Source organism: Candidatus Lokiarchaeum ossiferum (assembly GCA_025839675.1).
Lineage (GTDB): Archaea > Asgardarchaeota > Lokiarchaeia > Sigyniarchaeales > Promethearchaeaceae > Lokiarchaeum > Lokiarchaeum ossiferum.
Map to the genome: position 1 here is coordinate 4496562 of CP104013.1, position 57671 is coordinate 4554232.

General features: G+C 33.5%; 54 protein-coding genes and 2 tRNA genes (2 of these 56 cut by a window edge). 23 read left to right on the forward strand and 33 right to left on the reverse strand.

The features are described 5' to 3' along the window. Window positions 1–756: the 5' portion of an LVIVD repeat-containing protein gene (locus NEF87_RS19285; RefSeq protein ID WP_457917110.1), read on the reverse strand. 282 nt of this gene lie to the left of the window's left edge; the window shows 756 of its 1038 coding nt (coding positions 1–756); its start codon is at window positions 754–756; its stop codon lies off the left edge, out of view. 726 nt (window positions 757–1482) lie between these two features. Beyond that, window positions 1483–3828, reverse strand: a complete 2346-nt coding sequence (locus NEF87_RS19290) for a PAS domain S-box protein (protein ID WP_457917111.1) — start codon at window positions 3826–3828, stop codon at window positions 1483–1485. 457 nt (window positions 3829–4285) lie between these two features. On the opposite strand from NEF87_RS19290, the gene NEF87_RS19295 reads away from it, so the two are divergent. After that, a complete protein-coding gene (locus NEF87_RS19295) occupies window positions 4286–4696 on the forward strand; it encodes a hypothetical protein (RefSeq protein WP_371803111.1) in 411 nt (136 codons plus the stop codon). A 34-nt stretch (window positions 4697–4730) separates the two neighbouring features. Here the strand turns inward: NEF87_RS19295 and NEF87_RS19300 are convergent, their stop codons facing one another. After that, window positions 4731–5675 carry a hypothetical protein gene (locus NEF87_RS19300; protein WP_457917112.1) on the reverse strand — a complete coding sequence of 315 codons (945 nt, stop codon included), beginning with the start codon at window positions 5673–5675 and terminating at the stop codon, window positions 4731–4733. A 150-nt stretch (window positions 5676–5825) separates the two neighbouring features. Here NEF87_RS19300 and NEF87_RS19305 point away from each other — a divergent pair, with 150 nt between their 5' ends. Continuing rightward, on the forward strand, window positions 5826–7064 hold the full coding sequence (locus tag NEF87_RS19305) for an MFS transporter (protein WP_457917113.1): 1239 nt from the start codon (window positions 5826–5828) through the stop codon (window positions 7062–7064). 1 nt (window position 7065) lies between these two features. Here NEF87_RS19305 and NEF87_RS19310 read toward each other — a convergent pair whose 3' ends face one another. After that, window positions 7066–7677 (reverse strand): hypothetical protein, encoded by a 612-nt coding sequence (locus NEF87_RS19310; protein WP_457917114.1) that lies wholly within the window; start codon window positions 7675–7677, stop codon window positions 7066–7068. A gap of 134 nt (window positions 7678–7811) precedes the next feature. Between NEF87_RS19310 and NEF87_RS19315 the strand changes: the two genes are divergently transcribed. From NEF87_RS19315 to NEF87_RS19330, 4 genes are all read left to right on the forward strand, one after another. Next, window positions 7812–8978 carry a Kelch repeat-containing protein gene (locus NEF87_RS19315; protein ID WP_457917115.1) on the forward strand — a complete coding sequence of 389 codons (1167 nt, stop codon included), beginning with the start codon at window positions 7812–7814 and terminating at the stop codon, window positions 8976–8978. 86 nt (window positions 8979–9064) lie between these two features. Continuing rightward, window positions 9065–9922, forward strand: a complete 858-nt coding sequence (locus NEF87_RS19320; RefSeq protein WP_457917116.1) for a PhzF family phenazine biosynthesis protein — start codon at window positions 9065–9067, stop codon at window positions 9920–9922. 99 nt (window positions 9923–10021) lie between these two features. Further along, entirely contained in the window at window positions 10022–10945 is a 924-nt protein-coding gene (locus tag NEF87_RS19325; protein ID WP_457917117.1) for a PhzF family phenazine biosynthesis protein, read from the forward strand. A gap of 27 nt (window positions 10946–10972) precedes the next feature. Beyond that, window positions 10973–11581, forward strand: coding sequence for a gamma carbonic anhydrase family protein (locus NEF87_RS19330; protein WP_457917118.1), 609 nt, complete (start codon window positions 10973–10975; stop codon window positions 11579–11581). Window positions 11582–11612: 31 nt separating this feature from the next. Here NEF87_RS19330 and NEF87_RS19335 read toward each other — a convergent pair whose 3' ends face one another. From NEF87_RS19335 to NEF87_RS19350, 4 genes are all read right to left on the reverse strand, one after another. Next, the gene (locus tag NEF87_RS19335) at window positions 11613–12002 is read right to left on the reverse strand and encodes a hypothetical protein (RefSeq protein ID WP_457917119.1); all 390 of its coding nucleotides are present in this window, start codon (window positions 12000–12002) and stop codon (window positions 11613–11615) included. Next, a complete protein-coding gene (locus tag NEF87_RS19340; RefSeq protein ID WP_457917120.1) occupies window positions 11999–12475 on the reverse strand; it encodes a fluoride efflux transporter FluC in 477 nt (158 codons plus the stop codon). The genes NEF87_RS19335 and NEF87_RS19340 overlap by 4 nt, the downstream gene beginning before the upstream one ends. A gap of 21 nt (window positions 12476–12496) precedes the next feature. Further along, window positions 12497–12817 carry a hypothetical protein gene (locus NEF87_RS19345; protein ID WP_371803122.1) on the reverse strand — a complete coding sequence of 107 codons (321 nt, stop codon included), beginning with the start codon at window positions 12815–12817 and terminating at the stop codon, window positions 12497–12499. Window positions 12818–12911: 94 nt separating this feature from the next. After that, on the reverse strand, window positions 12912–14129 hold the full coding sequence (locus tag NEF87_RS19350) for a DUF401 family protein (RefSeq protein WP_457917121.1): 1218 nt from the start codon (window positions 14127–14129) through the stop codon (window positions 12912–12914). A gap of 141 nt (window positions 14130–14270) precedes the next feature. On the opposite strand from NEF87_RS19350, the gene NEF87_RS19355 reads away from it, so the two are divergent. From NEF87_RS19355 to NEF87_RS19375, 5 genes are all read left to right on the forward strand, one after another. After that, entirely contained in the window at window positions 14271–14990 is a 720-nt protein-coding gene (locus tag NEF87_RS19355; protein WP_457917122.1) for an MBL fold metallo-hydrolase, read from the forward strand. A 64-nt stretch (window positions 14991–15054) separates the two neighbouring features. Next, window positions 15055–15450 (forward strand): hypothetical protein, encoded by a 396-nt coding sequence (locus NEF87_RS19360; RefSeq protein ID WP_457917123.1) that lies wholly within the window; start codon window positions 15055–15057, stop codon window positions 15448–15450. Between the two features lie 111 nt (window positions 15451–15561). Further along, entirely contained in the window at window positions 15562–15735 is a 174-nt protein-coding gene (locus tag NEF87_RS19365; RefSeq protein WP_371803126.1) for a hypothetical protein, read from the forward strand. 129 nt (window positions 15736–15864) lie between these two features. Then, window positions 15865–17232 (forward strand): MFS transporter, encoded by a 1368-nt coding sequence (locus NEF87_RS19370; protein WP_457917124.1) that lies wholly within the window; start codon window positions 15865–15867, stop codon window positions 17230–17232. A 14-nt stretch (window positions 17233–17246) separates the two neighbouring features. Beyond that, window positions 17247–18539: a neutral/alkaline non-lysosomal ceramidase N-terminal domain-containing protein gene (locus NEF87_RS19375; protein ID WP_457917125.1), complete on the forward strand. Its 1293-nt coding sequence runs from the start codon at window positions 17247–17249 to the stop codon at window positions 18537–18539. A gap of 19 nt (window positions 18540–18558) precedes the next feature. On the opposite strand, the gene NEF87_RS19380 is transcribed toward NEF87_RS19375, so the two are convergent. Beyond that, entirely contained in the window at window positions 18559–19638 is a 1080-nt protein-coding gene (locus tag NEF87_RS19380; protein WP_457917126.1) for a GyrI-like domain-containing protein, read from the reverse strand. 284 nt (window positions 19639–19922) lie between these two features. Here NEF87_RS19380 and NEF87_RS19385 point away from each other — a divergent pair, with 284 nt between their 5' ends. Further along, window positions 19923–20414 carry a pyridoxamine 5'-phosphate oxidase family protein gene (locus NEF87_RS19385; protein ID WP_457917127.1) on the forward strand — a complete coding sequence of 164 codons (492 nt, stop codon included), beginning with the start codon at window positions 19923–19925 and terminating at the stop codon, window positions 20412–20414. 9 nt (window positions 20415–20423) lie between these two features. Here NEF87_RS19385 and mtnA read toward each other — a convergent pair whose 3' ends face one another. After that, on the reverse strand, window positions 20424–21461 hold the full coding sequence (gene mtnA, locus NEF87_RS19390) for an S-methyl-5-thioribose-1-phosphate isomerase (RefSeq protein ID WP_457917128.1): 1038 nt from the start codon (window positions 21459–21461) through the stop codon (window positions 20424–20426). A 53-nt stretch (window positions 21462–21514) separates the two neighbouring features. Between mtnA and pgi the strand changes: the two genes are divergently transcribed. Then, window positions 21515–23134, forward strand: a complete 1620-nt coding sequence (pgi, locus tag NEF87_RS19395; RefSeq protein ID WP_457917129.1) for a glucose-6-phosphate isomerase — start codon at window positions 21515–21517, stop codon at window positions 23132–23134. 299 nt (window positions 23135–23433) lie between these two features. Next, window positions 23434–23808 (forward strand): hypothetical protein, encoded by a 375-nt coding sequence (locus NEF87_RS19400; RefSeq protein ID WP_457917130.1) that lies wholly within the window; start codon window positions 23434–23436, stop codon window positions 23806–23808. A gap of 3 nt (window positions 23809–23811) precedes the next feature. Here NEF87_RS19400 and NEF87_RS19405 read toward each other — a convergent pair whose 3' ends face one another. The 3 genes from NEF87_RS19405 to NEF87_RS19415 all read right to left on the reverse strand — a co-directional run bounded on the left by NEF87_RS19405 (window position 23812) and on the right by NEF87_RS19415 (window position 27101). Then, entirely contained in the window at window positions 23812–25044 is a 1233-nt protein-coding gene (locus NEF87_RS19405; RefSeq protein ID WP_457917131.1) for a PCI domain-containing protein, read from the reverse strand. Then, window positions 25019–26041 carry an ATP-binding protein gene (locus NEF87_RS19410; RefSeq protein ID WP_457917132.1) on the reverse strand — a complete coding sequence of 341 codons (1023 nt, stop codon included), beginning with the start codon at window positions 26039–26041 and terminating at the stop codon, window positions 25019–25021. The genes NEF87_RS19405 and NEF87_RS19410 overlap by 26 nt, the downstream gene beginning before the upstream one ends. 82 nt (window positions 26042–26123) lie before the next feature. Next, window positions 26124–27101: a DUF4886 domain-containing protein gene (locus NEF87_RS19415; RefSeq protein WP_457917133.1), complete on the reverse strand. Its 978-nt coding sequence runs from the start codon at window positions 27099–27101 to the stop codon at window positions 26124–26126. A 206-nt stretch (window positions 27102–27307) separates the two neighbouring features. On the opposite strand from NEF87_RS19415, the gene NEF87_RS19420 reads away from it, so the two are divergent. Continuing rightward, window positions 27308–28399: a hypothetical protein gene (locus tag NEF87_RS19420; protein WP_457917134.1), complete on the forward strand. Its 1092-nt coding sequence runs from the start codon at window positions 27308–27310 to the stop codon at window positions 28397–28399. 62 nt (window positions 28400–28461) lie between these two features. Here the strand turns inward: NEF87_RS19420 and NEF87_RS19425 are convergent, their stop codons facing one another. Together NEF87_RS19425 and NEF87_RS19430 are read right to left on the reverse strand one after the other, a co-directional pair. Beyond that, window positions 28462–28674 (reverse strand): hypothetical protein, encoded by a 213-nt coding sequence (locus NEF87_RS19425; RefSeq protein ID WP_457917135.1) that lies wholly within the window; start codon window positions 28672–28674, stop codon window positions 28462–28464. Window positions 28675–28888: 214 nt separating this feature from the next. Further along, a complete protein-coding gene (locus tag NEF87_RS19430; RefSeq protein ID WP_457917136.1) occupies window positions 28889–29107 on the reverse strand; it encodes a hypothetical protein in 219 nt (72 codons plus the stop codon). Window positions 29108–29304: 197 nt separating this feature from the next. On the opposite strand from NEF87_RS19430, the gene NEF87_RS19435 reads away from it, so the two are divergent. Both NEF87_RS19435 and NEF87_RS19440 read left to right on the forward strand, forming a co-directional pair. Further along, window positions 29305–29484: a hypothetical protein gene (locus tag NEF87_RS19435; protein WP_457917137.1), complete on the forward strand. Its 180-nt coding sequence runs from the start codon at window positions 29305–29307 to the stop codon at window positions 29482–29484. Between the two features lie 93 nt (window positions 29485–29577). After that, on the forward strand, window positions 29578–30684 hold the full coding sequence (locus NEF87_RS19440) for an aminopeptidase (RefSeq protein WP_457917138.1): 1107 nt from the start codon (window positions 29578–29580) through the stop codon (window positions 30682–30684). A 10-nt stretch (window positions 30685–30694) separates the two neighbouring features. On the opposite strand, the gene NEF87_RS19445 is transcribed toward NEF87_RS19440, so the two are convergent. Continuing rightward, a complete protein-coding gene (locus NEF87_RS19445; RefSeq protein WP_457917139.1) occupies window positions 30695–31072 on the reverse strand; it encodes a cupin domain-containing protein in 378 nt (125 codons plus the stop codon). 81 nt (window positions 31073–31153) lie between these two features. Between NEF87_RS19445 and NEF87_RS19450 the strand changes: the two genes are divergently transcribed. Further along, the gene (locus NEF87_RS19450) at window positions 31154–32230 is read left to right on the forward strand and encodes a hypothetical protein (RefSeq protein ID WP_457917140.1); all 1077 of its coding nucleotides are present in this window, start codon (window positions 31154–31156) and stop codon (window positions 32228–32230) included. Window positions 32231–32322: 92 nt separating this feature from the next. On the opposite strand, the gene NEF87_RS19455 is transcribed toward NEF87_RS19450, so the two are convergent. The 8 genes from NEF87_RS19455 to NEF87_RS19490 all read right to left on the reverse strand — a co-directional run bounded on the left by NEF87_RS19455 (window position 32323) and on the right by NEF87_RS19490 (window position 40032). Next, window positions 32323–32775 (reverse strand): chemotaxis protein CheW, encoded by a 453-nt coding sequence (locus tag NEF87_RS19455; protein ID WP_457917141.1) that lies wholly within the window; start codon window positions 32773–32775, stop codon window positions 32323–32325. Between the two features lie 22 nt (window positions 32776–32797). Continuing rightward, window positions 32798–34864, reverse strand: coding sequence for an ATP-binding protein (locus NEF87_RS19460; protein ID WP_457917142.1), 2067 nt, complete (start codon window positions 34862–34864; stop codon window positions 32798–32800). Window positions 34865–34879: 15 nt separating this feature from the next. Then, complete coding sequence (locus NEF87_RS19465) at window positions 34880–35245, reverse strand: response regulator (protein WP_371803145.1); 366 nt, start codon at window positions 35243–35245, stop codon at window positions 34880–34882. A gap of 22 nt (window positions 35246–35267) precedes the next feature. Continuing rightward, window positions 35268–35714, reverse strand: a complete 447-nt coding sequence (locus tag NEF87_RS19470; RefSeq protein WP_457917143.1) for a chemotaxis protein CheW — start codon at window positions 35712–35714, stop codon at window positions 35268–35270. Between the two features lie 7 nt (window positions 35715–35721). After that, on the reverse strand, window positions 35722–36654 hold the full coding sequence (locus NEF87_RS19475; protein ID WP_457917144.1) for a methyl-accepting chemotaxis protein: 933 nt from the start codon (window positions 36652–36654) through the stop codon (window positions 35722–35724). Between the two features lie 207 nt (window positions 36655–36861). Next, window positions 36862–38115 (reverse strand): amidohydrolase, encoded by a 1254-nt coding sequence (locus tag NEF87_RS19480; RefSeq protein ID WP_457917145.1) that lies wholly within the window; start codon window positions 38113–38115, stop codon window positions 36862–36864. Window positions 38116–38382: 267 nt separating this feature from the next. Next, on the reverse strand, window positions 38383–39726 hold the full coding sequence (locus NEF87_RS19485; protein WP_457917146.1) for a hypothetical protein: 1344 nt from the start codon (window positions 39724–39726) through the stop codon (window positions 38383–38385). Window positions 39727–39894: 168 nt separating this feature from the next. Then, window positions 39895–40032: a hypothetical protein gene (locus tag NEF87_RS19490; RefSeq protein WP_371803150.1), complete on the reverse strand. Its 138-nt coding sequence runs from the start codon at window positions 40030–40032 to the stop codon at window positions 39895–39897. Between the two features lie 199 nt (window positions 40033–40231). Between NEF87_RS19490 and NEF87_RS19495 the strand changes: the two genes are divergently transcribed. Further along, window positions 40232–41230 carry a hypothetical protein gene (locus tag NEF87_RS19495; protein WP_457917147.1) on the forward strand — a complete coding sequence of 333 codons (999 nt, stop codon included), beginning with the start codon at window positions 40232–40234 and terminating at the stop codon, window positions 41228–41230. Window positions 41231–41320: 90 nt separating this feature from the next. Here NEF87_RS19495 and NEF87_RS19500 read toward each other — a convergent pair whose 3' ends face one another. Then, entirely contained in the window at window positions 41321–42673 is a 1353-nt protein-coding gene (locus NEF87_RS19500) for a hypothetical protein (protein ID WP_457917148.1), read from the reverse strand. Window positions 42674–42915: 242 nt separating this feature from the next. On the opposite strand from NEF87_RS19500, the gene NEF87_RS19505 reads away from it, so the two are divergent. Beyond that, window positions 42916–44544: a YncE family protein gene (locus NEF87_RS19505; protein WP_457917149.1), complete on the forward strand. Its 1629-nt coding sequence runs from the start codon at window positions 42916–42918 to the stop codon at window positions 44542–44544. Window positions 44545–44772: 228 nt separating this feature from the next. On the opposite strand, the gene NEF87_RS19510 is transcribed toward NEF87_RS19505, so the two are convergent. The 4 genes from NEF87_RS19510 to NEF87_RS19525 form a co-directional block, all read right to left on the reverse strand. Then, complete coding sequence (locus tag NEF87_RS19510; protein ID WP_457917150.1) at window positions 44773–45009, reverse strand: hypothetical protein; 237 nt, start codon at window positions 45007–45009, stop codon at window positions 44773–44775. Window positions 45010–45261: 252 nt separating this feature from the next. After that, window positions 45262–45397, reverse strand: a tRNA-Met gene (locus NEF87_RS19515). Window positions 45398–45455: 58 nt separating this feature from the next. Further along, a tRNA-Thr gene (locus NEF87_RS19520) sits at window positions 45456–45533 on the reverse strand. 528 nt (window positions 45534–46061) lie between these two features. Then, the gene (locus tag NEF87_RS19525; protein ID WP_457917151.1) at window positions 46062–49433 is read right to left on the reverse strand and encodes a 6-bladed beta-propeller; all 3372 of its coding nucleotides are present in this window, start codon (window positions 49431–49433) and stop codon (window positions 46062–46064) included. A 559-nt stretch (window positions 49434–49992) separates the two neighbouring features. Here NEF87_RS19525 and NEF87_RS19530 point away from each other — a divergent pair. Continuing rightward, window positions 49993–51855 (forward strand): PAS domain-containing hybrid sensor histidine kinase/response regulator, encoded by a 1863-nt coding sequence (locus NEF87_RS19530; RefSeq protein WP_457917152.1) that lies wholly within the window; start codon window positions 49993–49995, stop codon window positions 51853–51855. Here the strand turns inward: NEF87_RS19530 and NEF87_RS19535 are convergent. After that, window positions 51852–52427: a hypothetical protein gene (locus NEF87_RS19535; RefSeq protein ID WP_457917153.1), complete on the reverse strand. Its 576-nt coding sequence runs from the start codon at window positions 52425–52427 to the stop codon at window positions 51852–51854. The genes NEF87_RS19530 and NEF87_RS19535 overlap by 4 nt on opposite strands. Window positions 52428–52529: 102 nt before the next feature. On the opposite strand from NEF87_RS19535, the gene NEF87_RS19540 reads away from it, so the two are divergent. Both NEF87_RS19540 and NEF87_RS19545 read left to right on the forward strand, forming a co-directional pair. Next, complete coding sequence (locus NEF87_RS19540; protein ID WP_457917154.1) at window positions 52530–53759, forward strand: hypothetical protein; 1230 nt, start codon at window positions 52530–52532, stop codon at window positions 53757–53759. Between the two features lie 94 nt (window positions 53760–53853). Then, entirely contained in the window at window positions 53854–54954 is a 1101-nt protein-coding gene (locus NEF87_RS19545) for an alpha/beta hydrolase (protein WP_371803159.1), read from the forward strand. A 34-nt stretch (window positions 54955–54988) separates the two neighbouring features. Here the strand turns inward: NEF87_RS19545 and NEF87_RS19550 are convergent, their stop codons facing one another. The 3 genes from NEF87_RS19550 to NEF87_RS19560 form a co-directional block, all read right to left on the reverse strand. Beyond that, on the reverse strand, window positions 54989–55234 hold the full coding sequence (locus tag NEF87_RS19550; RefSeq protein ID WP_371803160.1) for a Smr/MutS family protein: 246 nt from the start codon (window positions 55232–55234) through the stop codon (window positions 54989–54991). Window positions 55235–55273: 39 nt separating this feature from the next. Further along, window positions 55274–56530 (reverse strand): response regulator, encoded by a 1257-nt coding sequence (locus tag NEF87_RS19555; RefSeq protein WP_457917155.1) that lies wholly within the window; start codon window positions 56528–56530, stop codon window positions 55274–55276. A 188-nt stretch (window positions 56531–56718) separates the two neighbouring features. Then, window positions 56719–57671, reverse strand: the 3' portion of a protein-coding gene (locus tag NEF87_RS19560) for a hypothetical protein (protein ID WP_371803162.1). Its footprint extends 103 nt past the window's final position; 953 of the gene's 1056 nt are visible here — the last part of the coding sequence; its start codon lies beyond the right edge, outside the window; it ends in the stop codon at window positions 56719–56721.

Sequence of the window (57671 nt, forward strand, 5' to 3'; positions counted from 1 at the left end):
AATATATAAGGCTCCAACTTCGGCTTCTCCATGGTCAGTAGTGATAAGGAAATTATCCTTGATTAGGAGATTGAAGAAATCAACTCCTTGAATGATATATTCTCCCATCTTAACTGGGGTTTTAGAATTACTCACATTGTATGATTCAATATTTGAAAAGGAATTTCCATGATCTATAACATAGCATACCTGATCGTCAATTTTTACTTGCGTTGCTTTGTTATCCACAGAAATTGAAGATAATCTTATTGGAGCTGCGGCATTAGTAATGTTCAATATTTCAACACCGAGAGTTCCTGCTCCAATATATGCAATTCCATTCACAACTTCAACACTAAAAATGGGCGTTCCGGATCGATAATGGCTAATTCGATGGATATTATTATAATCACTGATATTTAAAATTTCCAAACCATTTTGCATATTCGCGCAGTAAGCCAAATTATCAACAATTTCAAAATCATAAATTATTCCTGATTCAAAGTAGGATCCTAAATGCTTTGGGTTGGATGGGTCAGAAACATCTATCAGTGATAATCCTAATCCGGTTCCTTGAGGTGTTTTATCTAAAATATACGCAATATCACCGAAAACTTTGACTTTTCGGCATTCTCCATTTCCTTCATATTGTCCAAGCACTACAAACTCTCCTTTAGATTGATCAATGGGAATTATATCAAAAGTGATAAATCCAATTATAATTAAAGCGAGAATTATCGGTACTGATAGAATCAACAAAATTTTTTTTTTTTCCATTGTAATTTCAAAATTATTTTAGAGGAAGTGCTAAATAAACATTTGAATCAAAGAATAAAGCATCATACTAAAAAAAATGAATAGATTCAAAAAAAAAAAAAGAAAAGATGATGAATGAATTCACAAAAAATAAATAAAACTCGCAAAGAAATATGAGTGAATGATTCTAGTAGATATTAATTTAAATCAAGTTAATTATATCAAAGATAATTGTAGCAAGAAAAATTCTATTACTTCAGAAAAGGAGTGATCCGCATTTCATTTAAAATTCAAAATATTTTTATTGACTTTTTATAAAAAAAATGGTTGCACTTTCAATTAAAATGAATTGAAAATCGATAGTTACAATAAAATTTTTTCTCCCAAATTGCAAAATATATCATGTTGGGACACAATAATTAAAAATGCATATTAATCATGAGGTGAATTATGTACAGAATTCTTTCTGATCAAGATTTTTTCTATATTTTATGAAAATGAGATATTATTTCCCATATGTATCCATAAGCCTACAGAAGTATATGCTGGATTTTTTTTTTTATCATGAAATTGCTTAAATGAATTAGGGGTTGTGTGAATGAACAGGCAATCTCGGGTTTAGCAATCATGAATCAAAAAGACAAATGAAAATTCATGTAACTTTTTTTTTTTCAAAATTTTTTCGTATATTCCGAGACAAGCTCTCAGTTGAAGCGTTTTCTGAAGAGAGAAACATAGTTATACTTATTATTTTTTTGTGTTTTTGGTATCTTCCCACGTGTGAATCATAGTTAAAATTTCTTCATATGTAAAGGGTTTTTGGAGAAACCCCGCAATGGAATAATCTTTAAATTTTTCCTCGATATCATATTCGGTATACCCGCTAGAAATAAAGATGGGTAATGTTGTACTATTTTCCCGAATTTTTTGAAATGCAGTAAAACCATCCATGTGAGGCATGATCAGGTCTAAAATAATTAAATCATATGATTGGGATGAATTTATTACTTTTTTTAAAGCATCCATGCCCGAATTTGCGGTGTCCACTTTGTGTCCCATCCGTGACAAATATTTTTGACCCACTTTTAACACCGAGGGTTCGTCATCTACGAGTAGGATTGAGTAATGTAATTTTTGGGCTGTAAACTCTTCAATTAGTGTCTTGGTGTTGTCTCCATTGCTTTTCTGTTCATAAATTGGAAGAACCACATTGAATGTTGTCCCTAAGTCTTTCTTTGAACTCACGATGATCGTTCCCTTGTGACTTTGTACAATACCTAAAACTGCGGATAATCCCAATCCTCGTCCTTTCTCCTTCGTTGTAAAAAATGGTTCAAATATTTTTGGTAAAATGTCCGGTTCAATGCCTTTGCCCGTATCTTCAACTTTAAAAAGTACATACTTATCTGGTCTTAAATTGGTTTTGAGGTATGAATGTGCTAAAAATGCCTCGTCACAATACTTTTGTTCAGTGGATACCCGGATTACTCCTTCTTGCCCATCTAATGAATCTGAAGCATTTAGAATCAAATTCATAATTACTTGTCGAATTTGGGTAGGATCGCCTCTAATGGACGATAATTCAGGTGATAGGGAAATATCAAAGGTGGCATTTTTGGAAACTAACCGTTTTAATAAATTTTCCATGCTGGAGACTTCTTCATTAAGAAAAATGGGTTTATCTTGGATCTGGCGTTTTCCTGCATATAAAAGCATTTGCTGACTTAAATCGGCGGCTCTTTTGGCAGAATCAATGATATCATTCAAACATTCTCTTGTACCAGAATTTTCTGTTGCATCCATAAGGGCCAGTTCGGCATTCCCTAAAATTCCAACTAAGAGATTATTGAAATCATGGGCAATGCCTCCAGCTAAAATTCCCAAACTTTCGAGTTTCTGTGTGGTTAACACCTTCCGATCCATATTTTTCTTTTCACGTTCGATTCGGCGTAATTTACTTACATCTTGGAATGAAGTCATTAATAATGGTTGGTCATTAATTTCGACAAGATTAGTATTGATGATGGCCTCAAATAAATCTCCATTCTTACGCTTGAATTTGACTTCAAAATCTCTGATACTTTTATTGTGTTGAATTTTATCGATTGTCTGTGTCCTATCAACTGAATTTGCATATGTGTCCAAACTATTTAGATTCGTAAATTCTTCAATAGTGTAACCAAACATATTTAAAAGGCTTTGATTACTGTCGATTATAGTTCCATCCATTTGTGAAATTGCCACCCCAATGGGGGAGTTTTCAAACAAGCTTCGGTATTTCGATTCACTGCGGCGCAAATTCTCTTCCATCTTTTTTCGATCACTGATATCAAGGAAAAGTGTAACAAAATGATCCGGTTGGGGTGAATATGCATTTACAAGCCAAGTTTTCTGTAATATTTCATCATATTGCTCAAAAGTGAAAGGTTTTCTTGATTTTGCAACCTTTCCATAAGTTTGCACCCAATTTATGGTCGAGTCAAATATATTTGGAATAACTTCACTCACTTTTCGCCCAATGACTAAATCGTGTTCCAAGCCAGTTAATTCGGTAAATTTTTCATTAATATCCAAAAAAATATAGTCAATCGGTTCCCCCTGTGAATTATAAAGCATCTTGTGGAAGGCATATGCGCTATTCATATTTGTAAAAAGAAATCGATAATTGCGGTGATATTCTTCTCGTTCTCTAATAAGGGCATAATTGGCCGTGATATCAATCATTTCTGCAACCATGTGGCTCATTTTCCCTTCGTCATCAAGCAATGGGTAAGCATTGATATTCAATAAGATCTTTTTTTTATTTGGCCATTCAATAAATTGGCGGATGTTGTGGACGGGAGCTAGATCCTTTTTGACACGTGTAAATGGCTGATCTTCCTCTGAAAATGGATTTCCATCTATGTCGGTGGTTTTCCATTGTGGTGAATTGTAAACCCGATCCGTGATAGATTCTTTCTTGATTCCCAGAATATTTTCTGCTGCTTTATTAGCATATACAATGCTGCCAGAAATATCCACTATGACCGTAGCCAAATTGCATTTATCAATAATTTTTTTCCAGATTTGATCTTGGGAGGAGAATGAAAACATCAAGATAGTATTGTGAAATGAACCTTTATATTTTTTTAATAATTATTTTTGGTCAAAATTACTCGAAATTGATCTCCAGATCACAATAGATTTTGTCTAAACTTAGGTGATTGAGTTATTCTTCCAATTTTCCTAAAAAATGAGATATGTTTTTATAATAAATATAGAATAATGGAGTTTTCTTTGAGATTGAATGTATTACTCCGAACTAAATACATGTAATACTCAATAAAGAAGAATATGGGATCATTAATGGTCTTGTATCTAATTTGACTAAAGACCAATAATTTAAATATCTATCTGGATAATTGGATTCATTCTTATTGCAAATAATTGTCTTGATAATGACAAAAATCATACTAAAAAAGATTCTTTATTCTTGAAAAGGAATGAATGTTGTACGTAACCACAAAAAAACAAGATTAATTAAGACATCACATCTTATCCATATTAACAAATGATCAAAGGTTTGCAAATCTGTGATTCGAAGGGATTTCCAATTTATACTCGAACCGCAAATAATTTTACTGGGATTAATGGGACATTAATGAGTGGTTTAATTTCTGCCATCGGTGTCATGGGAAAAGAGTTGTTTAAACAAAATATTGCAAATATCACATTTGGGGAAGGTAGTAATACTTCCTATCTCACGATTATTAGAAAAGAACTGTTTAAAGAAAATAAATCCATTGATTTTGTATATTTTTCGGAGCAGAAGTGTGATTTAGCATCATTAAATAATATTTCCACAACAATTTTTATAGATTCAAAACGAGATTTAATTGATTCTTCAAAAGTTAGGGATGATTTAAAGCCTCGCATTAATAAAATTATTGATTTGAACTTTCTTGAGATATTTCAAGATTAATTTTATTGGAATGTTCGCTTTTCTGCAAAAAGAGTCAAGAATTCGGGTTTCCACTGTTATTTTTAAGATATTTTAAAATTCTTTTATCTTTTTCATATCTTTTTAATTGTTTTCGTTCGTTTTTATAAATTGAAATCATTTTCTTAATGGAATTATCCATTAAAACAGCTTGGTCAACATTGAGTTTTATGCTTTTATCATATTTTTGATCTACCTTCAAAACCCAAGCATTAATTTTATCTATTTCTTTTCGAATTTTTTTTGATAAATAACTTCGAGCATTCTTCGCATGAAAGGCTTCCAAGGTTTCCAAATAAGGAATCCATTCACGAATGTACATCCGAATTGTATTAAACCATCCTTTATCTTCAAAATCTACTAAATTATATTCTATTGCAAGGCGATATTCATCAAACAACTTTAATTCTTGAAAATTGGTTAATCGTTTGTTAAACGAAAGGATTTTTTCTTTAGTCGCTTGATTCCTGAAATTTTTAATGATTTTTTCTTGTGATGGACTAAATTTTCGAATAATTCGAGGTTTGGAAAAAAAATTGGATTTATTTAAGTAGTGTTCAAATTCATTTGCTGGAATGTCCTTAACACTATCTAAAAACTCTTTTTGAATTTGATCGATCTGGCGATAAAATTGATTCTTGGCTCCTATGCCATAATCGTTCTTTTTGGATTTAAAATTTCCTTGTTGAGCAACAAAATTGGTCCAGTTGGCCTCTAATTCCTCAATTTGTTCAGAAATTTTGTTTTCAGTATCCTTCACGAGTTTGATAAATTTATCCATATATAAAAATCGTGGATCTTGCTGGATTTCGGAACAAAGATTTGAAAAATCTGAGAAATATTCGAGAGCGATGTCATAATGTCCCAATACTATTAAATCATTTGTAGTATTTTGGAAAGTCTGAAAATTCTCATTAAAATAGGATATAACTTTTTTTTCAAGTTTTTCTTGAGTTCCCATTAATATCATTTTCTCTATAGAAGAGAAAAATTTTTTGGTTTTAAATAATTTAAAAAAATATTCTGAGAGTTTTGGAAATCAAATCTTGAAAATTTTTGGTTTTTTTTTATAATGCGTGAGATGTCCCTATCTTTCTAATTTGTGATAAGTATGAGTGATATAAAAAAAGAACATTCTTCACTTTCTGATAAATCTTCAAACTTCCGATTAACACCACAACATATGATAATTTATCTCATTATGTTTACCGAAATCATAGGATTTGCTATTGTATATCCAATTCTCCCATACATCGGTTTTGATTTGGGGCTAAATGAACTTGAAATTGGGTTTATTGGCAGTATTTTTAGTTTTTGTCAACTTTTTGCAAGTCCTATTACGGGAAAACTAAGTGATCGATTCGGAAGACGACCATTATTAATTTTTTCTCAAATTAGCACACTTATGGGTTTTGTTTTACTCGGTTTTGCAGGAAAAATTTGGATTCTTGTCACAGCTCGAATCATTGATGGACTTTTTGGAAGTAATATGACTGTGTGTCAAGCCGCATTGAGTGATATTACTGCTCATGAGAATCGGACTACTGTATATAGTTATTCCAGTGGAATATTTGGTGCAGGATTGATTGTGGGTCCATTGATAGGGGGGCTTCTATCTACCATAAATTATTCTGTACCTATGTTTGTTGCCGCTGGGATTTCTTTTCTGTCAATTATTTTAGTTATTTTCTTTATTCCTGAAACAAATAATTCCCAAACCACTACTTTGTCTATTAAGTTTAACGAAATCTTGCCCATCAAAGAAACAAAGAAATATATTAAGGATAATCGCACGAGAAAGACTCTCTTCCTTTTTTTCCTCTATTCCTTCTCCTTTATGCTTTTCATCAACAATTTTACCTTGTATGTAGAAAATAAGTATCAAGTTGGCCCCGATATTGCGTCCTATTACCGTACCTGGATTGGCATCTTACGTGTCATTCTTCAACTATTTCTAATGAAATCTCTCTTGAAAAAAATGGGTGAAACTAAGGGTTTTTTAACCGGTGCGATAAGCTTACTTATTTGCATGGTGGGTTTGATCTTTTCTTGGAATTATTTCATTGCTTTTATTCCTATGATCTTCCTGGCCTATGGGACTGGGATGGCTCGTCCAATTTTAACTAGTCGCCTAACAAAAAGTGTGAAACAATCAGAATCTGCGACTATTTTGGGTATTAGCAATGCATTAAATAGTTTGGGGCAAATACTCACTCCAATTATCGGAGGTGCTGTTTTACTCCATTTAAATCCCAATTTTTTACCTTTATTGAGCGCTATTGGGTTTATTTTTACCATATATATGAGTACAGCGAGAAACGGGGAAAAAAACGAAAAAACATTGCTTTAATTTACTTTTTTACATCTTTCATAAATAGATAACCTGCGAGACTAAAGCAAATTTGTCCAAGAGTGTTGGTTAATTCAGCAACCCATTGGATAGCCATACTTAAATCTGTGCTACCCAAACCTGCCATCAAAAAAATAATAATGACGTTTCCAATGAGAAGATACGCGCTTTTTTTATTCTTGTTCTGGAAAGCATAATACACCAATAATCCATTGGTTCCCAAACAGGTGAGGGTTTGAATTGCCATGAATGGAACTTTCCATAATGCCATGGCGGTTAAAGGGATAGTTGGTTTACTTATCAATTTTTCTCTCTCTTGTCGAATAAAAAACAAAGTTCCGATAAAAAGACATGTAAATCCAATGGATTGCACAACAAATAAACTATCTGTCAAAAAAGCGATACTAGTTTCAGTTAAAGCCATATTAAGCTTCCAAATTGCTTTGAATAGACCCCCCAAGAAAACAAAAAATCCCCCCCCAATCCATAATAATCGACTTCGAGTATATCCTTGGGTTTTAAAGAATTCTTGAAAGAAAAAGACTCCCAAAGGAAACAAAAATGTTGGAATAAAGTCAACTAAGGCTATTGCAATGGAATATTCTTCTGCCATATCTAATCTTTTCCTTGTTCACATAATTAAAATTAATGTTTCTTGGAAAGCTAAAAATAGTACCAGCATGGATGGGGTGTAATTGACATTTTAAAGGAATGTTTGCAAGATTTTATAATATCGAGGAATAGTAAATGAATATTATAAAAAAAAAAACATTAGTATACGGGGTTACTTTCATCTTATTAGCGAACATTTTTTATTCCAGTGGAAGCTTAAATCCACTAGCAAGTGCAGATTCTAATTCTGAGTCCAAAATTTCTCCTTCCGCGCGTTATGGGCATCGCATGGTTTTCATTCCAAATAAATCCGAAGTATTTATGTTTGGGGGAGAAGTTGCTTACCAATCTTCAACTCTGTTGAATCAATCTTGGAAATATTCTACGATCTCAAATAACTGGAAATATATTGTGTCTGATAAATCGCCGTGTGCTCGAATGTCTCATGGGATGGTTTATATTGTCCGGAGTAATTCCATTTTGCTTTTTGGTGGAATGAATGTAATTGATGTAAGTCGAATGAATGATATGTGGGAATTCAATCTCGAAACTGAAAAGTGGGAAGAATTAGTACTTGCTGTTTCTCCTTCTCCAAGAAGTGATATGTCTATGTATTATGATGATTCCCTCAACAAAGTATTTTTATTTGGCGGTTATTCTCCATATGGTTCTAAATTATCTGATATGTGGGAATTTGATATTCGAAATCAAACTTGGTCTGAAGTCAATTGTTCCTTAAAACCTCGAGCAAGATATGGGCATCAAATGGTTTACAACTCTCATTCTCATGAAGGTATTTTATTTGGAGGGAATAATGCAGGTATGATGAATGATCTATGGGCTTTTAATGGCTCTACTTTAACTTGGTCTGAATTAATAAATACAAATCCACCTCCTGTACGCTACTGGAATTGCTTGACCTATATGCCATCAAGTAATTCCATTCTTGTATATGGCGGGCGAAATGACAATTTTGACGGAGATTCATTATCTGATTCTTGGAAATATAGTTTTGTAACAAAATCTTGGAGTGAATTATTATTAAACACCAATCCATCTCAACGTATGTTTAGTTTTATGGTCACAGATCCGAATACATCAAATGTTTATTTATATGGAGGGGTTAAAAATTATAACGAAGAAAGCTTGGATGATTTTTGGGTGTTCTTAGCCCAAACCAATCAATGGAATGAAATTACATCAAATGTCGTTTATTGGATTATAGGTGGAACTATTTTCCTTGGTTGTGGAATCTTTGTGTGTTATTTTTTGTGGAGAAAGAAACAACAACTCAAAAAATAATAGGTGAACCATACTATATCCCTTGTTTTCCTCTCAATCGGAAAGATATTTAGTTATGGTTCTTTTTTATACTTGGTGTTTTTTTAATGATAGATTTTTACATCGTAGATGTTTTCGCCCAACAGAAATTTACGGGAAATCAAGTTGCAGTGTTAAAAAGCGATTCTCCCCTTGCGAATGAGGAAATGCTAAAAATTGCTAAAGAGATGAAATTTATTCAATCTTGCTTTCTCATAAAAAATAATGATTCTTATCAGGTTCGTATTTTTATGCCTAAACTCGAAATCCCATTTTCTGGAGATCCTGTATTAGCTTCAGCTTTTATTATCAATCAGATAATTAATGAAGCTCCAAAAGAATCAATACTCATAAAATTACAAAAAGGGGATGTTGAAATCCAACATCAAGATGATACATATTGGATGGAAAGCCCTCAACCTATTTTTGGCCGGATTTTTGATAAAATTTTACTTTCCCGCGTATTAAGCATAGAACCAGAAGATATATGTGATAATCCTCCAATTCAACAAGTATCAATCGGTGTTCCATATATTATAGTTCCTATAAAAAATATGAAAACATTGAGGGAGATATCTATTAATAAAGAAAGATATGAATGGTTAACCCAACGAACTAAAGCAAGTTGCGTACTTGCCTACTGTAATGAATCTATTGATGAAGGAAATGATTACCACATTCGTGTTTTTGCGGATGCTCTTGGAATTCCCGAAGATCCTGCATCTGGAAGTGGGGTTGGGAGTTTGGCGGCCTATTTATCTCGCTATATCTCTTCTGCAGAAGAAGGCTTTCAAATTCGGGTTGAGCAAGGGTATGAAATTGGTCGTCCATCCTTAATCAAAGCGAAAATCCATCAATTGACCGAATTTTTACAGATTGCTATTGGTGGAAAAGTGAAACTAACTTCCCAAGGAAAAATTCTTTAGACTTCATTTTTTTCATAAAAAAGTATGAAGTAGTTTTAAGTAGTTTCCGATCAATTTGAAACTACTTGAAAAGTTATTCAAAAAAATCTATTCAAGAAGGTGTTATCAATTTCTCGTTTAAAATATCATATTGTTGATGTATTTGCTCAAGAAAAGTTTACTGGGAATCAAGTCGTCGTCGTTGAGTGCGATCATCGCCTCTCGGTTGAGCACATGCAACGAATTGCTTGTGAAATGAATTTTCCAGAAACAAGTTTCATTTATACTGAAGTTCAAAATAATGGAGGATATGATGTTCGCATTTTCACACCTACTCGTGAAGTCTCCTTTTCGGGTCATCCTACTTTAGGAACTGCTTTTGTTATAAATCACTTCTTGAACCCAGGAATTCAAAAAGAAATTCGCTTAAATCTCACGAGTGGAACTGTTGTTATAAATGCTGAAAATCTTGGTGGAAAGAATTCTAACGATATTATCTCGAAAAGCAAGCCTATCTTAACTTCAGGTCAGAAAAAACCTGAATTTGGTCATATTTTTGAACCAGTTCTTCTATCACGTGTGTTAGGTTTAGATATGGAAGAAATGGATCAAAGTTCTCCCATTCAAGCTGTGACCATCGGGATTGGATTCGTTATTGTCCCTGTTAAAAGTTTGAAGATTCTTAAGCGTGTAAAAATAAACATTGAACGATACAACTGGCTTATTAGTCGTACCGATGCTAAAAGCATTCTCGTTTTCTGTCGAGAAACAGAGAATCCAATGAATCATGTTCATGTTCGGGTTTTTTCTGATTTTTATGGAATCCCCGAGGATACGGCCACAGGTAGTGGTAATGGTGCTTTAGCGGCTTATTTGGCAAAATATCAGTGTTTTGGAAGTTCTTCAGTTAACATTAGAGTTGAACAGGGGTATGAAGTTGGACGACCTTCGTTAATTTTGGCCCAAGCTACTGTAGAAGGTGAGGACATTGAAGTTTCAATTGGCGGAAGAGTTGTTTTAATCGCTCAAGGTGAAATTCTTTAGTTTTTCATTTTTTTTTTCTTTACTCAAATGTCTTTTTGGCGTACCATTGGAACTTTTAAATCATCCAGAATTCGTCTTCCTATGATTTTTCCGTCACCAATTACTGGAAAATCTCCACAAATCTCAAAGAAAGCTTTTATTGCTGAAAATGCAACGATCATTGGAGATGTTATAATTGAAGCTGGGGCTAATATTTGGTATGGGGCTGTTTTACGCGGTGATGAGTGCACAATACGCGTAGGAAAAAATACTTCTATTCAAGAGAATGTCACTTTGCATTCTCAACCTGGAACAGAATGTATTGTCAGAGATAATATTGTTGTGGGTCATCATGCTATGATTCATGGGCCTTGTGATATCGGAAGTGGTTCTCTGATTGGAATAAATGCTGTTGTTCTTCAAGGAACTACGGTGGGTAAAGGTGCGATCGTAGCCGCCAGTGCTACTGCTCGAAAAGAGATTCCTTCATTAACTTTAGTTATGGGGACACCTGCAAAACCCAAGCGTGAATTGGGTGAAGATCATCTCCAAAATGCGATACAAGCTGCAACGGATTACGTCGAACGCGGTCTCAAATTTATTGAGGCTGGTCGGAGTCAGAAAGGGTCTGAACATTATTTTAAAGAGAATCTTTAATTTTTTTTAAAAAATTGGATTATTCTGTTTGTTATTGGCTACCAATTTGCAACCCTATTATGAGGCATAAGATATCAATCAGAATTTCACCAATCAATCTCACAACTTGGACTATTTTTTGATTTTTGGAATAATTTTTTCGAATTAGGTAGTTTGAGAAAAGAATATAGCTTGAACCTATGGATCCGATTAACCCTACACAAATATATTGAAACAAGAATGTATCGTCTTCTAATTTCTCGATAAAAATACCTAAAATTAAAGCTGCTATCGCATTTATTATAATAATTCCCCAAGGAATATGGTATCGAGAATTAATTTTTAAATTAAAGCGAAGTAACAGCTTCGTGAGCCAAGAATTAAGATTAACACCGATAAAACCGGCGAGTCCAATATAAATAATTTGTTCGAAGGTGCTCATCGTTCCCCCTCCCATGGTATTTCGCGAGAATCTGATCTTTTTGTTAGATCTGGCTTTGTGGGTGAAATTTTTCTGCCTATCGATCCTCCTATTTCATAGAGTATCGTATTTACCATCAAGCAAAGCACAATTATTATGCATGCTGTAAAAACATGCCCTGATATGAATAATGAATAGAGATCGAAGACAAACCAATTAAAAACAGTAAATCCACTTATAAATCCATGTCGAAAACCTCTCAGTATATTTGTAAACCTTCCTTTCGTACAATAAAGAATGTTTAAACTAAGACCTGCCAAAAAGGCTCCAACGACATTTACGATTATTGATCCCCAATAAGTTTGATTAGAATAATTTGTTTCTATCCTTAACCAGACTAAATAACGTAAAATTGCCCCCATCGCTCCTCCGAGACCACGAAAGATTATTATTAAGAAGCCAGAAAATATTTTAATTTGTTGATTTGATTTCATTAGAATCATTAAATTCGAAATTTATTTCTGTTGAATTGGAAGCCAAAAATTACAGATGGCACAACGACGAACTTTGACAAGTTTTTCTGGACCACAACGAATAGTATGAAATTTGAGATCGCCTGCACACCGAGGGCAAACTTTTTCAAAATCCTTCTCGATTTTATCAAGTATCTGTTCGGCTTCTTTCTGTTTAGTCACTCGTTTTTTCTTTGTTTTTGTTGTTTCAGTCGTTTTTGGTTTCTTTACCCATCGACCTCGAGAATCTCTTTGCAGATTCTTCCAATGTCCTTTTGTGGAATTATTTTTAGTATTTACTGATTTTTTTTTAGTTGGGGACATGATAATGGTTCGCCGATTGAGTGATGATATTAAAAAAATGTGTCTATTGTTAATATTCCCTTGATGCCTTTAAATTTCTTCTTCTATAAATTTCCTAGAAAAAATTGACAACATGATATACCACTAGGACGATAAGAAGGTTAACAAATGTCGGTGTAGCAATTCTCCAAAAAGTTTGTTTATAATCGGCTTTGAAATAGTTGATGGTGTAGGCTAGACATGGGTGGATGGGACTCATAAGATATCCCAAAAAAGTTGTCAAGTAGATCAAAGTAAAATTAAAATAGGACATTGCGAGCACTGCATATTGAAAAAGATAAATTGGTATTAAGAACGAAAGAGATAATTGGACGCGACCCGTTGAAAAGCCAAAGAAAAACCCTAACAGTAGAAATATTGTGAAATTCATATTCAAACTGCCAATAACCTCTGGTACCCCTGAATTGGTAAAAATATCTAAGAAGAAATAAATTACAATGATGAGAAGTGGAAATCGCCAGACTTTCATCCTTCTAATTGCTGAATTAAGTCTATTTGGTGCCAAATTTGCAAATTTTAAGGCCAGTAAAACACTGAAACATAACCCGACAAAGAGAAAAATTTCAGGGTATGCGAAGGTTATACCTTTTGGCTCTAGAAGAGTCAAAATCGATCGACCCAAAAAATCAAAGATTGGAGCAATAAGGATTGGTAAGATATGGTGAACGACTACTTTAAGATCGCGACTGTGACGCTCGGAATTCTCCAATGTATTTCGAATAAGGAAGATGTATCCTATTAAAAACATAATGATAAATGGTATAACTAGATATGCAAGAGTATTATATAGTTTTAAACCAGCAATCTCAGTGCAAACAATGAGAGTGGTGGATAAGGGATAAATAAGAATAAGTAAATGTCTATACCAGACATTAATCGCAATTTTACGCGAGATATCTGATGAATCAGTGTCGATTTGTTCAATTAAAGGTGCTGACATTAGCGCCCCTCCTGCGACCGGTAATAGTCCAAAGATTGCAGGTGAGATCATCATGGCATTTTTCTTTGAAATATCCATTTTCTGGATCAATTCCACCATCAAACCAGATTCTTCCATAATGGCTCCTAAAATTGGCAACAGTCCAACGGATGCTGCTAAGATTAATACATTGAGATTTGTGATTATACTTGCAAACGAAATCCAAATATTTACTTCAGAAAGTAATCCAAAAGCAATGGATCCGATGGTTAAAGTAAAAACGAGTTCCTTTTTTGAAAATATCATGAGAAATGTGATTACAAGAAGGAAACTAATCCATGAGGGAATTAACACAAGGAAATGAAGTAATACTTATTTAAAAATAGTTCATATTTTTGCAAATTCTCACACTTCCACTAAAAGGTCGGTACTTCGCATACTCACTTAAGCAAAAAAAAAAATTTTAAGTCTCAATTGATATGATCATTATTATCAATGGATTCAATACCTAAAATCACTATATTATATGAGAATAACCCGCATCCTAAAAATTCCGTTTTAGAAAATGGACACGGATTTGCTGCTCTAATTAAATTCGAAGGAAAGACGATTTTGTTTGACGCAGGATGGAATGGAAGTGCTTTGTTACGGAATTGTGAAACCCTAGGTATTTCTTTAAAATCCCTTGATGCCATCTTTTTATCCCATGCCCATTGGGATCACATTGGTGGAATGCCTCAGGTTTTGGAAGTTGCAGATAATCCTATTATTTATTATCCCGATGTGTTTTCAAAGGTACAACCGAAAGAATGGGCAATAATGGTTCTTACTCCGAATATTCACCGCATTAAATCTTTTGAAACCTTAAACGATCTCTCCTCAAATATTGCAACAACCGGCTGTATTGCTGTTCATGATTATTTAGGGGAACAAGCGATACTTCTTCGATATAATGATGTTAAAGATGGGATTCTTATTGTTGGATGTCTGCATCCTGGATTAAAGCCTTTTCTTGAAGCAGCGGCATCATTTTGTAATGTAACTCACGTCATTGGAGGTATTCACGGGTTTAATGATGTTGAGTTTCTCAATAGTTCGTCTATTCGCCATTTGCATGTTGGTCATTGCACACAATACTCCCAATTATTTGAAAATCTTCCGAATATCACTCTTTCTCAGTTATATGTTGGAAAAAAGATAAAAATTGATAAATAAAATGTCATGATGTTATTATCATTTTTGTCATTATTTTTATAAGGATTGACAAAAAAGGACATATATGGAAAAAAAAAAATATTATCAAAGAATGTTTTTCGTTGGAGCTTGTTGGAATTGTGGCGTATCACTTCCATTGTTTGTCATTTCCCTATTTACAACGGCACTATTCCCAATTTTTGGATTAGAAGATCCTAATAACATGATATTTTTGCACGCTTCCCTTCTCTTTATTGCTACCTTCGGAATTGGATATTATATTGTGGGGTGTGATATCACCAAAAATCACGGTCTTGTTCTGATAGGAATCATTGGAAAATCGTGTTATTTCTTAGTGACTTTGATTTATTTGATTTTAGGGGATATAAATTGGCTTATGTTTTTAACTGGGCTGATTGATCTTATTTTTATCGGCTTATTTGCGGATTTTCTCTTGAATCATCAAAAACTTCAAAAATAGGTCTGTTTTTCGCTTTTTTTAACTTTGTAATTACCAATTTTGTTTTTTCCAAAATAGATATCCGATGTATTTTTAGGGGAAAAAAATCAAGTCTAATGTAGTGATATCATAATGTCCTCAAGAACGTTTCAATGTCCTAAATGTAACAATGCTGATCGTCGCAAATTAAAAGAGATTGAAGATAAAGAAAAACCAGCCCTCTATTATTCCATGCAAGGCACCCCAGTATTTCCCAAAAAGATCCATTGCGGCGCTTGTGGGCATGAATGGCCGAAAACAGGTTAAATTTTTTGTACTTTTTTTAAAAATCACTTTTTAATTCCCACTATTGAGAAATATTTGACTTTATGGTCAATTTTAATGAAAGGAGTATGCTTTGGAAGCTTAAAATGTAGATAACTCTAAGTAAATATCATGGCGAAGAATCCAAAATTAAGTCGAGCGATGAGCTTGACTATAGTGTTATTTTTCTTTATTTTGTTATTTAGCTATGCGGATCAAAATTTGTTAGGTCCATTTTTGAACCCACACCTTCAGACCTTTTTCGGAAGCATTGAAGATGCTTTAGTTCCTAAAATGAGTATAATTTCATCCGTTTTCGTATTTCTTTCTGGAGTATCAATGGTGGCATGTGCTATCTTGGCTGATAAAACTTCTCGCAAATGGATTTGCTTTGGGGGGACGATGATTTATGCCTTATTTTCGATTTCGACCGTACTGATTCCCGATGGAGAAGTTGGATATTTGCTTTTTTTCATCACACGAGCGCTTAATGGTATTGGAATTGGGGCTATAGTTCCAACTATATTTAGTATGGTTGGGGATACCGCCCAACCTGAAAAACGAACGGCTGCATTTGCTTATATTAATGTTGCGATGATTATGGGGCAGTTAGTGGGAATGTTACTCGGTGGGATGATGGGGGACATTTGGCGTATAGCCTATCTGATCACAGGAACTTTCAGTTTATTACTTGCTTTCGGATTGTTGGGAATAAAGGAGCCAAAAAGAGGGGCAGCAGAGACGGAATTGCGTGGAATAGAGGGTGCTGAATATAATTTTAGTTTAAAGAAAGAGGATTTTAAAAAAATTTGGTCCAATAAATCCAATTTTTGGCTGATTACCAATTTTATCGATTGCATCCCTTCAGGAATTGCTTTTTTCTTAATTTTCAAGTATTTAGAAGATACCCGGAATATGGATCCTGAGATGATAACAATGGTAGTTCTGATTGCTTTCATTTTTGGAATAGGAGGAGCATTAGTTTTTGGATTCTTGGGAGATCGCCTATTCAAAAAGGATCGAAGGGCTAAGGTTTTAATTGCGTTGATCTGTAATGCTTTTCCGATATTATTCTTTATAATTTTTCTTTTATCGGATTACAATCTGCCTGACGGGGCTTCAATGGGAGAGGCCCTGTCAATTCCGGCGTTTGTGCTTGCCGTTGGAAGCTTAATTCTTTTAATGTTTGTGAATCAGGGAGTAGGGCCGAATTGGCATTCTACTTTAACTGATGTGAATCTCCCTGAACATCGGGCAACAATGATCAGTTTGGCGTCTTTTATGGATTTAATTGGGCATACGGTCGGTCCATTAATTGCTGGGTTTATGACCGCCCAATTTGGTTTACAAGCGGCCATGTGGGCGGCCGTGTTTTTCTGGGGGTTAAACGTGGTTCTTTGGCTTCCGATATTTTTCTATATAGAAAAAGATTTGGATAACATTCATTCTGTCCTGGAAGGAAGGGCTAAAATGATGATGGAAAAAAAAGAGAATGAGTAAGGGGAGAAAAAAACATGCTTGAAGTAGGTTTTTCACGTGTAACCATTACTCCTCCCTTGGGGACTCCATTGGGGGGGTATGAAAACAGAAAAAAAAATGCAATGGGGATTCATGATGAAGTCTCCGCCCGATGTATGCTGATTAAAGAATCTGGGACCAATACTCTAATTGCGTTAATTGTGTGTGATCTATTATGGATTACCGAAGAGTTTGCCCTGGAAATCGGACAAATTGCGGAAAAAATGACTCGAGGAGTCGTGAAAAAAGAAAATGTTATTCTCCATGCCATTCATACCCATTCCAGTCAACGGATCATGGGAGGCTTAGAATTTTTTTATAAGAAAGTTTCAAAACCCCATAATGTCGATAAGGGTTGGTATATAAAGCACGGGGTTCCATATCTTAAACGTGTGATTGCCAGTTCTGTATATGGAGCGCTGTATGATTTACAACCTACTCTTATTAAAGCCAATATTTCTTCAACTGAAGTGGGTCATAATCGGCGATATAATGATCCTGCCTCACAAGTGGTAGATCGGGATTTATTAGCCATGGTTTTTTTAAAAGAAGATGGTGAGATCAAAGGTGAAAACGTGCGCGGGATTTTTTATAATTTGGCAAATCATTGTGTTGCCTTGGGAGAAGAAAATTATTTAATTTCGCAAGATTGGCCCTACTATGCTCATCGAGTCTTGAAATCGACCTATCAACTTCCCTGGAATTCACAGATCATTTTTGGACAAAGTACAGCGGGGAATGTGAATCCTTGGAATTGCATTTTTGATCAAGAGGTACGGAAACGCCATGAAGCTGAAAAAGTCGGATTGCAAACTGCTGCGGATGTGATTCGCACTTTACGCCCTGAAGATTTAAAAACAATTTCGAGTGTTCAAGATGAAGAATCGGTGCTCAAATTAATTTCGAAGAAAATACGGGTTGAAATCACAGATCCTGCCAAAATTGGCCTCTTTCATGGTTTCAACTTAACATCCATGGGATATATTATTGAAGGAACTAAGCACTATTTAGAACTACCCTTATCAATAATTCAAATCAATGATATCATAATTGCTTGCGTTCCAGGAGAACCCTTTAGTGAATTTGGCGTAGCGATAAAAAAGGAGATTCGAGGCAGGAACGAAAATTTCTTCCCAATTGTACTCGAACTCACGATGGGAGCTTCTGGATATATCATACCTCGGGACTCCTACAATAAAACTAAGGGCTATGAAGAATCCTTAGCGGTTTCGTCGGAAACGGGGTACTTAATCGTTGAAGCGATAAAAGAAATGCTTCGGAAGTTATGACTTTAGTTTTGATTTTTACTTAAGTCTTCTTTTTTTGAATTGGAATGTAAAGATCTAATTCTGAATATTCCGAATCTCGTCGAAATCGCTGATCATACCATTCAATAATTACTCCAAATGGGGTTTTTTCATACAGTGGCTTATCTGGGTGCCATTGTTCATTTATATAATCATAAGTTTGTTGGAGGTTGGCCATTGTCCCAACGTGAGTAAACACAGCATATTTTTGTTTAGGGATTGTTTCACTAATCATTCCTTTAGGTATTTTCTCAACGGTGGCAATTTCATTCCCAACAACATAACGATTTTTCCCTACTTTCATGAGTTCTTCAGTCTCTATGTAAATTCCTAATCCATGGGATTGATCTCGATTCGGGATAAGGGGAGCGAATTGCTGAAATTTTGCCCATACTTCACCTGGATTTCGGTCTTCAACTGTATCAATATCTTCAATTCCAATAATTTGGAACTCGTCTTTTTCGACAACAGTAGGGCCTCGTATGCAAGTTTTAGGTCCAAGAAGTTTTTGAGTACAACGATATTGCTCTCCAATTTTATAGCATCTTCCTAAAATGTGACTCTCTGCTGTATTTCGATACAAATTCTCAAATCCGGATAAAAAAATCGGATTGACTTTCAGGAGATCAAATTTTTTTGTTCTGCTTTCCTCTTCATTGGCGTATACTTGACTTATTTCCCCAAAAAGTGCGATATCTTGGGCAAATTCTTTTGTGTCTAATAATTTGCACTCACATGTTATTGGACATTCCTCTATCATTGGTGCGGTCTCTAAGTCTCCATAAAAGGTCGTAAATATTTTTGACTTATCATGCGATTTTCCAGAAACTAATCCACAATAGTCGGTTTCGATCACATTTTCTGCAGAAGGGATGTTGATGCTAAAAGTTCGATTCTTTTTAATACCTATTAAGGAATAATGGCTTTTATTCAAACTCACCATAAGTATTGGAGGCTTCATATTTACTGCACCAACACATCCGACTGTAAGAAAGTTTGGTTTTCCATTTACCATTGCACCAACTAATACTATTGGAACTACTGGTAAAGGTTGAAATCTTCCTATTTTTCTTTTGTTCACTGATTTTCACCTTGAAATTTATTTAAAAATGGAAATGAATAAAATTGGGAAATATAAACCCGATCTATCTTCCCTAATATGTTACTTGTCCTTGTACTATAAGAATATTTTCTTTTAAAATAATTCTGAGTAATTAAATTGCTGTTATCCTTGCTAAGTAATATTTAATTTTATTGAAACTTGATTTGGGTAAATAATGAATAATTTAAATTAGCTGATGCACATGCTACCATTTATCTTTTTTTTATGATCAACTTCAAAAAGCTGATTTTGTTTATTATGTCATGGCTTATCATATGCATCGGAAGGATAAAGAAATCACAGATGAATCAGAGTTATATCAAATTATTGATAGAGGCAAATTTTTGACTCTCGCATTGGCTAAAGAGAACCAACCTTATCTCGTATCGTTAAACTATGGCTTTGATAGGGAAAACAATTGTTTTTTAGTTCATTGTGCCAAAAGAGGAAAGAAAATTGAATTCCTACAATCAAATTCGCATGTTTGGGGCCAAATTGTCGAAGATAATGGATATCTTGAGGGGGAATGTGATCACGCTTTTACTACTTTACATTTTGAAGGAAAATTTGAATTTCAAGAAGATATCGAAATCAAACGCAAAGCCCTTATCATGATGATTGAGAGATTTGAATCCGATCCTGAACCTATAAAAAAACGCAACATTAAAGAAAAAATGCTTCAAAATGTGATGATCGGGAAAATTAAGATAAAAAATATGTTTGGGAAGCAATCCCCTGCGAAAAAAAGAAACTAAGTAAATATTTTATTGATATTTTTTTACTAATTCTTCTGGGGTAAAGACTCCATCTTCCGTAATTATTGCGGTAATTAATTCCATTGGAGTTCCATCAAAAGCGTAATTAATACATTCGACACCTTCAGGTACAATTGGCGTTTTAATGCGACCCATTATCTGTCCGACTTCGAACTGGCCATCACGTTGTTCAATAATCACATCTTTTTCTGTCTCATTCATGGATAGAGTACTTCGAGGTGCTACCACATACATTGGGATATTATGATATTTCGCAGCCATGGCTACCATATATGTGCCAATTTTATTAAACACTGTATCACGAACAATCCGATCTGCACCCACAATTACTTTTTGAATTTTTCCGAGGCGCATCATTAAACCTGCTGCATTATCGGATTCGACTTTGACGGGGATTTTATCGTATTGAAGTTCCCATGCGGTTAATCGGGCACCTTGTAAACGGGGGCGTGTTTCATCGGCTATTACTTGAATCTTTTTTCCTTCTTCCTCAATAGCCCATCGAATTGGTGCTAAAGCCGTACCATAGAGAACAGTGGCTAAAGACCCCGCATTACAATGAGTCAAGACAGTATCACCTTCTTCCAATAAACTCGCCCCGTGCATTCCCATCTTTCGATTGGTGTCAATATCTTCTTGCCACATCGTTTGAGCTTCTTTTATGATAATCTCGGAAATTTTGACAACATCTTGTCCTGATCTCTGAATCAATTTTTGAATGCGATCCACTGCCCAAAACAGATTAACTGCCGTCGGACGTGTTGCTGTTATTATTTTTGCTGCATGATTCATTTGCTGGACAAAATCGTTATATGGAAGCTTTTGAAATTCAATTGTTGCCAAAGCCATTCCCATCGCGGCTGCGACTCCAATAGCTGGGGCCCCACGGATATTCATCACTTTTATCGAAGTTGCGACTTCTTGGAAGGTAGTAAATTCTAAAAAAACTAATTTTCCAGGTAACTGGGTTTGATCAATCATTTTTACGATATTTTTTTCTGCAATCCATTCAATTGAGGGAATCATAAGAGTGACAATCTTCTTTTGTTAAAAGAACTTACTTACATTGTAGAAAAAAAATGAGATCAAAACTTACCGAAATGCCCGAATGGCACAACTTGCAAGCACATTTTGCTCAGATAAAAGATATACATTTGAAAGAGTTATTTCAAAAAGATCCTGAGAGAGCGAGTGCATTTACTATTACCGATGAAGATATCTATTTTGATTATTCAAAAAATAGAATAACTAAAGAAACAATGGATTTGTTGATGCACTTAGCTGAGAAATGCAATCTCAAAATGGAAATTGAACGCATGTTTACAGGGGAAAAAATTAATGTGACGGAAGATCGTCCGGTTTTGCATGTTGCGCTGCGCAATACTGCTTCAACTCCGATCTTTGTGGATGGGCAAGATGTAATGCCCGCTGTGAATGCTGTTTTGAATAAAATGTATGATTTTGCAGATCGAATTCGTTCTGGAGAGTGGAAGGGTCATACTGGAAAGCAAATAAAGAATATTATTAATATTGGAATTGGGGGTTCGGATTTAGGTCCTCATATGATTTATGAAGCACTCAAACCTTATTCTTCCCGAAAAATGCGATTTTTCTTTGTTTCAAATGTTGATGGGACTCATATCGCAGAAGTATTCAACCAAATAGATCCAGAAGAAAGTTTATTCATTATTGCTTCGAAAACTTTTACAACCCAGGAGACAATGACCAATGCGCGTTCTGCAAAAAATTGGTTACTTTCCTCTCTGCATGATCCAAGCGCTGTTGCGAAACATTTTGTTGCTTTATCTACGAATTCTAAGGGTGTTCAAGACTTTGGAATTGATCCTATAAATATGTTTGAATTTTGGGATTGGGTTGGGGGAAGATATTCGGTTACCTCAGCGATTGGTTTATCCGTACTCTTAGCGATCGGGAAGGAAAATCACCATGAATTATTGAAGGGTTTTCACGCCATGGATCAACACTTTCGTTCGGCTCCTTTCCAGCAAAATATTCCCGTGATCATGGCGTTGTTAGGTATTTGGTATAATAATTTCTTTGAAGCTGAAACTCAAGCCATTTTACCCTATGATCAATATATGCATTTGTTTGCGACTTATTTTCAGCAGGGGGATATGGAATCGAATGGAAAATACATCACAAAATCAGGAGAACGCGTTAATTATCAGACTGGACCGATAATTTGGGGTGAACCTGGAACTAATGGCCAACATGCGTTCTACCAATTAATTCATCAAGGTACAAAACTGATTCCTTGTGATTTCATTGGGTTTGCGCAATCTCATAACCCCCTAGGGGATCACCATATCAAATTGATGTCCAACTTCTTTGCTCAACCGGAAGCTCTGGCTTTTGGTAAGTCTACTATGGAATTACGTAGGGAAGGTGTTCCTGAATCGATTTTACCTCATAAGGTATTTGAAGGAAATCGACCCTCCACCTCTATCTTGGCTCAAAAATTAACTCCACAGGTATTAGGGAAACTTATCGCGATGTACGAGCATAAAATCTTTGTGCAAGGGGTGATTTGGGACATTTATTCTTTTGATCAATGGGGAGTGCAATTAGGAAAAGTTCTCGCAAATAAGATCATTCCGGAGTTAATATCATCTGAAGATTTACAACATGATTCATCTACAAGTGCTTTGATAAAATATTTTCGGTTAAATTCCAAGTGATTTAAGCTATGTTGGAAGAGCCACTGATGTTTTTTTTTTCATTTTTGTAATAAAACGATTTGTATTTTCCCAAATACAAGAGAAATGAGAAATTTTCTAAGAAAAATTGGATTTTATTCCAACATGTGAACTATATACAATATGTTCCACGATTGATCTTAGATCTGAAGAAACAAATAATCGATGGTTGAAAATCAACCATAACATCGTAGTTTATTTAATCTTCGGCTAACATATTAAATTATACAATTTTATGGATAGCGACTTATATTTAAAGAAATCGACAAAAAGGGTACACTATGGACGAAACACAAATCAAGCTCCTCACTATGCGGCAGTTTCTCTTTCTCAATTGGCTTTATCATCGAAAAAAATTCAAGTATCCATGTGATCTTTCTTACACCGATATTGATTGCTTCAATTGTCTAAATCACAATAAAATTTGTGACCAAGGATGTATGCCTGCGAGTTATTTCTATAAGAAAATCAATCGTCAATATTTTGATTGTAAACGCGTTTTAGATTCATTAAAAGAATTGAATTTGATTGAAGAAAAAACTCATCCTGGAAAGGATTTTCACCTATTTTATGAAATTACCACAGATGGGCAAGATTTTTATGAAAATTTTGAAGCCTATTACAATCTATCATGTCGTTTCAACAATCAACACTAAATTTTATTCTGTTTTTTTAGAATTGGAATCTGTTTCCCAATCATGAAAATTTTGCATTAAATTATCAATTTCTTGCTGAAAGTGTTGAAATTCAATACCTTTTGTGTTTGGATCAAATTTTGCGTGAATAATTTTATCGGAAATAAATTTCTTTACAATTTTCTCAATTTTTTCTTCAGACAGGCTTGTTTTTTGCATTAGTTCGGAAATATGAATTCGAGTAATGTGGAGCTGTGCAAAAGTAAGTAATTCAGAAAGAATTATTTGTTCATTCCTTACATTCTGTTCTAGGTCATGGATTTTGTCGGAAATATGAGAAAATTTCCAATTTGATGCTAATGTGGTGATTTTTTGCAGTAAATGATAACTTGTATTATATTCTGCGATCCGAAGTAAATTTGTGATTTGAATAATAGTATCAGAAATAGTACTTAGCGCTTTTCGCCGTTCATCTTTTAATTTACGAGTTATGCTTAAATATTCATAGTTTATATGGTTAAAAAGTTCCATAGAAAGATCTAATTTATCAATAAACTTTTGCCTATCCTTTAATTGGGTTATTGCATGATCAAATTCTTTCCTTTTGATTAAATCCTTTATTTGATTTAAATCTTCTACCAATTCAATGTACGTTTGGCAAACCATTAATCGCTGTTCAATTTCATCCATATTCTTTAAAAAACGTAATTGAGATAGGGTTAGGGTTATTATTGATTTTGCTTCTTGAAATTTACCATCCTCAATCAATCGATTAATTTTGCCAAACTGAGTTTGAATTGATTTTTCAGAAACTTTGTTATTGATTGTTGAGATTTCAACAGGATAATTTTGATTTTTATTCCTTTTTTCCATAAAGGAATGAATTTTTCCATTATTGGATATATTCGAGATTGCTTTGTGAATTGAAGTCTCTTGTTCTTGGAGAGTTGATTTTCGATCTTGATCTTTGCCATTTTGAATTTTGGTAAAAAAGTCGATTAACGTGTGATAATAAATCTCCTTGTATTGAAACTCAGTATTTTTCGATAAAATGGCTGTTTTTAGTATATCCAAGATGCTTTGTGGAAATTTTATTAAATAATTGCGAAATTTTCTTATAAAAAATGCAGGGGATACTGAAATATTGCAGGAAAGTGTTCCTCGTAAAATAGTCACTGTTCCTATTCCTACTACATTGAATGTTGTCATGAAAATCTTCCTTCCTTTATTGCTATTTATAATCGTTAAAGATTTCATTAAAATATGTCTCCAATATTTCAGGAGATATTGATTCATCAAATCTTTTCACTCGATGATTAAATACTAGATTGGATGCTTCCCAAAGATCTTCTTTGGAGATTTCTGTTCGTTGTTTAAATGCAGCATGGGCTCTTGCACATCTAATAAATGTAATATCTGCTCTTTGTGAATATAAGCCTAGTTTTAAAATTAATATTGCGACTTGAGCGTATAATTCCTCAGGAATGATAACCTCTGCGATTTTTTTTTTAGCACTTTGAATTTGTTGTTTCAATTTTTCTTGGGGGATTGAGTACTTTTGGATAAATTTTTCTGGTTGATCCTCAAATTCCAAAACGCGAATAGATATTTCTGCACGAAGTTGCGGATCGGTGGGGGCTTTTATTTGAACTTCTAAGCCTAGACGATCGGAAATTTGAGGTCGTAACTCCCCTTCCTCTGGGTTCATAGAACCAACCAAAATAAATGCAGATGGATGTTCTAAAGAAACACCTTCACGTTCAATAATATTAATTCGTGAAGCTGATACATCAAGGAGAATGTCCACAAGATGATCCGGGAGCAAGTTAATTTCATCGACATACAAAATACCTCGGTTCGCCTTGGCTAGTAATCCAGGTTGGATGGCTCGTTTCCCTTCACGGATTATTTTTTCTATATCTAATGAGCCTATTACCATCTCTTCAGTGGCACCCAAGGGAAGATTCACAAGATTGATTGGTTTTCTTAATTTTTGTGGGTTTTGGTCTCTACAAAAATCACACCAATTATCGGAAGGATCATCAGTCAAATTGCATTGAAATTGACAGCCCTTATGAACTTCTATTTCTGGTAATATATCGATCATAGATCGAACCGCAGTACTCTTTCCTGTTCCCTGTTGCCCTGTAAGTAAAACGCCTCCTATTTTTGGATCGATGATATTTAGGATTAGCGCTTTTTTCATTTGTTCTTGACCACAAATTGCTGTAAAAGGAAAATTGTAGTATTTCATTTTTTGAACCAGTAATTGCTTTATATCACAATAATATAAAATGGAGTGAAAAAAGAAGTTGATCCTTGATTTTTTTTGAAAGTTATTGATTCTTTTCTTCCAATTTTTTTAATAACTTTAATTTTCTTCTCGATTGGAGAATGATAATTGATAAGCTGGAGCTAGCAAGTACCATTATAATAAAAATATTCATTCCGTTAATTGATTTCCCTGCAGTTGAGTCGTTAATTTGATTCCAATTTCCTTTTATTTCTGAAATACTGCCATTTAAATTCATAAAACTTAAATTTTCTATAACTGTACGCGAAGCAACATCTTGTAAGTACATCGCGTCTTCTTCTTCCAATTCATCATGAAATGAATTACCTGTACAATTTTCTTGAAAAATCGATGAGTAAATTACACAATTCATCAAATATGTGCCATTCAATGATGGGTGATTCCAATCACTTAGATGTAAATAGTGAAGCGGATGGTTTTTTTCATTAATTGCGGTATTCCATGCAATTCCAACAGGGGCAGTAGTAAATCCAATTTTCCCAGAAAGTTTAATTGTTTGACTATTTATTTTAAGTTGCATTTCTTCATAATTATCATCCCAACCCGCTTTCCAAGTCATTCCATCTTCAAATGCCCAAGGTAAACAAAATATTATTCTCGTGGATGGATTATTAAGCAGTATTTTTTCTCTCAATATACTTAATGCTTCATCAACTGGTTTATTTGTATAATTTTGGGGATAGGCCGTTAGTGCTCCAATTCCTTGTAAAATTACGATATTCCATTTTTTTTCTTTTATTTTGGTTGCGGTGGATTCGCTGAATGCATGATCATATAAGTATGTTCCCAAAGGATCAATTGTGCTAATTGAAACATTTTTTCCCGCCTCTTTTGCGAAGTTATCAAATAATCTAGGCAGATTATTATACGCGAAATAGCTACTTCCGATAAAAAGGATTTTTATAGGCTCATTTTCTTGGGAACTTGCAGTATTTATTGTTGGAGCTAATAAAATAAATTGAATAAAAAAGAATATGACTATTTTTTTTCCTGATAGCATTTTTCAAATAACCCTTTAGAATGATTAATTATGTAATGCTTGAGTTCTTTTAAGGAATAATGTTCAAATAAAGGATTTTGTTCAATAAAAAATGAATAATTCCAGTCTAGATTTTTATGTCGATTTTCATCGACATCGTATGCTAACGAAAACTAGTTTTTCGTTAAGTTTTTCATGCATTTCAAGTTAGTTTTATTGATCAAAAAATGTTTATTGCCGTAATTATTGATGAGAAGCTTTGGGAAATAAAAAAAACCATTGACAAGAAAAATCAAAAGGAACACAAATCCGAAATTGACAATGAGTTGTTGGAAAAACTTCCAGATGATCAGCGGCAAATTATTTCACCTCTCGTAATTCTTCAACAAGCCTTGGAAGAATATGATAACCAGATTGAATATTTAATTCCCAACGAAAATCTTCCTTCATTATTACAAATCGGAAAATTTGATTTAATATTTAACACTGCCGGAAAATCCGCCACACAAAATTTACCTGCACATTATATTGCTCTTTTTGATTTAGTACATGTTCCTTTTATTGGCTCTCCAATGGATTCGGTGAGTATTTGCAAAAATAAGGCTTTATTTAAATCTATACTTCAACTTAATTTCATTGCAACCCCTCGTTTTCAAATGTTAAAGATTCAAGGGGGAAAATTACCTCCAATCGATCGGAAACTTAAATATCCGTTGTTGGTTAAATTTTTCTATGAAGGAATTCACCAAGATGAAGTTACTGATCAATTAGCTCCCAATCCTACGGTTCTTTCCGAGATATTAACAACTTTTACAAAAAAAGTAAAGTTCTCGTATGTAATGATAGAAGAAGTAATCCAAGGAAGAAAAATATATCTCCCCATCATTGGAAATGACCTGACAGATAATATTCAATTCTTGCCTGCGTTGGAATATCTACTTCCGGAAAATACATCTTTGGAAGATTCCCTAAAACTACAATACAAAGATCTAAACTTAAAATTTCTCGAAATGACTGAACCTTTAATCAAACGAGCTCGTAAAGTTGCACATAAAGCATATAATTTTTGTAATTGTCGTGATTTTGCCATGGCTGTCTTTTTGGTTGATGAAAAAACACAAAATCTTCTTCTTCATGAAATTAATCCTTTAACTAGTCTTCTTCCTGATGGAAAATCTGCTTTAGCAGCTAACCATATCGGAATTGAGTATTCTGATTTTCTAAATGATATAATTCTCAACGCATTATTGAGATATGATCTCAAAATTCGAGGGAAATATTCAAAACGATTAAAAATTATTAGAAAAATAAGTGATTAGGCCTGATTTTTTATTGAATTCATTTTTATCCAAGTATATATACTAAAAAAACACTTCTCGGCTTATCGAAGTCCCTCATAAGGCTTATTTAATTTTCCATAAAGTGATTTTCCAAGCAAAGCTATTGATTTAAACATCAATAATAACCCTGAACCAATGATCATTGTCGCAATTGCAAATATAACACCTCTGTAGAAGACACCAAAGGTTGCTAATTCATTTCGAATAAACATGATCCCTTCAATAATATTGAAATTTGTTAAAAAATGCCCCATAAGTGAATTAGAAATCTAAGTTAATAAGAAATCTTTATGAGCCCAATTTTTAGCATTGGAAATGTAGGATAATATCTCGCCAAAAGATCTTATAATTAAACAATTCATCTTAAAAATCTGATTCAAACATCTCGCTTATCTCTAGACGTAATTTTAATGAAAAAAATGGCCTAAATTGATTTGTTCTTTGTATAATTTAAAGTACAAAATCTCCTTAAAGTAAATGCGAGAAATATTTTTCCAGCAGACTAAGCCCTTTTTCTCCAAGTTGTTTTATCTTCTTATCATTTGATTCAATACATTCTTGATAGTAGGAAGGTAAATTTTTGAAATATTGCTGGTTGTCTTCTTCAATTTTCTGGTCTAAAAGTAGTTGATTGATATTTTGCAATTTCGATTGATACCTCTTTTTTAATTTTATATTATTTTTCAACTATTAATATTGACTATTTTGTCAGATTTCCAAAAATTTTTTAGAAAGTTCATGAAGTTCATGAAAAACGGAACTACATTAATAATTTTTTTCCCGAATTTTAATAACTTTTTTATAGTCAAAATTTTAATTTTCTATTAATGGGCCAAGGATGTTTTTTCATCATCTAAGGTTTTGAATTTTGAAAGGGGATTATCATGTTATATTATTATTACAACGAAAAAATTAAAACTAGTGGAAGGTTCGCGCATCATGGAAAAAATCATGGCCAAAAGGAGAAAATCGGTTCAAAATCTCAAGATATCAGTCGATCTTCAATTAACTCTAATTCCAAATCAGATTTATTGTTTTTGGAAGGAATATCTATGACACCTTAAAAATCATCTCATCTATGCTTTGATATTAAAGGTTCATATTTTTCTTCTTCTTGATTATTCAACTTTTTTAATTTAATAATATTCTAATTTGTTATGGGTTTATTTCTTTCCAAATTAGCTCACTTATCTATTAAATATTCGTTAAATGTTCAGCCGGGCCAGAAAGTTCTTATTTCGGGTAATGTAATGGCTCAAGATCTCACATATGCTTTATTTAAAGAAATTTTAGAATCAGGGGCTCATCCAACCATTTATCAAAAATTACCTCAAATTGAGGAAATTTTTTATACCTATGCTAGTAAAGAGCAACTCGAATATGTTGATCCCTTCGTAAAACCCTATTCTTTGGATTTTGATAAGGAAGTATACATTATGGGTAGTACAAATACACGACAGCTTGAATTAATTGATAGCAATAAAATTTCCACCTTTGAATCGAGTCCTGAGCGTGTTCGTTTAGATGAATTAGCCGAGAATCGTGTGACTAAAGGTGAATTTCAATGGCTCATCGTACCCTACCCTTGTGAAGCTCTAGCACAAGATGCTGGAATGGGATTATTTGCATATCATGAATTTATATCAAATGCTTTGTATTTAAATTATGAAAATCCTGCTGATCAATGGAAGCAAATTGAAGGAGACCAACAAAATTATGTTGATTATTTAAATCAGGTGGATATTCTACATGTTGTGGGTGAAGATACGGATTTAAAGCTTTCTGTTAAGGGTCGAACATGGGTCAATTGTTGCGGTCATGTAAATTTACCTGATGGAGAAGTTTTCACAGGTCCTCTGGAAGATTCAATAAATGGTCATATTCGATTCAGTTTCCCGGGAATATATCAAAGTAAAGAAATTGAAAACATTTATTTAGAATTCAAAGAAGGCAAGATTGTGAAAGCAACAGCATCTAAAGGTCAGAAATTGTTAGTTAGTATTTTGAAAATAAAAGGTGCTAATGGAATTGGCGAATTTGCTATCGGAACCAACTATGGAATTACTAAGTTTTCCAAAAATATGCTCTTTGATGAAAAAATGGGTGGTACCATACATATGGCACTAGGAATGGGGTATGGTGAAACGGGGAGCTTATCCAAATCGGCTATACATTGGGATTTATTAAAGGATATGAAATCCCGAGAATCCTACATTGAAGCTGATGGAAAAATAATTTATCGTGCTGGAAAATGGGAGATATAAAAAAGGTTTTTTAAAGAAAATCGTCCTTGTTGGGAAGATATTGTTCATCTGTGGGGTAATATTCCTTTCTGGTAGGAGAAAATGTTTCTAATAATTCAGTATCTTCCAAAACTTCTGCACCATGTTTTTCCCATTGATTAAAGATATAACTATCTCCTGGAACTGCTGTAAATTCTCCTTTCTCGGTGATGAATTTCATCTTTCCTTTAATAATAAATCCATTTTGGGAAAATAAATGGTCATGTAGGGGTATTTTTGCTCCTTTTTTTAGTATGAAGTGGCATTGAGTCACATCCTCATTGTAGGTCAGAGTTCGAATAAAAATTCCAGGTAAGGCTTCTTTTGGTGAGACATTTTTAATATTCACAGGTTTTTTCCATGATTCCATGAATAGCTTAATGCGAGTAACAATAAAAATTTAAAAATTAATCTGGGCGAAAGTTCAAAAACAGATGCTATCGTGTTATTAATGATGACCAAAAATCGTACTGTTATCATTATTTCTCATATTGAAGATCTTGATGGTTTAGTTTCTGCAGCTCTTGTGAAGAAATATTTACTTCTGCAAAATTATTCCCCTTCTTGCATTAACATTCGTTTAACAACATATCCAAATTTACCTAATGAAATTCGCGCTTTATCCAACAGATCCGACACTTTTATTCTTTATATTTTAGATTTGGGTTTAAATTATGAAATATTGTCTGAAATTGAAAAAAATTTTCCTAAAAAAACAGATCCTATGATCCAAACACACGTTTATTTTGATCATCATGAGTTTCCGAACTACCCTCGCTCAATTGAGCAAATTTTAAACAATTATTTCAATATTATTGTTAATCCATCTAGATATAAGGCAATTGAAAAAGAAGCATCTAATTCTCTTTCAGATATAACACGAAAGTGTACTGCAGACTTGATCTATGAGACTTATCCTTTACTTAAATCTTCTTTTTGGGACCAACTTGTTTATTATGCCCATTTAATGGATTTTAAAAGCGATAATATTACAATAAATTGTGATATTGCCCAAAACCTTAATCAATACATTTCTTTTTATCAAAATGATGAAAAAAAAATTTATGATCTTTTAGATTGCATGAATGATCCCATTTCATGGAAGATATTTCTCCAACAATTACCAAAAGCTATGATTTCAATTAAGAAATGGTATTCTGATCAGATTTCCCTAATTTCAAAATCAAAAATTCAATCAAAATTTCTCGGGTATTCCGTGATCGCTGCTTGGGCTGATTTAAGATCAGGGGAGATAACATCTAATTTGCGTTTATTGTATCCTGAAGTAGATTTAATTTTAGGTTTGTCGGTTCGTGAAAAATATCTGAATATTCGCACTTCTAAAGATTTTGCTCATCGTTTGGCAGAAATTTTCGGCGGTGGTGGCCATAAAGATCGTGCGGGCTTTTCATTACCATCGAAATGGGAAAATGTGGTTCAAAAATATTCTTCTGATTTATTGTTTCCCTCAATTATTTTGGAAGATTTTTTACAGCAATGTACTTCAATTTTAAGAACTGATGGTTAAAAATCTACAATAGTTAATCTTCTAATATTTCAAGGTGATTGAGTTATTAACAATTAAATTGGTTTGAGTTTCATGAAGAATTTCTAAGATAATTACTGGAAATCAAAAATGCACTGGAATATCTTTGCAAAATTGATCGAAAAAATTGTTTTATTTTGAATATTTATAACGGAATCAATGTATCCCATTTGGATATTTGGAAAACTTAAATTGTCGGTTGAGATGGGAAATTTTGGAATATTTTCAAGTAATTTAGATATACGGTCAACTTTAAACCCAAAAATGACATCCCTGAATGAGGCAATGATTACTTTAGAAAACTTTTTTTGATTATCCAGCGGTTCAGTTTTAGTTTGAAATAGAATTTTATCAAAATTTATTATTGGGATTAGTTGCTCCCGAAAAATACACAATCCTTCACATTGTGAAATTATGGATGGGGTGGGGGACACTATGATTTTATCTAATATTTCAATTACATTACAAGATTTGATAAAGAAATTGGTCGAATTCAACTGGAATGTTAGATAAGAACTTGTTAACATAATGATCATCTATTGTTGCGATTTAATCCCTTTTTTTTTGTTTATCGTTAAATTTACTTGATTCTAATACTTTTATCGGGTTGAGGATTAACGAAACAACTCCATTTTTTAAAATTGCTGCTCCTGAAACTCCTTTGATTGATTTTCGAATAAAATCCATTTTTTTTAATATTACATCTGCTTTTTCAACAACGATATCCACTAACAATCCAATATTTTGGTTTTGATGGTTAATTACGATTATTTTGTTTTCAGTTCTAATTTTATGCTGGTTTTCACTGGTTTCCTCGTATATATTAAAAAAGTCTCCTAGATCATATATAATCATATCATTGAAGTGTGCAAGATCAGAATTGTCTGAAAACTTCCAGGATCCTTGATCAATGGGTGAAATATGTTCTCCATTTACTTCGATTATGCTAGATATAATATCCAAAGGAATGGATATAAATTGGTCATCATTCTTCACCACTAACACAGAAATTAAAGATTTAGAGAGGGGTATTTTAATAATAAATCGAGTTCCTTCATGCACTACTGTTTCAATTTGAATTTCTCCTCCCACTTTCTGAACTGATTCTCTAACAATATTCATTCCCATTCCTCGTCCTGAAATATTGGATATTTCTTTAGCTGTGCTAAAGTTGGGTGCGAAAATCAAATCAATTATCTCCTCGTTTTTCATTTCATTGAGTTCTTGTTGAGTTTTAATTCCCATCTTAAGAGCTTTTTCGGCAATTTTGGTTGCATCTATGCCCTTTCCATCATCTTCAATAATCATTAGAAAATTTCCCCGAGAAATTTTTGTTGTAATGGAAATTTCTCCGGTTGAATTTTTTCCTGCTGCTAATCGTTCTTCTTGTGATTCTATTCCATGATCCACAGAATTTCTGAGAAGGTGATTTATGACATTCCCTAATTCAGTTAAAATTTGCTGTTCAATTTTAATATTATTGTGATTAATTATGAAATTTATTTCTTTTTGCTTTTGTTTTGCTATATTCCGGACCATACGTGGAAAAATACGCAAAATTTTTGCAATCGGGAGAAGTTGAAGTTCCAGTACCGTTCCTTGTAAACTTTCCATAAAACTATGCATTTCAAAAAGCAATTCATGTACAGTTAAATCACCAAAGGTCGATAATTCTGATTCTAATTTTCGCGATCTAATAAGTAATTCCATAAACTGTCCATATAATTTGTCCAAAGTGGAAAACTCGACCTCAATTCCTTGAATTCTTTTTAAAGTGTCTTCAACTGCTTTACTAGAGACAATAGTCACATCAGTAACCGTTTTCTCTGGAAGTATCGCTTTTTTCACTTCGTCTGCTGAAAGATCCAATACTTCAACTTTTACCACATCCATGACTTCAAAAATCATCTTTTGTATTAGATCTGAAGCACTTTCAGTCTGAAAAATGAGCTTAAATTCTGTTTTGAATTTTCCTTGAAAAATAACATCTGGAGTGGGATGTGAATATATGATTTTACCATACTTTTGAATCTTTTTTGTGATGATCATAACTCGGACTACTTTTGCCGGAGCTTTTTCATTCATAGTTATGGTAATTTGCTTGATCGGATTAGATCCGCACTTTTCAGGATTAAATTCTCCAAAATCCACCAGGCCATACTTAGCAAAAATATTTGCTATTTTAGTTTTCTCTTTCTCTATATCTTCTGCAGGAATCACGATTTTATTGATTTTATTCTCAATTATTTCTACCGAAATCTTTAATTTCTCACTATAATCTGTTCGATTAGCAATAGCTGTTATACCTTGATCAATAACATCCAATTCATTATAAAAGAAATCTAAAATTTCTTGACTAAATGGAACTTTTCCCTTCTGAATCATGGAGATCAGAGATTCCAATTTATGGAAGTATTCTTCAAAATCTTTTAACTCTGATGTTCCTGCCATTCCTTTAAAAGAATGGGCTATGCGGTAAATTTCATTAATTGGCAAAGGATCTTCCAAATTTTTTTCCAGAATTTGTAATTGCTCTTCCAAAATATCAAAATATTTCTTCGCTTCATGGAAGAACATTTGTAAAAGATCTGGGTCAATATCATTGTAATTTACCATAAAATATTCCTCTTTTTAATTTAAATCAATAATATTTTGGACGGCTTTACAAAGCTGTTCCTTTTTAAAAGGTTTTACGACAAAATCTTTCGCTCCCAAATCCATTGCTTGCATGATGATTAAATCTGAACCGATCGAACTTACGACGAGAATTTTTGCTTTCGGATCAAATTTCATAATCTCTTCAATGGCTTCCAATCCGCTTTTATTGGGCATAGTAAGATCCATTGTAATTAAATCTGGATGATGAGATTTATATAGGGCAATTCCCTCATCTCCTGTTTCTCCTTCTCCAACAATTTCCATTTGCAGTTCTTTTAGGATTTTTCCGACAACTTTACGCATAAATTCAGCATCATCAACAATTACAACTGTTTTCATCAGTACTCACTTTTATTTTTTTTTATGAAAAAAGGTGGTGGTTCATGTTCAATTCATAAAAAAGGGTGTGTTCATCCCATAAAACTTGCTGTATTAGCAAACTATTTGGCATATTTTTGAAGAGAATTGGAAGTGGGAATGTTTGAATTAATCCTCTTAAGATTCTTACCTTTTTTCCAATTAAAATTCCTTTCAACAAATTCTCTTTCTTATAAATTATAATTTTTGTAAAAGAATTAACTGGTTCATCAAATCCAAGAAAAAGGGGAAAATCTAATAGTTCTACGATAATTCCGCGATAATTTATTATCCCCTTTACAAATTCGTTATGAGAGGGAATTTTTGTAATATATGGTGCTGGAATGACCTCATGGATATGCTCTAGAGGGATACAATACGGTTGGTTTTGAATATGGAAACTGAAATGTTCTATTTGTAAGATTTGGGACACGGTTTCATCCATCTTCATTGCCTTATTATGATTCAGTTGTATCAAATTTCAATGTCATTCCCGAATCATTTTCTAAAAATAATTGTTTTAAGTCATCATCAAAACCATCGTGTTCTAATGATGAAGGGGTCATGATCTCCTCGTTAGGTGTGGATTCTTCCAAATTTAACGAAGTTAACAATGAATTGGTGGATTTTTTGATACTTGCAGTCAAATCCAAAATTTCTTGGGCTGCTTGATTTGTCTGTTGAGAAGTGCTAGAAAAAGTTGATGCAACGATAGTTAAATCCCTGATGGAATCGTCTATTTCCAATGTATTTTTTTCTTGGAGTGATGTAATTTCAGTAATTTCTTTCAATTTACGTTCTGTTTCAGAAACTTGTTTTTGAGATTCATCTGCTAATTTTTGTACATATTCTGCAACAGATTTTAACCCGATTCCTGCTTCACCTGCTCTGGATGCTTCAATCGTCGCATTTATTGCCAAAATATTTGTTTTATCTGCAATTCGAGATATGATGTCGGAGATCGAATCAATATTTTTAACTTCCTTACGAATATTTTGAATTCCTTGTGTTAACTCGTCGAAATTGGTTAAAATGTCATTCAATGCCTCAACTTGTTGTGTGGAACCTTTCATAATTGCGATATGGGAACTCGCAAAATTTTCGCTTGATTGAGTGATCTTTTCGGTATTTCTTACAAGATGTTCCATAAGAGAGCTAATTAATATCCGATTCTTGCGATATTTTGTTAAAGCGATAATCGCAAACGCACTTGAAATGATTAAAATCACTAAAAGCAAAATCCAGATTTGAATATTGGAAATAATTGTGGAAAATGTTAGTTTTAGATAAATGAGTGGACCAATCGAACAAGTAAGAAAGAAGATCGAAAAATACCAGAACGATTGTGGTATATCTTTATTTTCTAAAAGTTTTTTATAGGTTTTATTCATAATGCCATCTCTTACAATATAATTGAAATTTACTTCTTACTGATTTATTCCTTGAGTTCAAAAATATTTTAAGAAATTTTTTGCTAATGTCATTTTAAAAATTTTTGCTCCAGTTTTCATACAAAGTCTTGCAAAATCGAAATTTCGTGTCTAAAATAAGCAAAAAAGTAAGCAAAATAATTGATGAGCTTTGTATTGTCGCTTGTATTAGAATAAATTTTCATCTTTATCCCGTAATCGATCAAAAACGGGATTTCCGTTGATAAAAACTTTGCTTATTTTGGATCGCGTATCCAAAGGATGTCCTTCAAATAAAACAATATCGGCATCCTTTCCAACTTCGATAGAACCTACACGGTTTTCAATTCCTAATATTTTCGCACCATTTATTGTGAGTACTTCAAAAGCACCTTGTTCTGAAAGTCCCTCACGATGAGCTATCGCGGCGTAAACGGTTTGAAATTGGAGAGGGGAAACAGGATGATCTGAAGTTAATCCAACAAGCAAGCCCGCCTTATACAATTTTCCAAGGGTTGTCCAAGTTTTGAAACGTGTTTCAATTTTTGATCGATGGCTGAATGTCGGGCCAATTAGCGCGGGTATTTGATTTTTTAACAAATAATCGATTATCTGATGTCCTTCTGAGCAATGTTCAATGATGATATTCACATCGAATTCTTTCGCCAGCTCAACCGCGGTCACGATGTCATTTGCTTGATGAGCATGAGCTCTTAAGGGGATTTTTTTCTGAAATACATCAATCATTGCTTCATACTTCAGATTTCTTTCGGGAATGCTGGGTTCTGATAATTTTGATGATTTTTCTTTATCTCCATTGATTTCGTTTTCTTTTTGTTCTCTTAAATAGACTTTCATTTTTCGATTGTAAGCATCCCATTTAGCCATATAATTTTGAACATCCACCATAAACTGGCGAAAAACTGCAAGATTTCCCATTCGTGTATTGGGCATCTTTTTCTGTGCTCCATATACTCGTTTAGGATTTTCACCAAAAGCACATTTAATCCCGGCTTTTTGAGTGACTATCATTTTAGAAAGCAACGTTCCGTGGGTTTTAATGGTTGTCATATGTCCACCTACAACATTTGCACTTCCTGGAGCGACACAAATGCATGTCACTCCTCCTGAGACGGCTCTTCGCAACCCTCGATCTTTCGGGTTAATTGCATCAATAACCCTTACCTGGGGGGTGATTGGATCTGTAGATTCATTTCCGTCTTGGTGAAATCCAATTTCCTCTTCGAATACAGATGCGTGACTATGGGCATCAATAATACCGGGGAAAGCGATCATATCTTTCGCATCAATAATTTCTGCACCTTGGGGTACCTCATATCCTTCTCCCACTTTGGTAATCTTGCCATTTTCAATGAAAATATGCCCTTGATTTATTATTTTTCTGGTCACGGGAATAATTTTGTCACACAATAAAACTTTCATATTAAGTTTAAATAGGGGATAATTATTAAATTAGAAGAAAAAATCGATCTTATGGTTGCATTCAATTGATTGAGAGACGCATGAAATTAAAAAAGCATGTAGCCTCTTTCCAAAATATATCTCGTACAATATAATTGAAATTTACTTACATTTATCCTATTTTTAACGAAATAATCACTTCAAGTAAAAATGATTGGGGGGATTTTTCGTACAACTACCAATTTTCTTAAATTATGATTTTAGCCATTAACAATTGAGAAAAAAGTATTAGTTTTTTGTGATTTTACCACATTCCGGGCATTGAGCTAAATTAGGATTATAATCGATCCCACAGTATAAACAAACAATATTGGGTATAATCTCCACAATTGGGGTTGATTTTGTTGTTGGATCTTGTTCTCTTATTGGGATGGTTTCTACTGTTGGTTCTTGGTCAGTTATCGGGGTGGTTTCTACTGTTGGTTCTTGGTCAGTTATCGGGGTGGTTTCTACTGTTGGTTCTTGGTCTGTTATCGGGGTGGTTTCTACTGTTGGTTCTTGGCCTTTTATCGGGGTGGTTTCTACTGTTGGTTCTTGGTCTGTTATTGGGGTCGATTTGACAATTGCTTTCTTATTTTCTTTCATTAATTCTGAGCTTTTATTTTCATAATTTCGATTAATTGCTGAATTGGGTTGAGTTTCGGTGGATTGTGTGAATTTTTGGTTATTTAATCGTATTTGGTGAATTGCATCATTAATTCTTGACATTTCTAACTGTGTATCTGCCATTTTATCTGATGCGTTGCTTTTCCTTGTATTTAAAGTTCTTTTTTCTTGTTCCGAAGAGAAAATTTGTTGTTCCTTAAATGATTTTGAAGGAAATACTTTGTTCGTAATTGTTGGGGTAAATTGTTCACCATTTTTTGCATGGGTAAAACCAATATCTATTAAAAGGATGCCTAAAAATAGTCCAATTGCACAAAAAATATACAATGTTGGATTTCCTCCTATATATAAGCTCAAATATAAATTAAGGACTTGAAAATCTAACCGCTGACCATAAAATAGCAGGGGGATTCCTAATTTAAAATTCTTGTATTGATCTTGATAATTTTCCTTAATATTATATGGAAAATTCAACTTGGTTACCAGTTGAAATATAAGAATTCCCCCTAAAATATCATACCATAAGAATATGGCTCCAGAATACCAGTATACTATCGAAATTATTCCAATTACTCCATAAATTATCAACACACTTTGTTTTAATTGCTTGTGTAGGGCAGGTGCATAGATTTCTTTAATAATATTAAAATAAAATACAATATCTGGTATGAAGAATAGAGCATTGGCAAAAAACCATCCATTATTTTTGATCAAAAATCTTAGAAAATATGTTATGGTGATGTACACATAGTATATTTGCAAAAATTTGGGTCTCTGGTTTTTATTATTATGTAAAAATTTAATATATCTTTCTATAATTTCAGGTGCTTTAATGTGTGCTAAATTCATTTTTTTGACACAAATCGGAAAAATAATCAAATTTAGAAGCCAAATTAGCAAGATTATTCCAACAATAACGTTATATATTGTAAAAGTTATAATTTCTGACCCAGAACCTCTATACATAGTTTCACTTCCCTATAATATTTTAGCTACAAATTTAAACTACTTTTGCTCTTTTTAAGAATTCCAACAAATTTATAAACATTATCTATATATTATTGCTTATTTAAACCTTATAGAGAATCCATCCGCAAGAATTTTATAGAGAAAAAGAATATATTCCATCTCATTTCAAGAAGTAATTATTTTGCGAATTAAATTAATAACCGTATATTTTAAGGTGTACCAAACGATTATTCCCCCAAATAGGCCTATAAAAATGACAATGGCTCCATAGGTTCCAATTAATCCATAAATAAACTCAAACATTAATCCTAACTCCATTAATTAAATTTGAAATAATTTGTCTCATAATCCTTACCTTATAGGATTATTCAAGTTAATAAATGTTATAGAAAAAATCTCATCCATACTTTTTGATAGTAAAAATTATGTGATAATAACTTGTTTCATAACCCATATATTAAGGCTTTGTCATAATATATTTATACCTACACAGTGATTTCCCATGATTCATCAAATATATATATTAACATCTGATTCAGGTCTTCCTCTTGTCCAAGTTGATTTTAATGAAATCCCAAATGAAGAAGCATCGAAAGATACCATTTTGTTCAGTGGAGCGTTAACAAGTATTCGATTATTCTTAAAAGAGTGTAAGATTGGGGATTTATCCAATTTCACTACCAATGATAAACAAATTGAGATGTGTTATTTAACTTACATTACTGTGGCTGTAGTTGCTGACCGTGAATCACCTTCAAAAAAAATTTTAGAAGATATTACCTCGGATATTGCAGCCATGTTTATCTCCATTTTCAAAAACACTTTAGAAAACTTCAATGGAAATCTTTCTCCCTTTCAAGAATTCAGTGCTGAACTAAAAGATTTTGTCAATCTTAAATTGGAACAAAGCAGAGAAAAAGAAACTAAATTTCAGCCTGTTCTAAATGCTCCTGGGCAAAACTCCCACAGTATTGAAGAATGGTTAAAAAACCAATTTTCAATGGATGCTCAAATAGATACTCAGAAAGAACTTCTAATTGATGGTAAAATTCTCAAAATGGATTATATTCTTAACTCTGGATCCCGAAAATTAAATCGAATTGATAAATTTCTCGCTAGACGATTATATAAACTCGATTTCCAAGATCAAATTCTCGTTAAAATCTTAGATGTTGTGCACGGGCCAGCTCAAATCAAAGAATTTTTAACACTGATATCTAAAATGGGGGATGTTGATGCCAATATTGATCCACCTTCTCATAATTGGTTACCTTCAAAAGTAATATTCCTCGGGCCCACTGTTCAGAAAGATCTATTCGAAAATTTGGGAAGAATCATAAAAAATTATAAAGGAATTGCTGTAATAACACCAGAATATGTTGATCATATTCACAAAGATCATTCTCCGCATCATGCGTTTTTACGTTGCGAAATTTCTGCTTGGCAATGGGATTTGAATCAAATTACCTCGATAAATGTTCCCAAGAAAGTTTTTCCCTAAATCTGGAGTATATTGGATTATGGAATGATTTCCAGCAAAACATAATAAATTAAAAATTTTTTTTTTAACACCACGATATATCTCATTTTACTAAGTAATCTTACTTGAATTGGTTGTTTCTCGCTTTTCCCATTCTAGAAATTGTTGATCCAGCGTGTGAATATAGGCTTTGAGTTCTTCCGGTTGTTGACCATACTGTTTGATTTTTAAAGATTTTAAATTGCTCTCATATTTCTCTACTTCGAGAGGTTCGATTTTCGTACTATCGAATAATTGATTGTACTGCTGAACGATGCTCGCTTGCAATTCCTGCATATTTTTTGTTAAAGCAGTGCTGACTTGGTAAATTTCCGTGATTTCTTCAGATTTCTCCATATATTTCATGATTTTTTTGAGATAATTTTGAATTTCGGGAATCATTAGCTGCAACGCTTCTTTCGCTTTTTGAAGATTGTTTTTTTCTACATTTTCTATAACTTTGTTATAATTTTGTTCAAATTTTGTGTATTCGATAACAAATCGATTGTAATCTATTTTTATATCCAGATCATCGAGAATTTCATTTAATTCCTTAATATCTTCCTTGGATTTATATTTTCTAACTGTTTTCTTGTAGGCATTGGTCAAGTCTTGCATTGACACTAAGATTTTATGGATTCCTTGGTAATATTTGGCATGTTTTTCTTTTTCCAACCTTTCAAATAGATCTTGATATCGACGTGAGTAATCAACATCAATAATTTTTCTCATCATCTGTTTGTTAATTTCATTTCTGCGAATTAATTTCAAAGTCAAATCGTCTAAATCTAAGTTTTGGGCAATAGAAATTCCGTGATTGTGATATTGCATTTCAATTGCGAGTAATTCTCGTGCTTTTCCTATATCATCATGATCCAACGCTTCTTTTGTTTCATGGCGTTTTTCCGTGATTTTAACGAGTAATTGTTCCAAAGGAATATCTGTGGCAATTTCTGTAGTGGGTTTATAGCCTATAATTGAAAATTCATTCATTTTTGGGTTTATCTTATAATATAATATTACAAATAATATCAAGAAATACAAAAATTCACTGTAAAGGAGCACTTTATGTGACATCGTAGAACGAAGTGCTATAAATGGAAGATAGATCATCATTAGTAAGTTGATGGCTCCTCCCACAATCATTGCTGGAATAGTATGGAATTTTCCCTTTCTTTTTTTATGTTCATCAATTTTGGCATTGGAATAGATCGCAATAAACGCGCCAATATAATAAGCTCCAAAAAAAGTCCAGATGAAAATGGTAAAAATAGAAGTTAGTGTTCTATCGATGGAAAATAAAATTCTGTTATATCTATTAAAGAATAGATTTAATGTCAGCGCCTCTATCCCAAAAATGACGTGAAAGAAGAAATATATCGCATCGGTTTTAAAGAAAAATGTGTTTCGGAAAAATTGACTCATTGATTTCACCTTATTAGTATAAGGATAAATTCCTTTTTTTTAAATATATGTCTTTCTCTTATTTAATGGTGTTATTTTAGAGGTAATCAACATTAGATTAAAAAAATGAAAACAAATTGATATCACTTTTTACTGATTTTATCAATGAAGTAGTTCAAGAAAACAACTTTATTGCCTATCCAATTCGGAGGTGTAGGAACACTTATATGTTTCATTCATCACATTTGTACTGGTGATAGGTTATGAAATGTGAACAAAAAACAATTGGATTATTTCTTGGATTAATGTTATTATGGGGGGGAATCACAATTTACCCTCAAAATAATTCATCTACCGATTCTCTTCCTGTCTTTGAAAATCTTAACAGCATTCCAAAAGCTTCGAACATGAGCAAGTCTATTAAAACTTTGGATTTCTTTACAAACGATATACAAGCCTTGGCTATTTATGGAAATCGCATCTGGGGGGTTGACCGGGTTTTAAAGCAAATTATAGAAGTCTCAGCTGTAAATGGAGATCTTCTAGAAACTTTTCCTGATTTTGGTTTTGACTGTGACAGTTTAGCCGCCAGTGCTGATTATCTATATACGACTGCTGCTGTGGCGGGAAATGGGACAATTTTTATAATAAATCCAACGACTCAAGCAATTGTCGATACTTTGGTCATTTATTCAGATCAATCCCAAACATTTGGGCTGGAATATTCCGCTGGTACAATTTGGATGGATCAAATGAACGTTATGACGTTTTCTTGTAACTTGCTACAAATCAATGCAATTTCAGGAGCAGTGATAAAAAATTTTTCTCTACCTTTTAGAATGGCTGCAGGTCCCGAAATTAATGGAATAGTATATTGCATCAGCTATAATGATAACAATATCTATGGGATTGATGCCTCAAATGGTCAGATATTATGCAAATTTAAATCTCCTATAATTTCTACTGGCGATTGGGGATCTACTCAACAAGGAAATTTATTGGTAGTTAGCGATTATAACGAGAATTGTCTCCATTGGATTAAAACAGAATTTAATACAGGGGAATATGTTTTCGGTTTTGATTATTCTGCCTACACCTTCCCTTTCCGAATGACAAATAATGGGACTCACCTCTTTTTCCGACCTTTCTACACAACAGCAATTACTGTTGCAGAAATTGGGACTGGGGAAGAAGTTGCTGAGCTTTCAACTAGCTTTATACCAATTGGTCTCTCCTATCATGAAGGAACAATATGGGCTGCAGAATTTGGGGGTTCTTATGAAATTTGCCAATTAGATATGAGCGGAACAACGATTCATAGTTTTTCTCTGGGTTTAGATGGCTCATCTCAAATTTACGCGCTCGAATGGGTCGATTCCTATATTTGGGCTTATTTAGTAAATGGCACTATGATTCAAATCAATCCTACTACTGAATCTATTGTTAATCACTTTGAGATTGAGTATTCTATTACTGGTTTGGCGTGGTCAAGTGAACACGATGCGCTTTATGGTACCACATCCGATTCAAATCTTATATTTGAGATTGATCTTTCATCTGGAACAATTCTTGCTGAATCAATTCTTATGTGTGAAGGAACCAACTTTTATGGACTCACAACATGGCGGGACAAGTTTATCGTCAATGAAATGAACTCAGGACCTAAACAATTAAAGTATTTCCAGAATAATATTCCAATTCCTCCAGTAGATGATACAGTGGATGACACCACAAGTAGCACTACAACAACCAATTCTTCTGGAAGTACGACAGATGGAGTCCCCTTAATTTTTGGTCTTAATGCAAATTATGTTGCCCTCGGTGGTGTTGGAGCAGGATTGCTATTAGGGATTCTATTCGGAGGCTTGATATTTGGGCGAAAGAAAAAATAACACATTGAAATATAAATTTCTTGCCTTTTTTTTACCTCCAAATCCAAATAAATAATTTTTTGTTATTATTACTTACTTGTGTAGAAACATTGTTAACCAGATGCTCTACTTTCTTTGGTTCAGGTTGAATTAGGTAGTTATCATCAAAATTGAAGTCCATTTTCGCCCATTCGTCATTTTTATGATAATTAACTAAATAAGTGAAAAAAAAGGAAGGCCGGTATAATTTCATTCATAGTCTAAAGAAGTCTTGTCTTCATTTTTCTCTGTTTTTACTTTTTCTTCCTGCATTTCTTCTTCCTTCACATCTGAAGTATTGTTTATCCCATTCCATCCAATCAGTACGAATAAAATGGCTAATATAAGGAAAATAGGTCCCATTTCTGTGTTATATCCTGCTCCTATCGCCGTAAGTCCCAGTAAAGCTATGATAGCGGATTGTGAATTTTTGGAAAATCCTTCCATAGATATTTTAAGTCTCACTGCAAATAAAAATTGATCTTTGAATGAGTTAAGTAAATTTCCCAGCACTATTTTGAAATCTGAAAAAAAAGGGAAACAATTGCAGTAGTGTTGATCACAAAATTTTTATTTTCCTTTTTATAAAGGAGATAATTTTTAAGCACTCCAATTACCTCGCTGTAGCAGATTTTTTTTCTGATTGATGCAACTCACCAAAAAATCATCCAATTTTAGGAAAGAAGAAAAATTAGGTAGTACCGGTGGTGTGGATTGAACACACGAACCTCTGGATGTCTCATCTGGACCGCATTGAATGCGTCCGACCCTTTTTTAGTCCATTTCGCAATGGAGATTATGAGTCCAGCGCTCTAACCAACTGAGCTACACCGGCATGGGTTTTGGATATTTTAGGCACTCTCGTGCAAGATACGAAATAAAGATAGAAAGTGTGGAGCCTTCGGAGGGACTTGAACCCTCGACATCTGCCTTACCAAGGCAGCGTAATGGCCGGGCTAGACTACAAAGGCATACCACTGATTTTGGAAATGATGGCAAGTATTTGAACTTTACCAGTGCACTTTCAAAACTATGATCATGAATATTCCATTTCATAAAAATTTTTTTGCACAGTGTCGGGAACAGAAGATTGTACCAGTTCTATTTGTGGCATGAGGGGTGTGGAGAGAAGCAAAACTTTTTCGAAAGGAATAACTCTCGCCAAAATTTAGTGCATACATTTTTGAGGGGGGACTTTGGGAAAAAACCCGAATTTACAATTTGGGAATCATTTCTTCTCAATCAAAGTTATTAGAATCAAAACTAATGTTTTGAGTTTTATTGATTTCTCATGCCAAATGCTAATGCAATTTCGTTGGTCATTTAGGCTTTATAGACTGTAAAAAAAAATATTGAAAATATATGAAAAAGAACGATAGTATAGAGGTATTATTCCATGATTCCTAATCTTCTCCGTTTAAAAAAAGAAAATGTAATCAAAAGTGAGAAAAAAGGAACACCTTTTTTAGATTGTGGTAAAAAGGATCATCACCTAAGGGTCATTTACCCAAAAAATTCATTTTTCGTCTTTTGCTTAGAACAATAATTCCTAATGTTATCGTTGATAAAAGAACCTCATCAATGAACGAGTATCCTGGTATCTTAGATGGTACTGGTACAGTAGGTGTTTCTGAAATTGTTGAATTTTCAGAATATTCGACCATTATTACATTTGATTCGAGAGATTCACCATTTGAATTAATGGCTGTAATTACATAATAGTATTTACCATATGAGTCAAGGGTATCTGTAAAATTTATATTTTCTGTCTTCTGGAGAAAAATTGAACTGTTTATTGAAGAAATATATGAATTATGGCGATAAATGTTATAAAAATCTGCACCTTCAACAGTTGACCACTCTAAATAGACGACTCCACGAATATTGTTGAAATCCAATGTTGGTTCTGAAATAACGGGAGGAATGAGTGGGGTAAAATTAATATAGATCATGTTTGAAGGGGTAGATTCACCAAGACTGTTGACTGTGGTGATCACATAATAATACTGTCCAAATTCTTTAAGAGAGTCTGTGTATGCAGAAATTACTGATGTTGATAGGAAAATTGAACTATTTAAAGTAGTGATCGGAAATATATGGCGATATACGTTATAATAATCAACACCCTCTATATCTGTCCAATTCAAGATAATTTCATTATTATAGTTCAATGGATCCAAATTGGATAATACTGGAGGATCTAGTGTGAAATATTGTATTGAGACATTTTTTGACACAGGCGATTCTCCTGCAGAATTGTGTGCAGTAACTGCATAAAAATATTCACCGTTCGATGGAAGTTGATCTTCAGTCATATTAGTCAAGACAGTTTTTAGAAAAATAGAGCTATTTATGGAAGTAATCGGACCGGTATGACGATAAAGATTATAAGATTCTGCTCCATTTACTTGAGTCCAATTTAATAAAATAACTGAACTTGTTGATGGGTTAGGAAATATTTTTGACAAAATCGGTGCATTTGGAGAAAGGAAAGTGACTATTTTCGATTCAGATAAAATTGATTCACCTGCGCCATTAACGGCAGTCACGGCATAGTAAAACGTTCCACCAGATGGAAGAATATCTGTGGTTTCATTCGTATACATATTTTTGATGAAAATTGAACTATTTATGGAAATAATCGGGCCAATATGGCGATAGAGATTATAAGATTCTACACCATCTACTTGAGTCCAATTCAAAATAATTTCATGGCAAGTTGTTTGATCGGGGATAATATTTGATAATATAGGTGCATCGGGTACAACATATTCAATGCTAACTGGATTTGATGGATTTGATTCACCCGATCCATTAATGGTAGTGCATACATAGTAATAAATTCCCCCTCCATCGTTTAAAGTATCTGAAGTATAATTCGAGACAACATTTTTCAGAAGGATTGAACTATTAATTTCTGTTATAGGAGATCTATGGCGGTAGAGATTATATGACTGAGCATCATCAACATCAGTCCAATTTAGAATAATAGAATTAAATTTTGTTGAAGGAAACCCAAAGTTTGATAAAAAAGGAGCATTTGGTTTGTAATATATACCTTCTCCAAATTTCTGTATTCGATGATTATTTGAATCCACCACAAAGGTTTGATTGAGAGAATTAAATGCAATACCGAGAGGTTTACTTAATTGTCCATCATTATAACCAGAAGTCCCAAATTGATCGATATAATTACCTTGAGGGTCAAAAATTTGGATCCGATCATTCTCGGTGTCAGATACATATACATAATTCGTTTGATTTATTGCAATTCCCTGAGGAGAAGAAAATTGACCATCATCTGATCCATAAGATCCAAATTGGTTAACCTGAGATCCCAAAGGATTAAAAACTCTTATAACATGATTTCCACCATCTAATTGATCGGTAATATAAGTAAATCCACTACTGTTGATAGCAATTGCACTAGCATAATCAAAAGTTCCAAATGAACGATGGAAATTTCCTGATGGATCATACACTTGAATTTTTTGACGGTTCTGATCAACAACATAAATATAGTTTGATGAATTTATTGCTATTCCTCTAGGAAAAAGGAGTTCCTCACTTCCTGTATCCTCTTCTCCTATCATGTATTGATAATTGCCTTCTGGATCATACACCTTTATATCAGAATCATCTAAAACAAAAACCCAATTGGTTTCGTTTATAACCACACCCCAAGGTTTGTATAAATTATAGGAATCCACTCCTGGAGAGCCAATTGATCGAACATATTCCCCAGAAGGATTAAATACTTGGACCCTCCCATTTTCTGAATCTGATACGTATGCATAGCCTGATCCATTAATAGCTATTCCTGAAGGAATATTTAATTGCCCGATTTCAGAGAATGCTGTTATACCAAATGAAGAAAAATATTCACCCGTTTGGGAATAATTCAGAATCCGATCTCTGTCTAATTCTGCAATTAATAAATTTCCGGAAAGATCAATGGTTATCCCTTTTGGATTAAAAATTAGCCCATCATACCCAGATTGCCCTATTAGTCTGATAAAATTTCCGTCTTGATCAAAAACTTTAACATGATTATTGCCAGAATCGGTGATAAATAAATACCCGGTGCTATTAATTACAATATTTTCTGGATAATCAAAATCTGGATCATCCATTCCTGATGTACCAAAGGAATTTATAAACAGACCATTAGGATCGAACACTTGGATCCGATAGTTATATTTATCTGCTACATATAAATAGCCAGAACTATTAATCGCAAGACCAGCTGGGGAATAAAATTGGCCATCACCAGATCCATATGAACCAATAGTTTTAATGATTTCACCACTAGGTGAACAAATAAATATCTGATTCTGCTGAGTATCTGCAACATATAAATGTTCTGAACTATTTAATGCAATCCCTCGGGGTTTTTGGAAGATATATTCTCCGATAATCTTAATGAAGTTCCCAAATTGGTCAAAAACTTGAACTCTGCCATTTTGTCTGTCTGAAACAAATATATTCCCGGTACTATTGATTAAAATATCATAAGGAAGGTTAAATTCCCCATCTCCAAACCCAGAACTTCCAAAGGATCTAACAAAATTAAATTCTGGATCAAATATTTGTACTCTGCCGCCCCAATCAACAATATGGATAAATCCTGAACTGTTTATTGCAACTCCACAAGGTTGGTTAAAGGTTCCTGGATTTAACACATGAGTTCCAAATTGATCCAAATATTCTTCATTAAATGCTTTTTGAGGTACATCCATTCTTCTTTCTACTTCATTCGTTTCAGTAATAACTTTTGATTCTGGGCTAAAATTAGAATTTCCAATATTAAAACTTACCAAAAATATTAAAACTAGCATGGATAAGCGATATTCTTCTTTTTTTTTTCTCATTTTCATCCTTTTTTTAAGAAATTTATCTGAATTATTCTTCGTGAAAATCATATATAAATTATACAATATTGGCTAAGATCGGATAGTAGTGAAAAATAAACCCTAAAAAAAAGATAATTCCTTCTTCTAATTGTGATTTAAATGAATAAAATAATTACCTGCATTGGAATCCCAAGCTGAATATTTTGGCCAAAGTCTTGAAATATGGGTGATTTTCAAAGGAGTTTTTAAAAATATCGATAATCCTCAAGAAAATAACATCCAAAATATAATTGATACACGCCTGTCCCCCAAAAAAAAACACCGACTTCCTTTCAAAATAACCTTACTCGGGATTTTCACAATTATCAGATTTGCTGCATGAGGGAGTTAAAAAGAAGCAAAATGTTTCAAATCTAACAAACCTAAGTCAAAATTTTGGGTACACATTTTTGAGGGGGGACTTTGGGAAAAAACTCGAATTCTTCTCATAAAATTTGCAATACAAGAATATAATATAGGGTCACAAACTTAGGAACATACTATAGCGCATCTATTTTAGTTTTTGGATCGGGCTCGCATGCTTAAAAACAACATGGTTATTCAGCTTTTGGAAGAGAATGGCTTTTTTCTGTGGGAAACAGATTACAAATATATTTTGAAGTATTTGAGTCCACTTGCGGCCACAATTTCTGGTATCCCAATGGAAAAGATGCTGGGTATGTCAATCTTTGACTTCCTTCCTGATGTCGATTCACCAGAAGTGTTGTGGTCCAGGAACCTAACTCACAATCCATCAACAATTCATGTGCAATGTGAATTTATTCAAAAGGATGGGCAAATAAATTCCTTAGAAATAATGGGACATCGCCAACAAAAAAACGATGGAGATTACTTTGTTGGAACAGGGAAGCTTTTGGATACATCTGATGAAAAGAATCGATTGTTTGTTCAGCGGGAACAACGATTGCGGATGCTTTTTGAGACTGCCAACGATCTAATTATGGATTTAGACAAGCAGGAAAATATTTTATCTATAAATCCTGCAGGATGTGCCCTTTTAGGGTACAAACCTCAAGAATTATCTGGTAATAGCATTAAGATGGTGATTGACCCCCAATTTCATAATATTTCCGACGAGTATTCCTTGAAGAAATTAAAACATGAAACGGACGTCACCACGTATGAGATCAACTTCATTTCAAAAAGTGGAGAAAAAATTCCACTCGAATTAAGTACTCGATTATTATATTCTGGAGAAGAGATTATTGGGTATCAAGGGATTGGAAGGGATATTAGAGAGCGTCGCAGGTTTGAAGAAGAACGGATTAAAACTCAAAAATTAGAATCCATCGGGTTATTGGCAGGAGGAATTGCCCATGATTTTAATAATATCTTGGTATCTATTATTGGAAATATTAATTTATTACAGTTTCAAGAAGATGCAAATAAGGAAACAAAAGAAATTCTTCACGATCTTGAAACAGGTGCGTTTAGAGCACGAGATTTGACAAAGCAATTACTAACATTTTCAAAAGGGGGTTCACCCGTAAAAAAAATTATGGATATTAAAACAATTTTGAAAGAATCTGCTTCATTCATTCTTCGTGGGTCAAAATCGACTTGCAAATATATTTTTGAAGAAAATATCCCTCCGGTAGACGTTGATCCCGGGCAAATCAGTCAAGTTATGCATAATTTACTGATGAATGCAATTCAAGCGATGTCTCGGGGCGGAACCATCAAAATTTACTTATCTAATGTTGCATCAAACACCCTTCCGAGTTCTCTTAATCCCGATCTAAAGTATATTCGAATCGCAGTTCGGGACACGGGCCACGGAATTCCTAAACATTTGCAGGAAAAAATATTTGATCCTTATTTTACTACAAAAAAAACTGGTACGGGGCTAGGTTTGGCAACAAGTTATTCTATAATTAAAAATCATAATGGACTCCTGAGTTTTACTTCTGAATCTGGTATTGGTTCGACTTTTTCTTTCTATTTACCGACAATTGATGCAGAAGTCAAACCTCTCGAATCAGATCTCCCCATCGCAATCCGACAAATGAATCGGATTTTGGTAATGGATGATGATAAAAACATTCATCTCCTCCTAAGCCGAATCCTAAAAAAACTAGGATTTCGGAGTACGTTTACTTTTGAAGGTGGGGAAACCATCCAATCCTTTCTTAATGCCAAGAAACAAAAGGATCCCTATAAAATGATAATTATGGACTTGACGATTCCTGGTGGCATGGGGGGGAAAGAAACGGTCAAGCGAATCCGCGATCTGGATTCGGAAGTTTCGATAATAGTATCTTCGGGTTATTCTAACGATCCAATTATGGCTCATCATAGTGAATATGGGTTCGATGGTGTTTTGATAAAACCTTATACATTACGACAGCTTAAGCAAGTGCTCGCTGAATATTCAAATTAAGATTTTGATCGAAGCAGATGATGAATTTCTGCCTTAAGGGTATCAATTTTCTTCACTAACTTATCTTCTTGCGATTGATCAATACATGGATCATCTAATTGTTTAAGAAGTTGGTCGATTTCTTGACGTTTGGATAAAATTTCTGCGGGTAATCCCTCAATATTCTTTTCTTTTTTGGCTTTTTGAGGAAATTTGGCGTGCTCCCTCGATTTTTGAAATAAACTATCACCAATGTGACGAATAAGTTCTTCAGGGGATGAATTTTCAAGATTTAGGGAGGGTTTTTTTATAACTTCACAATTTTTTTGCTGCTGCTCCAGAAAATCTTGATATTCTTCTGCTCCAAGTGCATTTGTGATGAAGAATGTCCCTTCATGGATTGTGAAAAAGATATCTTGGAAATTTTGGAGGTCCGAATCTTTGTTATTTTGTTGGGATGTTGAAAGATCTTTGTAATAAAACACACAATGGGGGGTAGTTAAAATGATGAAGGCTTGAAAAGCTTTTTGCTTCAAATGGACCATATTTTGCGCAGAAAAGAACTCCGTTTTCAATGTGGGTATCTGTGTCATCGGAAGTAGCTCGGTACCTTACTAAAAGTGGAGGTGTCTTAAAGGCGTTGGGATCGGGCTTCCATTGATTTTTAAGGGATAAATTGCATTACACCTTTAGATATGAAGATCCCTTCCAGAATTATGCAACTTATCCATAGGCGTATTTTCTTGTGTGTACTGGTAATATTGAGTTTTATGCTTATTCCTTTAAATAGGGCAGGATCTCCAATTGTTTCAGAAAATTTTCAGCCTTCTGGACAAGCACTAACGAAAACTTTATCGGGGTATAGTTATTTTCATGATAATGATGGTTATACTGGGTTTTATGGTGAATCGATCCAAATTGGGCATGAATTTGATTTTTATAATGAAGAATGGCGTGGATGGGCCGAGTGGGACATTTCGGACATTCCTGAATCTGCAAATATAACTGCTGCGGGGCTTCGAATTGATGTGACTGGAATTCCAGTATCATGTGACTATCAGCGGGCTCAATTAGATGTGTATCAGATGACAAATCAGCCTTCGCTCTCTATTAATGATCCTGAATTATTATTTCTGGATGCGGGATCAGGCCTTCATCTCCGCGAGAATGTTTCCTATCCTTTAAGTGATAATGGAGTATATCCAACATCCACTTCCTTTATTACTTTGGATCATGTTGCAATTCAAATTTTGAATGAATCGACTGCATCCGGTTGGTTTGCTGTGGGTTTTTCTGATTATTATCATTCTGATTTGGGGCATGATAGTGATCAAGATGAAGGGGTCATTTTCGAAATTCTTGCATTTGAAATAAATTATACAGAGGGAGGTCAAGCCTATTCTCAAAATTTTTCCCAAGATGATCCCTCCGGATCAGGTTCAACCACCACGGAGACTTCAACTGGAGATGGTGGTGCGATTGATCCAGCCTCCATCATTATTATAGTTGTCACTATTGTTGTGATTCTTATTGCAGTAGGTATTACTCAAAAACGAAATCAAAATCGATCAAAGAGTTCTGAATATTCCTTGTTGAATTCTTCGGGTTCACAAGCTGTTGGTCAAAAACGATTCAAGTCAAAAAAAAAAGAATCGAAAAACCGAGTTAATGAAAAGAAATTATTAAAGAAATTTAAAAGTATCATGGAGATTTCCCAAAGAATTTCCATTGAATCGGTTGCTACCAGCTTAGAAGTCACAGAAAAACAATTATTCGAATTGCTTTTGAAATGGAAAAGATCTTTGCCTGTGATCATAGATGGGGATTTTATTCTCATTAATGATATTACCGAATTTGTGGGAGCATTGGATCAAGAATTTTCTGATTGGGATTCCCATCAAAAGACGAAAGATGGGAAAGTGTGAACACTTTGCGATGTCAATTCAGGAAAATGAATTTTTTTTTTTAAACTCGTTTTGTCGGAGTAAATTTTAATAGCTTTTACAGCAACATTGATCCATGCGAGAAGATCTCCGAAATCAACGTTACAAAGTTGATAAAGTTGAATCTAAAGCCTTGGAAGGAAACCCTCTAAAGGTAACGAATGTAAGGGATGTTTCTATCTATCTCCCTCCTTCCTATTTTGAGGATGAAACAACGAAATTTCCTGTGATTTATTTGCTCCATGGGTATGGAGGGTCGATAACTGATTTAATTGTGGGGACTCAAGCAGATTTCAAACGGAATTATCCATTAATTTTGCGAATTTTGTTAAAAAAAGTTTTTAGTAATCTTACAACTTTTGAAAAGCTGGATCAGCTAATTATGAGTAAGGAAATTCCTCCTTTCATCTTAGTTCAGCCAGACGGATCCTTGAGGATCCACGATATGTTTGAAACAAAAAATCCTGATGGATCTTACAAGATGAAAGGAAGTTTCTATGTAAATTCTCCCTTCACGGGAAACTATAATGACTTTATTTTTGAAGAAGTTCCTTCTTATATAGAACAAAAATATCGCGTTAAACCTCAAAAAGAATCTCGTGCATTAATTGGAGGTTCGATGGGAGGATACGGTGCTCTTTTAGGTGGGATGAAATATCCTGACCAATATAACATTGTCGTTGCCTTGAGTCCCTTGATTATTCCTCTCAATCTCTTCAACGTGGAAATGATGATGCCCATTTATCGCAAAATTTATGGAAAAAAGAAAGCTAAAGCAATAGGCCAAAAAGACATCGATGATATTCGTGATTCTTCGGATTTAATCTTCTCTCACAATGCACCCGTTATCCCCACAATGCAGAAAAATGATGGGAAAATTATTTTAACAAATCAAGAAGGTATTGCAAATTGGCAAACCGCGGATTTAACTAATGTAATTTTGCAATATCCCTCTGCATTCAAAGATCTTACCTTGATCCTTAGTTGTGATATTTTAGATGAGTATCATTTTGCGCCTGAAATTAGAGAATTTCATCAAGTGCTCTTGAATCATAATATTCCGCATGAGATCGATATATATGAGGATAGTCAAGCAGAAAAAATATCTCCTCATACTCTTGGAATCGGAAATCAAATTCTCCCTTCTATAAAGAGATGTCTGAATGAGATTAAATAAGGGATTGAGTGAATGTGATTGAAAAACCAATATATTAGGGCTCAATTTTGAAGCAAGATGTTCCTGGATTCGGTGATTTTTTTCGAGATAACCGAAATCCTTCCTTTTTCATTTGTGCGATAAATTTTTGGGATTGTACGTAGGATTTGAGAATTGTTCCTTTATTGAAACCATGGATTATTTGAAGAATTTGATCATTTTTAGCCTTACACTCTTTCAAGGTGTGCAAAATTTCGATATACGCTTCTGCTTGTTCATATCCATGCAAATCACATTCCATTAAAGATCAAAAGAAGTTAACATTATTTCCTTGAAAAATTTATGGTAAAGGATTAGTTGTATGATGTTGAGTAATGACATTATTAAGAACCTGACTCAATTGCGCAATATCATAGGGTTTTTTTAATACACCACGAAAACCATGGTGCGTGTAATCCTTAAAAATGGGGTCTTTAGCATATCCACTGGAAACAATTGCATTGATATTCGGATCAATTTTTAGCCAAATAAGAGCTCCAAATCCTCCCAATCCTCCGAGTTCGGATAGATCAAGGATAACAGCATCGTATTTCTTCCTTTCTTTCATGCTTTTTTGATATAATTTGAGTGCTTCTTCAATTCGGGCTGCAGTATCAACTTTGTAACCCAAACGGGAAATCATTTTTTGGGTTGTATGGCGGAGACTCGCTTCATCATCCAACAGTAATATTCTTCCCTTTCCCAAAACCATTTTTTCTTTAGTTAACGTGCGTAACATATTTCGATCAGGTATATTTGTGTGCTTTTGATAGATTTCGGTATTTTTACTCAAATTTTTGGAAATAGTTAACAAGCGTGATGTCAAGTCTCTTGCTCTATCACAAGATTTTTCTGCATCGGTCAAACTTTCATATTGTTCGTCTTCTTTTTGAGCGTCGAGTTTAGCTAAAGCCACATTTCCCAAGATTGATGACAGAACATTGTTTAAAGTGTGTCCAATGGTTCTTCCCATCATACTAATGGATCCTAACTTCAATTCTAGTTCAGTTATTTTCCGTTTAAGTATCAAATTTTCTTCAAATGTTTTGTTGGATTCTTTTTTGATATTTTTTTTTTTTTTTAATTTAGGGATTGATTTTCGGATAATATCATGATTGTTGCTAAGGTGTTCTTTTTGCTTAAGTATATCTTCAAAAAGGCTTAAAAATTTAATTTCCACCTCTCCAGAATCATTTTCGATAGGATTGAGGGTTGAAATGTCAGAATTAAAATAAAATTCAGTTAAATTGTGTAAGAGAGTATTGGCGAGATTGTCGGAACAATCCTTAGTTGTGATTAAGACAAAGATATCATTGCATTGAATTTTACTACTATAAATTTTAAATTCCTCAAATTCTACATACCGAAGTATATCACCATCGAAAAATACTTCACCAGACGAATTCAAAGCTGAAAAAAATCCAGCAAAAAATAAATCTTCCTGATTCCATTTCATTTCAAAATATGGTGTTGCAAACCACTTGAAGAAGGGGACTCCGGATGAACGAATCCAATAAAAACCGCAAAAAGAATGATTTGAATTCAATATATCTTCCACAACGATATCCTCCTTATAGGTTGACTTTCTTTTTAATCAAGAAATCTGAAAGCTCTATCTAATTTGTAGTGTTGGGACTTATTAATATATGATTTTTCTGGAATTTCTTGGAAAAATTCTGATAAGATTTGATAAATTGCTCTAATGATTTAGAAAAACAAAATTTATGATGAAAAGTATATTTTTGATTAAATATCAGGTTTTAGTGAATTTAGTTCTTGGATTTTTTTTCTTCGTTCTGCTACTTCATTGAACCATGTTTTTAATCCCTTTAAATCAAATAGAATACGATCAATCAAAGTATACATTTCTGGATATCCTTTAAGGAATACTAATTTCTGTTTCGGGTCTCGCAATTGATCTTGAACTGCTTGGAGGCGTGGAATCCAGCCCATCAGTTGTTCGTGATAATAATGTCGAAACAGTCGGAAAGAAATCGCGATGTTTTTTAAAACATAACCATCTTTGGTTAGATTTGGTTGAATAAATCTTTCGATAGCTAATTCCCGAAGTTTTTTATTTACGGTAGGCAGTGAAATTCCTGTTAATTCACACAATTTGGTGGATGAGAGGTGGCAACGAGTCATTAAATAAGAAAAAATTGAAGCCTTTTTTTTATCTGAATCTTCGAAAAAGTCTGAATCTGTAAAATATTTGCAAATTTTTTTTTCAATTTCTTCTATTTCAGGATCAAAATGTGGATTTAAGGGAGGAATTGGGTTATCCAACCGTGCTAGATCCAATTCAAATCTCTTTCCCAACTTAGCGGCTTGACGGAACTCGGTAAAATATACTAAGTCTTCTAATCGGTGAATAAGTAATAAACCTCCATCAAGAAGCTGTTTTTGTTGTAATAATAGAATATTTTTTTTAGTAAATGATTGAGCTTCATTTATATTGTCTAAATTCTCTTCAAAGGTGATATAATCTAATTTAGGATAATACATAAGACTCGAATATTCTTGCAAATGAGTACCAGGGATAGTCTCTTTTGCAATAACATTTCCATCATGAAGATAGTTTAAAACATTTGAAATGGTTCCTTTTGAATAATTGGTTAGAGTTTGAACATTATCTTGGGTTAATCGTTTATAAAGTAAGAAATAAGCATAAATCACGGCAGTTTTCACTTTTCTTCCAT

Bases quoted from the DNA above. Each gene is read 5' to 3' on its own strand.
- NEF87_RS19290 (WP_457917111.1), bottom strand. From the start codon at position 3,828: ATGTTTTCATTCTCCTCCCAAGATCAAATCTGGAAAAAAATTATTGAT.
- NEF87_RS19295 (WP_371803111.1), top strand. From the start codon at position 4,286: ATGATCAAAGGTTTGCAAATCTGTGATTCGAAGGGATTTCCAATTTAT.
- NEF87_RS19300 (WP_457917112.1), bottom strand. From the start codon at position 5,675: ATGGGAACTCAAGAAAAACTTGAAAAAAAAGTTATATCCTATTTTAAT.
- NEF87_RS19305 (WP_457917113.1), top strand. From the start codon at position 5,826: ATGAGTGATATAAAAAAAGAACATTCTTCACTTTCTGATAAATCTTCA.
- NEF87_RS19310 (WP_457917114.1), bottom strand. From the start codon at position 7,677: ATGGCAGAAGAATATTCCATTGCAATAGCCTTAGTTGACTTTATTCCA.
- NEF87_RS19315 (WP_457917115.1), top strand. From the start codon at position 7,812: ATGAATATTATAAAAAAAAAAACATTAGTATACGGGGTTACTTTCATC.
- NEF87_RS19320 (WP_457917116.1), top strand. From the start codon at position 9,065: ATGATAGATTTTTACATCGTAGATGTTTTCGCCCAACAGAAATTTACG.
- NEF87_RS19330 (WP_457917118.1), top strand. From the start codon at position 10,973: ATGTCTTTTTGGCGTACCATTGGAACTTTTAAATCATCCAGAATTCGT.
- NEF87_RS19335 (WP_457917119.1), bottom strand. From the start codon at position 12,002: ATGAGCACCTTCGAACAAATTATTTATATTGGACTCGCCGGTTTTATC.
- NEF87_RS19340 (WP_457917120.1), bottom strand. From the start codon at position 12,475: ATGAAATCAAATCAACAAATTAAAATATTTTCTGGCTTCTTAATAATA.
- NEF87_RS19345 (WP_371803122.1), bottom strand. From the start codon at position 12,817: ATGTCCCCAACTAAAAAAAAATCAGTAAATACTAAAAATAATTCCACA.
- NEF87_RS19355 (WP_457917122.1), top strand. From the start codon at position 14,271: ATGGATTCAATACCTAAAATCACTATATTATATGAGAATAACCCGCAT.
- NEF87_RS19360 (WP_457917123.1), top strand. From the start codon at position 15,055: ATGGAAAAAAAAAAATATTATCAAAGAATGTTTTTCGTTGGAGCTTGT.
- NEF87_RS19365 (WP_371803126.1), top strand. From the start codon at position 15,562: ATGTCCTCAAGAACGTTTCAATGTCCTAAATGTAACAATGCTGATCGT.
- NEF87_RS19370 (WP_457917124.1), top strand. From the start codon at position 15,865: ATGGCGAAGAATCCAAAATTAAGTCGAGCGATGAGCTTGACTATAGTG.
- NEF87_RS19375 (WP_457917125.1), top strand. From the start codon at position 17,247: ATGCTTGAAGTAGGTTTTTCACGTGTAACCATTACTCCTCCCTTGGGG.
- NEF87_RS19385 (WP_457917127.1), top strand. From the start codon at position 19,923: ATGGCTTATCATATGCATCGGAAGGATAAAGAAATCACAGATGAATCA.
- mtnA (WP_457917128.1), bottom strand. From the start codon at position 21,461: ATGATTCCCTCAATTGAATGGATTGCAGAAAAAAATATCGTAAAAATG.
- pgi (WP_457917129.1), top strand. From the start codon at position 21,515: ATGAGATCAAAACTTACCGAAATGCCCGAATGGCACAACTTGCAAGCA.
- NEF87_RS19400 (WP_457917130.1), top strand. From the start codon at position 23,434: ATGGACGAAACACAAATCAAGCTCCTCACTATGCGGCAGTTTCTCTTT.
- NEF87_RS19405 (WP_457917131.1), bottom strand. From the start codon at position 25,044: ATGAAATCTTTAACGATTATAAATAGCAATAAAGGAAGGAAGATTTTC.
- NEF87_RS19410 (WP_457917132.1), bottom strand. From the start codon at position 26,041: ATGAAATACTACAATTTTCCTTTTACAGCAATTTGTGGTCAAGAACAA.
- NEF87_RS19415 (WP_457917133.1), bottom strand. From the start codon at position 27,101: ATGCTATCAGGAAAAAAAATAGTCATATTCTTTTTTATTCAATTTATT.
- NEF87_RS19420 (WP_457917134.1), top strand. From the start codon at position 27,308: ATGTTTATTGCCGTAATTATTGATGAGAAGCTTTGGGAAATAAAAAAA.
- NEF87_RS19425 (WP_457917135.1), bottom strand. From the start codon at position 28,674: ATGGGGCATTTTTTAACAAATTTCAATATTATTGAAGGGATCATGTTT.
- NEF87_RS19435 (WP_457917137.1), top strand. From the start codon at position 29,305: ATGTTATATTATTATTACAACGAAAAAATTAAAACTAGTGGAAGGTTC.
- NEF87_RS19440 (WP_457917138.1), top strand. From the start codon at position 29,578: ATGGGTTTATTTCTTTCCAAATTAGCTCACTTATCTATTAAATATTCG.
- NEF87_RS19445 (WP_457917139.1), bottom strand. From the start codon at position 31,072: ATGGAATCATGGAAAAAACCTGTGAATATTAAAAATGTCTCACCAAAA.
- NEF87_RS19450 (WP_457917140.1), top strand. From the start codon at position 31,154: ATGATGACCAAAAATCGTACTGTTATCATTATTTCTCATATTGAAGAT.
- NEF87_RS19455 (WP_457917141.1), bottom strand. From the start codon at position 32,775: ATGTTAACAAGTTCTTATCTAACATTCCAGTTGAATTCGACCAATTTC.
- NEF87_RS19460 (WP_457917142.1), bottom strand. From the start codon at position 34,864: ATGGTAAATTACAATGATATTGACCCAGATCTTTTACAAATGTTCTTC.
- NEF87_RS19465 (WP_371803145.1), bottom strand. From the start codon at position 35,245: ATGAAAACAGTTGTAATTGTTGATGATGCTGAATTTATGCGTAAAGTT.
- NEF87_RS19470 (WP_457917143.1), bottom strand. From the start codon at position 35,714: ATGAAGATGGATGAAACCGTGTCCCAAATCTTACAAATAGAACATTTC.
- NEF87_RS19475 (WP_457917144.1), bottom strand. From the start codon at position 36,654: ATGAATAAAACCTATAAAAAACTTTTAGAAAATAAAGATATACCACAA.
- NEF87_RS19480 (WP_457917145.1), bottom strand. From the start codon at position 38,115: ATGAAAGTTTTATTGTGTGACAAAATTATTCCCGTGACCAGAAAAATA.
- NEF87_RS19485 (WP_457917146.1), bottom strand. From the start codon at position 39,726: ATGTATAGAGGTTCTGGGTCAGAAATTATAACTTTTACAATATATAAC.
- NEF87_RS19490 (WP_371803150.1), bottom strand. From the start codon at position 40,032: ATGTTTGAGTTTATTTATGGATTAATTGGAACCTATGGAGCCATTGTC.
- NEF87_RS19495 (WP_457917147.1), top strand. From the start codon at position 40,232: ATGATTCATCAAATATATATATTAACATCTGATTCAGGTCTTCCTCTT.
- NEF87_RS19500 (WP_457917148.1), bottom strand. From the start codon at position 42,673: ATGAGTCAATTTTTCCGAAACACATTTTTCTTTAAAACCGATGCGATA.
- NEF87_RS19505 (WP_457917149.1), top strand. From the start codon at position 42,916: ATGAAATGTGAACAAAAAACAATTGGATTATTTCTTGGATTAATGTTA.
- NEF87_RS19510 (WP_457917150.1), bottom strand. From the start codon at position 45,009: ATGGAAGGATTTTCCAAAAATTCACAATCCGCTATCATAGCTTTACTG.
- NEF87_RS19525 (WP_457917151.1), bottom strand. From the start codon at position 49,433: ATGAGAAAAAAAAAAGAAGAATATCGCTTATCCATGCTAGTTTTAATA.
- NEF87_RS19530 (WP_457917152.1), top strand. From the start codon at position 49,993: ATGCTTAAAAACAACATGGTTATTCAGCTTTTGGAAGAGAATGGCTTT.
- NEF87_RS19535 (WP_457917153.1), bottom strand. From the start codon at position 52,427: ATGACACAGATACCCACATTGAAAACGGAGTTCTTTTCTGCGCAAAAT.
- NEF87_RS19540 (WP_457917154.1), top strand. From the start codon at position 52,530: ATGAAGATCCCTTCCAGAATTATGCAACTTATCCATAGGCGTATTTTC.
- NEF87_RS19545 (WP_371803159.1), top strand. From the start codon at position 53,854: ATGCGAGAAGATCTCCGAAATCAACGTTACAAAGTTGATAAAGTTGAA.
- NEF87_RS19550 (WP_371803160.1), bottom strand. From the start codon at position 55,234: ATGGAATGTGATTTGCATGGATATGAACAAGCAGAAGCGTATATCGAA.